At 43.0% G+C, this 57,671-nt stretch carries 43 protein-coding genes and 1 tRNA gene (2 of these 44 running past the window's edge); 22 read left to right on the top strand and 22 right to left on the bottom strand.

Annotated elements, in window-relative coordinates:
- Positions 1-1,115: the end of an ABC transporter permease gene (locus CDG60_RS13235; RefSeq protein WP_087511927.1), read on the top strand. 1,369 nt of this gene lie to the left of the window's left edge; 1,115 of the gene's 2,484 nt are visible here — the last part of the coding sequence; its start codon lies off the left edge, out of view; its stop codon occupies positions 1,113-1,115.
- Between the two features lie 8 nt (positions 1,116-1,123).
- Here CDG60_RS13235 and CDG60_RS13230 read toward each other — a convergent pair whose 3' ends face one another.
- Positions 1,124-1,927: a rhomboid family intramembrane serine protease gene (locus tag CDG60_RS13230; protein ID WP_087511926.1), complete on the bottom strand. Its 804-nt coding sequence runs from the start codon at positions 1,925-1,927 to the stop codon at positions 1,124-1,126.
- Positions 1,928-2,005: 78 nt separating this feature from the next.
- Between CDG60_RS13230 and mtgA the strand changes: the two genes are divergently transcribed.
- Together mtgA and ppk1 are read left to right on the top strand one after the other, a co-directional pair.
- Positions 2,006-2,680, top strand: a complete 675-nt coding sequence (mtgA, locus tag CDG60_RS13225; RefSeq protein WP_087511925.1) for a monofunctional biosynthetic peptidoglycan transglycosylase — start codon at positions 2,006-2,008, stop codon at positions 2,678-2,680.
- A gap of 109 nt (positions 2,681-2,789) precedes the next feature.
- A complete protein-coding gene (gene ppk1, locus CDG60_RS13220; protein ID WP_087511924.1) occupies positions 2,790-4,871 on the top strand; it encodes a polyphosphate kinase 1 in 2,082 nt (693 codons plus the stop codon).
- Positions 4,872-4,946: 75 nt separating this feature from the next.
- On the opposite strand, the gene CDG60_RS13215 is transcribed toward ppk1, so the two are convergent.
- From CDG60_RS13215 to rubA, 5 genes are all read right to left on the bottom strand, one after another.
- On the bottom strand, positions 4,947-5,567 hold the full coding sequence (locus tag CDG60_RS13215; protein WP_160117053.1) for a helix-turn-helix domain-containing protein: 621 nt from the start codon (positions 5,565-5,567) through the stop codon (positions 4,947-4,949).
- A gap of 549 nt (positions 5,568-6,116) precedes the next feature.
- Positions 6,117-7,022, bottom strand: a complete 906-nt coding sequence (gene oxyR / locus CDG60_RS13210; RefSeq protein WP_087511922.1) for a LysR family transcriptional regulator OxyR — start codon at positions 7,020-7,022, stop codon at positions 6,117-6,119.
- A gap of 13 nt (positions 7,023-7,035) precedes the next feature.
- A complete protein-coding gene (estB, locus tag CDG60_RS13205) occupies positions 7,036-7,971 on the bottom strand; it encodes an esterase EstB (RefSeq protein ID WP_087511921.1) in 936 nt (311 codons plus the stop codon).
- A gap of 57 nt (positions 7,972-8,028) precedes the next feature.
- Positions 8,029-9,207, bottom strand: coding sequence for an NAD(P)/FAD-dependent oxidoreductase (locus tag CDG60_RS13200; protein WP_087511920.1), 1,179 nt, complete (start codon positions 9,205-9,207; stop codon positions 8,029-8,031).
- Between the two features lie 70 nt (positions 9,208-9,277).
- On the bottom strand, positions 9,278-9,442 hold the full coding sequence (rubA, locus tag CDG60_RS13195) for a rubredoxin RubA (protein ID WP_087511919.1): 165 nt from the start codon (positions 9,440-9,442) through the stop codon (positions 9,278-9,280).
- A 541-nt stretch (positions 9,443-9,983) separates the two neighbouring features.
- Between rubA and CDG60_RS13190 the strand changes: the two genes are divergently transcribed.
- Positions 9,984-10,526, top strand: coding sequence for an adenine phosphoribosyltransferase (locus CDG60_RS13190; RefSeq protein WP_087511983.1), 543 nt, complete (start codon positions 9,984-9,986; stop codon positions 10,524-10,526).
- A gap of 76 nt (positions 10,527-10,602) precedes the next feature.
- Here the strand turns inward: CDG60_RS13190 and CDG60_RS13185 are convergent, their stop codons facing one another.
- Positions 10,603-11,109 (bottom strand): YqiA/YcfP family alpha/beta fold hydrolase, encoded by a 507-nt coding sequence (locus CDG60_RS13185; RefSeq protein WP_087511918.1) that lies wholly within the window; start codon positions 11,107-11,109, stop codon positions 10,603-10,605.
- Between the two features lie 495 nt (positions 11,110-11,604).
- On the opposite strand from CDG60_RS13185, the gene lysS reads away from it, so the two are divergent.
- The gene (lysS, locus tag CDG60_RS13180; protein WP_087511917.1) at positions 11,605-13,131 is read left to right on the top strand and encodes a lysine--tRNA ligase; all 1,527 of its coding nucleotides are present in this window, start codon (positions 11,605-11,607) and stop codon (positions 13,129-13,131) included.
- Positions 13,132-13,653: 522 nt separating this feature from the next.
- The gene (locus CDG60_RS13175) at positions 13,654-15,066 is read left to right on the top strand and encodes a capsule assembly Wzi family protein (RefSeq protein WP_406565314.1); all 1,413 of its coding nucleotides are present in this window, start codon (positions 13,654-13,656) and stop codon (positions 15,064-15,066) included.
- A 60-nt stretch (positions 15,067-15,126) separates the two neighbouring features.
- Here CDG60_RS13175 and CDG60_RS13170 read toward each other — a convergent pair whose 3' ends face one another.
- Positions 15,127-15,672 (bottom strand): hypothetical protein, encoded by a 546-nt coding sequence (locus CDG60_RS13170; protein WP_087511915.1) that lies wholly within the window; start codon positions 15,670-15,672, stop codon positions 15,127-15,129.
- Positions 15,673-15,941: 269 nt separating this feature from the next.
- On the opposite strand from CDG60_RS13170, the gene cysD reads away from it, so the two are divergent.
- The 4 genes from cysD (at position 15,942) to CDG60_RS13150 (ending at position 21,768) form a co-directional block, all read left to right on the top strand.
- Positions 15,942-16,850, top strand: coding sequence for a sulfate adenylyltransferase subunit CysD (cysD, locus tag CDG60_RS13165; RefSeq protein WP_171405513.1), 909 nt, complete (start codon positions 15,942-15,944; stop codon positions 16,848-16,850).
- Between the two features lie 147 nt (positions 16,851-16,997).
- Positions 16,998-18,611: a sulfate adenylyltransferase subunit CysN gene (cysN, locus tag CDG60_RS13160; protein ID WP_087511913.1), complete on the top strand. Its 1,614-nt coding sequence runs from the start codon at positions 16,998-17,000 to the stop codon at positions 18,609-18,611.
- Between the two features lie 104 nt (positions 18,612-18,715).
- Positions 18,716-20,446 (top strand): ATP-dependent nuclease, encoded by a 1,731-nt coding sequence (locus CDG60_RS13155; protein ID WP_087511912.1) that lies wholly within the window; start codon positions 18,716-18,718, stop codon positions 20,444-20,446.
- Positions 20,434-21,768 (top strand): UvrD-helicase domain-containing protein, encoded by a 1,335-nt coding sequence (locus CDG60_RS13150; protein WP_087511911.1) that lies wholly within the window; start codon positions 20,434-20,436, stop codon positions 21,766-21,768. The genes CDG60_RS13155 and CDG60_RS13150 overlap by 13 nt, the downstream gene beginning before the upstream one ends.
- Here the strand turns inward: CDG60_RS13150 and CDG60_RS13145 are convergent.
- Positions 21,763-22,620 carry a DMT family transporter gene (locus tag CDG60_RS13145; RefSeq protein WP_087511910.1) on the bottom strand — a complete coding sequence of 286 codons (858 nt, stop codon included), beginning with the start codon at positions 22,618-22,620 and terminating at the stop codon, positions 21,763-21,765. The genes CDG60_RS13150 and CDG60_RS13145 overlap by 6 nt on opposite strands.
- Before the next feature lie 56 nt (positions 22,621-22,676).
- Complete coding sequence (locus CDG60_RS13140) at positions 22,677-23,264, bottom strand: TetR/AcrR family transcriptional regulator (RefSeq protein WP_087511909.1); 588 nt, start codon at positions 23,262-23,264, stop codon at positions 22,677-22,679.
- Positions 23,265-23,540: 276 nt separating this feature from the next.
- Here CDG60_RS13140 and CDG60_RS13135 point away from each other — a divergent pair.
- Positions 23,541-23,630: transfer RNA gene (locus CDG60_RS13135), tRNA-Ser, on the top strand.
- A gap of 122 nt (positions 23,631-23,752) precedes the next feature.
- Here the strand turns inward: CDG60_RS13135 and CDG60_RS13130 are convergent.
- From CDG60_RS13130 to CDG60_RS13110, 5 genes are read right to left on the bottom strand one after another with little or no spacing between them, the layout of a single operon-like run.
- Entirely contained in the window at positions 23,753-24,556 is an 804-nt protein-coding gene (locus tag CDG60_RS13130) for an ABC transporter ATP-binding protein (RefSeq protein WP_087511908.1), read from the bottom strand.
- Positions 24,553-25,569, bottom strand: coding sequence for a FecCD family ABC transporter permease (locus tag CDG60_RS13125; RefSeq protein ID WP_087511907.1), 1,017 nt, complete (start codon positions 25,567-25,569; stop codon positions 24,553-24,555). Before CDG60_RS13125 ends, CDG60_RS13130 begins: the two co-directional genes overlap by 4 nt.
- Before the next feature lies 1 nt (position 25,570).
- Entirely contained in the window at positions 25,571-26,599 is a 1,029-nt protein-coding gene (locus CDG60_RS13120) for a FecCD family ABC transporter permease (protein ID WP_087511906.1), read from the bottom strand.
- Between the two features lie 6 nt (positions 26,600-26,605).
- The gene (locus CDG60_RS13115; protein ID WP_087511905.1) at positions 26,606-27,598 is read right to left on the bottom strand and encodes an ABC transporter substrate-binding protein; all 993 of its coding nucleotides are present in this window, start codon (positions 27,596-27,598) and stop codon (positions 26,606-26,608) included.
- 5 nt (positions 27,599-27,603) lie between these two features.
- A complete protein-coding gene (locus tag CDG60_RS13110) occupies positions 27,604-28,413 on the bottom strand; it encodes a siderophore-interacting protein (RefSeq protein ID WP_087511904.1) in 810 nt (269 codons plus the stop codon).
- Positions 28,414-28,663: 250 nt separating this feature from the next.
- Here CDG60_RS13110 and CDG60_RS13105 point away from each other — a divergent pair, with 250 nt between their 5' ends.
- On the top strand, positions 28,664-29,986 hold the full coding sequence (locus CDG60_RS13105; RefSeq protein ID WP_087511903.1) for a condensation domain-containing protein: 1,323 nt from the start codon (positions 28,664-28,666) through the stop codon (positions 29,984-29,986).
- Positions 29,987-30,007: 21 nt separating this feature from the next.
- Here the strand turns inward: CDG60_RS13105 and CDG60_RS13100 are convergent, their stop codons facing one another.
- Complete coding sequence (locus tag CDG60_RS13100; protein ID WP_087511902.1) at positions 30,008-30,781, bottom strand: SDR family oxidoreductase; 774 nt, start codon at positions 30,779-30,781, stop codon at positions 30,008-30,010.
- Positions 30,782-30,943: 162 nt separating this feature from the next.
- Here CDG60_RS13100 and CDG60_RS13095 point away from each other — a divergent pair, with 162 nt between their 5' ends.
- The 6 genes from CDG60_RS13095 to CDG60_RS13070 all read left to right on the top strand — a co-directional run bounded on the left by CDG60_RS13095 (position 30,944) and on the right by CDG60_RS13070 (position 47,385).
- Positions 30,944-32,170, top strand: a complete 1,227-nt coding sequence (locus tag CDG60_RS13095) for an isochorismate synthase (RefSeq protein WP_087511901.1) — start codon at positions 30,944-30,946, stop codon at positions 32,168-32,170.
- 11 nt (positions 32,171-32,181) lie between these two features.
- Entirely contained in the window at positions 32,182-33,846 is a 1,665-nt protein-coding gene (locus CDG60_RS13090; RefSeq protein ID WP_087511900.1) for a (2,3-dihydroxybenzoyl)adenylate synthase, read from the top strand.
- 16 nt (positions 33,847-33,862) lie between these two features.
- Positions 33,863-34,513, top strand: a complete 651-nt coding sequence (locus tag CDG60_RS13085) for an isochorismatase family protein (protein ID WP_087511899.1) — start codon at positions 33,863-33,865, stop codon at positions 34,511-34,513.
- Complete coding sequence (locus CDG60_RS13080; protein ID WP_087511898.1) at positions 34,510-34,740, top strand: phosphopantetheine-binding protein; 231 nt, start codon at positions 34,510-34,512, stop codon at positions 34,738-34,740. Before CDG60_RS13085 ends, CDG60_RS13080 begins: the two co-directional genes overlap by 4 nt.
- A gap of 125 nt (positions 34,741-34,865) precedes the next feature.
- Entirely contained in the window at positions 34,866-36,032 is a 1,167-nt protein-coding gene (locus CDG60_RS13075) for a type III PLP-dependent enzyme (protein WP_087511897.1), read from the top strand.
- A 529-nt stretch (positions 36,033-36,561) separates the two neighbouring features.
- Positions 36,562-47,385, top strand: coding sequence for an ESPR-type extended signal peptide-containing protein (locus CDG60_RS13070; RefSeq protein WP_087511896.1), 10,824 nt, complete (start codon positions 36,562-36,564; stop codon positions 47,383-47,385).
- Between the two features lie 86 nt (positions 47,386-47,471).
- On the opposite strand, the gene CDG60_RS13065 is transcribed toward CDG60_RS13070, so the two are convergent.
- Positions 47,472-48,161, bottom strand: coding sequence for a pirin family protein (locus CDG60_RS13065; protein ID WP_087511895.1), 690 nt, complete (start codon positions 48,159-48,161; stop codon positions 47,472-47,474).
- Positions 48,162-48,350: 189 nt separating this feature from the next.
- Positions 48,351-49,586: a L,D-transpeptidase family protein gene (locus CDG60_RS13060; protein WP_087511894.1), complete on the bottom strand. Its 1,236-nt coding sequence runs from the start codon at positions 49,584-49,586 to the stop codon at positions 48,351-48,353.
- 208 nt (positions 49,587-49,794) lie between these two features.
- Here CDG60_RS13060 and hemE point away from each other — a divergent pair, with 208 nt between their 5' ends.
- From hemE to CDG60_RS13040, 4 genes are all read left to right on the top strand, one after another.
- Positions 49,795-50,868 (top strand): uroporphyrinogen decarboxylase, encoded by a 1,074-nt coding sequence (gene hemE / locus CDG60_RS13055; RefSeq protein ID WP_087511893.1) that lies wholly within the window; start codon positions 49,795-49,797, stop codon positions 50,866-50,868.
- Between the two features lie 9 nt (positions 50,869-50,877).
- A complete protein-coding gene (locus CDG60_RS13050; RefSeq protein WP_087511892.1) occupies positions 50,878-51,678 on the top strand; it encodes a DUF817 family protein in 801 nt (266 codons plus the stop codon).
- Between the two features lie 140 nt (positions 51,679-51,818).
- Positions 51,819-52,289, top strand: coding sequence for a DUF3015 family protein (locus tag CDG60_RS13045; RefSeq protein ID WP_087511891.1), 471 nt, complete (start codon positions 51,819-51,821; stop codon positions 52,287-52,289).
- Positions 52,290-52,384: 95 nt separating this feature from the next.
- Positions 52,385-54,271: an Lnb N-terminal periplasmic domain-containing protein gene (locus tag CDG60_RS13040; protein ID WP_087511890.1), complete on the top strand. Its 1,887-nt coding sequence runs from the start codon at positions 52,385-52,387 to the stop codon at positions 54,269-54,271.
- Between the two features lie 211 nt (positions 54,272-54,482).
- On the opposite strand, the gene CDG60_RS13035 is transcribed toward CDG60_RS13040, so the two are convergent.
- From CDG60_RS13035 to CDG60_RS13020, 4 genes are all read right to left on the bottom strand, one after another.
- Positions 54,483-55,190 (bottom strand): YoaK family protein, encoded by a 708-nt coding sequence (locus tag CDG60_RS13035; protein ID WP_087511889.1) that lies wholly within the window; start codon positions 55,188-55,190, stop codon positions 54,483-54,485.
- A gap of 43 nt (positions 55,191-55,233) precedes the next feature.
- Positions 55,234-55,911 carry a YoaK family protein gene (locus tag CDG60_RS13030; RefSeq protein WP_087511888.1) on the bottom strand — a complete coding sequence of 226 codons (678 nt, stop codon included), beginning with the start codon at positions 55,909-55,911 and terminating at the stop codon, positions 55,234-55,236.
- Between the two features lie 84 nt (positions 55,912-55,995).
- Positions 55,996-56,157: a DUF1427 family protein gene (locus tag CDG60_RS13025; protein WP_087511887.1), complete on the bottom strand. Its 162-nt coding sequence runs from the start codon at positions 56,155-56,157 to the stop codon at positions 55,996-55,998.
- Between the two features lie 161 nt (positions 56,158-56,318).
- A protein-coding gene (locus CDG60_RS13020) for an amidohydrolase (protein ID WP_087511886.1) crosses the window boundary here: on the bottom strand, positions 56,319-57,671 show its 3' portion. 510 nt of this gene lie beyond the right edge of the window; only the last 1,353 of its 1,863 coding nucleotides appear in the window; its start codon lies off the right edge, out of view; the stop codon is at positions 56,319-56,321.

Raw genomic sequence — 57,671 nt, 5'->3', positions numbered from 1 at the left:
AATGGTCGGTTTCTGCTTATGTCCGTACACCTTATATGACGGCATTCCAGGTCACAGCACTTGCACTGGGACTGAGTCTGATCGCTGTACTGGCTGTATTAAGAACAGATTTACTCGAACGCTGGCAGCAACAGTTACCTGTCGGTACACCCAATCAGTTTGTGTATGGTTTGCCTCCCTTTGACATGCCTGAATTTAAGCAGCAGCTGGAACAGCATGGATGGCAGGGTACTCCGCTTTATCCCAATATCCGTGGGCGGTTGAATGCTAAAAATGATCTGCCTTTTTCAGATGAGCTCATTGGAAATAATAATGCGCTGCGCCGTGAACTGAATCTGACACAGTCTGAGGTCTATCCTTCTGATAATGTGATTATGAAGGGCAATGCTCATTTAGGGCAGACAGGCGAGGTTTCGGTAGAAAGTAAAATTGCACAGGAACTGGGGATTCATCTTGGAGACCGTCTGACTTTCAGCATTCCTGAAGGAAATTTTACCGCTAAAGTGGTCAATTTCCGTAACGTCGAATGGGAAAGTTTCAGTCCTAATTTCTTCTTTATTTTTTCACCAGCAACCTTTGATGAAAATGCAGGAAGTTATCTGGGCAGTTTTTACATCCCTGATGCAGATAAACCGAAACTGATTTCACTGGTACAGCAGTTTTCCAGCACCGTATTTATTGATGTCAGTGCAATACTTGATGAAGTCAAACGGATTATGAATGTGCTGGTTCAGATTGTGACGATTCTTGCTGTACTGGTCAGTATTTCTGGTTTACTTGTGCTGATAGCCTGTCTGAATCTGCTGATGGATGAACGTAAAAAAGAAGTGGCGCTGTTAAGGTCATTTGGCAGTTCAAAGCAGAAGCTGAAAGGAATGATGAGCCTGGAAATCGGTTTTATTGGTCTGATGGCAGGTGTGGTTGCCTGCGTTTTTGCTGAAATGATCAGTGCTGTTGCCAGTTATAAAATGGATCTGATGATTCAGCCACATCTGCAAATCTGGCTGGTTTTACCTGTATTGATGACTTTACTTTGTGCACTGATCGGGCGTTACCGACTCAGTTATCTCAGTGAAATTCCACCCTTACAGAGTTTAAGGGAAATGAATCAGTAAAGACTGATTCATTTTATCCACTCTATCAGTCCTTGCCACAAAGGGCTGATAGCCTGAACCTGCTGCATGCAGTACTGATAAAAAAGAATGCACAGTCCAGTACCAAGTACAGCTCCAGCGATCTGGCTCAAACCATTTTTTCCATATTTCTGACCGGCATACCAGATCAGTGTAAGCAGAGCACCCATGATCATGCCACCAATATGCGCTGCATTGTTGATGCCACTGATCATAAAACCCATGGCAAGGTTTATACCCATCACCATGAGTAATGTTTTTTTATCCAGTACAAAACGTTGTCCTGGTAACATCGGAAATAAAGACAGAACGGTCAGCGCAGCACCCAGTCCCATGACTGCACCAGATGCACCCGCACCCACACTCGGTAACAGACTTTGAGTGGGTATACCTGTTCTGATCAGCTCATAAGAGTCCTGAATGGAGACATAACCACTCAGTAGACTTCCTGTTAAACCCGCCAGCAGATAAAGAATACTGAAGTAAAAGCGACCAAACATCTGTTCTGCTACACTGCCAAAAATATACAATGCCCACATGTTCAGCATCAGATGAATCATGCCGAAATGGAAAAACATACTGCTGAAAAGCCGCCAGGGTTCCGCAAGATAGGTTAAAGGTGCATAATCAGCACCCCAGCGGATTGCATCGACTGTAGATGGATTACTGATGTCCATTCCTGTAATGACCTGCCAGGTAAACAGACCTGTATTTACAGCAATCAGTAGTGCAGTGATCCACCATAAATGAATACTGGATTTGCTTTGTATGGGCGGAGAAGAAAGATCAGACATGTTATTCTTTTATCAATATAAAGAACTTTGCACTCAGCTTAGCATGAAAATTTATAAAACCAGGAGCAGTAATCAGACATGAAGACATTTATTGTTCGCACTTTGCTGATTCTGTTCAGCCTGTTTTTAGTGGTTCAGTTGTGGATATTTGCAAGTCTTGCCTGGTGGCGGACACATCCGGTAGAAAGTACCATGATGATGCGTCTGGATTACTGGTCAGACCCCTCTGAACCGATTAAACATGAATGGCGGGACTATGATCAGATCAGTCCATATTTCAAACATGCAGTTGTAGCGGCTGAAGACGGGAAGTTCCTGCAGCACAAAGGTTTTGATTGGGATGGAATGAAGTTCGCCATGGAGCGTAATAAAGACAAAGGAAAGGTCGTGGCAGGTGGCTCAACTATTTCTCAGCAGCTGGCAAAGAACCTGTTTTTATATAATAAACGTTCTTTTATCCGCAAAGGGCAGGAAGCCATAGCGACGTGGATGATGGAAAGAATGTGGTCGAAGGAACGTATTCTTGAGGTCTATCTCAACTCTGTAGAGTTTGGTGAAAATATTTATGGTGTTGAAGCTGCTTCACAGTACTATTTTGGCAAAAGTTCCAGAAGTATGAGCCGTGAACAGGCAGCATTTCTGGCGGCAGTTTTACCAAACCCTAAATATTATAAGAACAACCGCAATGACAGAAAACTGAATTATCGTAAGCGTATGATTCAGAAGTATATGCGCTACAGTCATATCCCCTGAAATGAAAACTTTAAAAAAGCTCGCATGTCGGGCTTTTTTTTATGAAATTGTCATAAATTTGAAGCATACTTAGAACATTGGCACATACTTAGAAAAATATAGGTTTGATATGAATACGGCAGCTGACATAACTCCTGCACCAATTGAATACGCTTATAACGACCGTTACATCAACCGTGAGCTGTCAATTCTTGACTTCCATCTGCGGGTGCTGGAACAGGCTGTTGATCCATTGCATCCCTTACTCGAACGCATGAATTTTCTGCTTATTTTTTCCAGAAACCTGGATGAATTTTTTGAAATCCGTGTAGCGGGTATGATGGAACAGCTTGATCTGGGCAATGAAAGCCGAAGCCCTGACGGTCTGACACCTAAACAGGTACTTGATCAGGTTTCTCAGACAGCTCATGCTGCTATAGAAAGACAGTACCGTATTTTAAATGAAGAAATTCTGCCAAAACTGCGCGAAGAAGATATCTGCTTTTTACGTCGCGGTGAACTGACACCTGCGCAGTCCTCCTGGGTGAAAAAATATTTCCAGGAACAGGTTGCTCCTGTACTGACACCGATCAGTCTTGATCCAGCCCATCCATTTCCAAGACTGGTCAATAAAAGTCTGAACTTTATCATTACACTGGAAGGTAAGGATGCATTTGGTCGTCAGATTGATCTGGCTGTTGTTCCAGCGCCGCGTTCTTTGCCACGGGTTGTACGTTTACCTGATGAGCTGACAGCAGGTAAAGAACACCATGTCATGCTTTCTGCGATTATTCATGAACACGTTTCTGATCTGTTCCCTGGTATGACAGCAACGGGTTGTTATCAGTTCAGGGTGACCCGAAATGCTGATCTTGCTTTGAATGAAGATGTTGAAGACCTCGCGATAGCTCTGAAAGGTGAGCTGAACTCAAGACGTTTTGGTCGTGCTGTGCGTCTGGAAGTGACTGAAAACTGTCCAAAGCATATTTATGATTATCTGCTGGATGAGTTTGATCTAGACGAAGAACAGCTTTATAAAGTGGATGGTCCTGTCAATCTTGCCCGTTTGCTGTCAAATTTTAAGCGTCCTCATTTGCGTTATGACTCACATACACCGATTATTCCCAAAGTACTGAAAAAATCTGAAAATATTTTTTCAGCGATGCAGAAGCAGGATATTTTACTGCACCATCCCTTTGAATCTTTCGCTCCTGTGATTAATCTGCTGCGTGAAGCTGCGCGTGATCCACAGGTGCTTGCAATTAAACAGACGCTGTACCGTAGTGGTGCTGACTCTGAAATTGTACAGGTACTTGCAGAAGCAGCCCGTAATGGTAAAGAAGTCACGGCTGTCATTGAGTTGCGGGCACGTTTTGATGAAGAGTCAAATATTGCGGTTGCTAATGTTTTGCAGGAAGCCGGTGCAGTTGTGGTTTATGGCATTGTGGGCTACAAAACACATGCCAAAATGATCCTGGTTGTCCGTCGTGAAAATAATAAACTTATCCGTTATGTCCATCTTGGAACAGGGAACTACCATGCAGGCAATGCCCGTATCTATACGGACTATGGTCTGTTAACCACAGACAAAGAGCTATGTGAGGATGTACACCGTATTTTCCAGGAACTGACTGGAATGGGCAAAATGGCAAAACTGAAGAAACTGCTGCATGCTCCATTTACGCTGCATGCTCAGCTGATCAATTATATTGATGAAGAAATTGCCAATGCTAAAGCAGGGAAAAAAGCTCAGATTATTGTGAAAGTCAATGCACTGACAGAACAGCAACTGATTAATAAACTGTATGAAGCATCTCAGGCAGGGGTACAGATTGACTTGATTATCCGTTCAATCTGCTGTCTGCGTCCAGGTCTGCCGGGTCTGTCAGAAAACATTCGGGTACGTTCAGTGGTTGGACGTTTCCTTGAACATACCCGTGTATATTATTTCAGTAATAACGGTAATCAACGCATCTATGGTTCAAGTGCTGACTGGATGGACCGAAACCTGTTTAACCGTGTTGAAGCCTGCTTCCCGATTGAAGATCCGGCATTGAAAAAACGGATTTATCAACAGGGACTGTTAACGTATCTTGAGGATAATCAGCAGGCGTGGCTGTTGCAGAGTGATGGTACATGGCTGCGTGCGCATCCGGCTGAAGGTGAGAAACTGCACAATGCACAGCGTTACCTGCTTGAATATATTAAGTAAATGTCTTTTCTGATGATTCATGTATATAAAAAAGGAGTTCTGAACAGAACTCCTTTTTTATTGCACACATTCAGATCAATGACATAAACAGTTCTGTTCATCAGACTGATACATGGATATTTTCCGGTAAATATTTTTGATGTAGCCTGGAATCATGTATTCAGGAATATGGAGATCATCTGAAATCTGTTCCAGTTCAATACCATGACCTGCCAGGTTTAATATTTCCTGTTCTGTATTGGTAAAACGAAAAGGCAGATCGGTCTTGCCTATACATTTCAGCATCAGCTGAGCAACTTCAGTGTCAATCGGTGAACCGCCCCTTAACGTCATAATCACCTGGTTCTTCTGCTGTTCAGGAGATTGATCTGTAAACAGATAACCCGAAATGCCAGCATGAATCGCCCGTAAAATTTTCACTGGGTCATGCCCTGAAATACCGATAATCAGCATCCCCTGATTGATCCGATGTAACTGCTGAATAACTTCTGGAGGGGTATCAAGATCGACCAGCAGTAAGTTCGGCAGGTGCCTGTCCATTATTTTGAAAGCGGTATCATCCTGTTCTGACTGAAAAATCAGATCATCAGGATAACCAATGTCAGTCAGTATATGTTTAAGTGAACTGTCAGGTTCATCACCATGATGCATGATCATAGCGGGTACAGGTAGAACGAGTTCTCTCAACATTTTCATTCTCAGATGCAGCTGAATCTTAATTTGAACTTTGAATGATTTTTGGGGTGAATGCCATACCTGGAATCAGGTATTTAAAGTAAACTTAAGTGTTTGTTGTATTAAGTTTTTTTATGAAAAATGGTTTTTTTGTTAATATCTGGTGGTGTTTTATTTCACATGTGAATTAAATTGATGATTTTAAAAAATTAAAAATTTATTGGATGGTAAATGGAAATGTTAAGTTCTGTAAGGCAAACAGGCTGTCTTCTGTCAGGATAGAAACAGATGAATTGCACTAAAAGTGATCAAATTTTATGAAATATACCAAATACCAGGGATATTCTGCTGATAATTTACTGATTACTATAAACATACTTTCTGCTTATCTGGCTAGCGGGAAGTATTCCAACTCCTTGAGGTGCCTATATTACGATTCAGTTTTGAGACGTTATATTTCTTACTTCGATCAGCTTACCTTCGGGTAAGCTTTTTTTTTGCAGAAAATAAAGGAATTTACTGTGCATAAAAGAAAAGGAGCCGTAGCTCCTTTTTATAATATAACCAGATTCAGTGCAAATGCTGAGTGATCTTCTGCATAATCTGGAGGAGAACATCAAACTCACTTTGTAAAGGTGTGCTTTTTCGGGTCACCAGTGCAAGTGTTCTGTTAGGAGCAGACTCAATTGGTTTGATCATCAGTTCAGGGTTTGCTTTGATCATATTGGTATGAATTGCAATTTCAGGCAATAAAGTGAAACCCAGTTCAGCAGCCACCATTTCAACAAGTGTTGGCAATGAGCTTGCTTTCAGACGATGATCATTTTTACGCTCACCAATCGGGCAGGCACTTAAAGTGTGATCACGTAAGCAATGACCTTCTTCCAGCAACATCAGGCGTGACAGATCCAGATCATCCAGTGAAACTGCATTTACAGCATGCTGATCATTACGATGGCAAACCAGATACAGATTTTCTTTGGCAATTTCTGCAACTTTCAGACCACGGGTATCAAACGGAAGGGCGAGAGCAATCATGTCCAGATTACCGTGTTCCAGTTTTTCAACAATTTTTTCACTCTGAGCTTCATGCAGATGCAACTGAATTTTAGGCAGCTGTCTGTGCACTTCATCCAGCAGTTGAGCCAGAATGAACGGAGCAATTGTTGGAATAATTCCCAGATGGAGATCACCCGTCAGAGGTTCACTCATTTCCCTGCTCAGGCGCATCAGGTCCTGAGCATCTGCAAGCAGAACACGGGCTCGACCTACGACCTGTTCACCAAGCGGAGTTAAACGTACATTTTGACGGTCACGTTCAACCAGTACGCCGCCCAACAGACGCTCGAGTTCCATGATCCCGCCAGAAAGAGTTGACTGGGTCACAAATGAACGGCGCGCTGCTTCAGTAAAGTGCAGCGTTTCAGACAGCGTAACGAGATATGACAGCTGTCTCAGGGATGGTAATGCAGCCATAGTGTCCTAATGTTTATGAAAAGTGGTGAGCAAATAATCCGCTAAGGTATGGAATAAAATGCGGTGGGATATCATGCCCCATTCCGTCAATTAATTCAAACTTAGCATCAGGAATTGCCTTAGCAACGGCTTTACCATGACCAGGTGGGAGCAGACGGTCACGTGAACCATGAACTACGAGAGTCGGTTGCGTAATATGTCTGTCCAGTTGCAGCAATGAACCTGTACATAATATTGCTAAAAACTGTTGAAGTACACCCGCTGGATGATAACTTCGATTATATAATTTACGAGCGGTCTGCATAGCTTCCAGCTGGTTGACGTAGCCAGGTGAACCAATAATTTTAAACAGTTTGATACTGTGGTTCACAATACCGTCTTCTGTTGTCGATTCGGGTTTTCCAATCAGGCTGAACAGCTGTTTGGGAAAAGGTGGCGGTAGCAGTGGCTGGTTGTTGCTGGTAAAAAGTAAGCCCAGTTTACTGACTTTTTCAGGATAACGGGCAGCAAGAATCTGAGCAATCATACCGCCCATGGATGCACCGATCACCTGAACCTTTTCCAGTCCTAAACGGTCAATCAGCAGTGAAGCATCTTCTGCCATATCGTAAAGATTATAAGGTGCTCCCTGATTTTCCAGTCCTAATGCAAAGCGACCCATCAGTTTCAGAGTATTCAGGCGTGGACCTTTATGTCGGATTTTGGAAGACAGTCCAATATCACGGTTGTCGTAACGAATCACACGATAGCCCTGATCAATCAGGGATTTACAGAAAAAATCAGGCCAGAACAGCATCTGCGCACCCAGCCCCATAATCAGCAGAACAGGAGGGTGTTCAGGATGACCACCTGTTTCAACGTGCAGTTCAATACCGTTGCCCAGGTCAACCCGTGTTTCATGCATAAAAGTTGTATAAGGTGAATCTTTAAACTGTAAGGCGCTGTTCATTTTTATTTTCCTGAATAAAGGACGTTCCGGTGAAAAAACGTCCTCATTATTTAAACCTTAAACTGTGACAGGAATCAAGTCCGGCACAAGTTTTGTCAGTGTCAGACGCTGTTTGCCGGCAGTCGGTCCAAGTAATACAAAGCCACGCAATGTTGCATCTGAATCCAGGGCACGGGCAATCATACCGTCATCCAGTTCCTCAGTTTCCCAGGTAACGTCAACATCTGGAGGAGCAGGCAGTACGGTCAGAGGTGCCGCAGGTGTCTTAACAGCGACAGGCATTGCAGGGTAGTGTACTGCGGTGGATTCACCATTCAGGGTTTTTGCAAGTGCCCGCGCCTGTTGCATGATTGGCATGACATAAGGCAACAACAATCCGTTGACTTCAGCACAGTCACCGACAGCAAAGATATCTGCATGACTGGTGTTTAACTGTAAGTTGGTCAGAATGCCGCGGCTGGTTTCAATGCCCGCAGATTTAGCCAGAGCAAGCTGTGGCTGTAAACCAATTGCAGAAAGAACAATATCTGCAGTTAAGGACTGACCATTGGCAAGAACGACCTGATAATCACCATGTTCTACACGGGAAATTTTTTCAACGGTTGTCCCCAGTACGAAACGGATACCGGTTTCTTCCAGATTTTCTTTAAATGCTGTAGCCACGTGAGCAGGCAGCAGACGGCCCAAAGGCTGTGGAGCCAGATCAATGACCGTGACTTTGTGTCCGGTATTCTGTAAATCGTTTGCAAATTCGCAACCAATCAGACCGGCACCCAGAATCACAACACGTTTGTCATTTCTGAGGGACAGATTTTCACGGAAAGTTTTATAGTCATTCAGATTGTTAACGACATGAATATCATCACTGCCGTCGCCTGCAATGGCTAGGCGCACAGGATTTGCACCCACAGCAAGAATCAGTTGAGAATATGGCTGTGCGGTTTCTGTGCCATCTTTTTTGAGAATAATCTGATGCTGTTCAGACTGAAGTGCAGTTACTTCTGTCAGAGTTTCAATGCGCATATTCAGCTGAGCTGACATTTTAGCTGCATCACCCAGAGCAATCTGATCAGGTGCCTTATTTCCAACCAGTGCGTTGGAAAGAGTCGGTTTTGCATAGTTTACCGCATCATCTGCAGAAATCATGACCAGTTCCTGCTCAGGATTGAGTTTACGGAACTCACGCGCTACGGTATAACCCGCCATGCCTGAACCAATGATGACGATAGGATGCATATTTTTCTCCGTTAAATAAGGACATAAAAAAAGACCATAACAAAAGGTATGGTCTCTTAAAAAACGCTGATCAGATTTCTACCATTTCAAAGTCAGCTTTGGATACACCACAGTCTGGGCATGTCCAGTCATCAGGAATATCTTCCCATTTTGTACCCGCTGTAATGCCGTCCTGAGGCCAGCCTTCTGCTTCGTCATAAATCCATCCACAAACGATGCATTGATATTTTTTCATTTGACTCTCCAAACACTGATCTGCCAATGATAGTTGATCAGTAAAAATTCCATATACTGCAAGACTCTATTTGATATGACTTCATCTGTACATATTCGCTTAAATTTTTACGCAGTTCTATAGCTAATGTAAAGTGAATATCGGAGTTTAATCTCTCGATTTGAAATCAGAATGGCTGATCAGGACAAAACTTGTCAGGAAAAGCACAGAAATTATAAAATTGTAGGACAATCTATCGCGATTAATTTTATGAGTGAAAGCAGTTGTCTATGGAAAATTATTCAGTGCAGAAGTGGGTATACTCGATGTCTGAAAAGGTGACTATGGACGAAAGTCCAGCTGCTAAAAATGGAATAATCTATTATTTTATAATAAGGTAGTTATATATTTAATATTTATTAAATAAATGATATTAATAAAAACAATAGGTTATGAATCGTTGATTCGTATTCTTCAGTCTGATCACTGTCTGAAAGGTGGTCAAAATCCTCTTAAAGCTGTAAAATTCAACTATTCTTTTTTATTTTTGTATCATTCTCCCATGAACAATTTGTCTGCAACACTGTGGTCACAGATCCGTACTGTCCAGAATTTTCCAAAACCAGGGATCAGCTTTTACGATCTGACACCGCTTTTCATGAACAGCATTGAAGCACTGACTGATGCTTTAATTGCAAGTATTCCTGCTGAACAGCTTGAAGCAGTGGATAGCTTTATTGCGGTTGAAGCACGCGGATTTGTTCTGGCAACGTTGCTGGCACAGCGAACAGGCAAGGCACTGATTCTGGTCAGAAAAGCAGGAAAACTGCCTCCTCCGGTTGTAGGCGTGGGATACAGCCTTGAATATGGTCTGGATCGACTGGAAATGTCGGCTGAACTCAGCTCACAGAAAGTGATCATTGTAGATGATGTTCTTGCAACGGGTGGTACGCTTAAAGCGGTAAAACAGCTTGCTGAAAAATGCAATCACGAGGTGCTGGGTGCCAGTATTTTCCTTGATTTACCTGATCTGCATGGAGATCTTGGTCTGAACATCTGGTCTTCACTGAATAATCAGCAGCAGCCAGCTCAGGACGTTGCATAATCAGTATCTGAAAGTTTTTATTCTTCAGCTTGATGAGCAATAGAAAATAAAAAAACCTGCATTTTTGCAGGTTTTTTTATTTTTTCAGGAAATGTTCTTCTGTGTACTGAATCAGATGGTTCAGATTTTCAGGGCAGGAGAGCCGATGGTGTCCTCCTTCCAGTGCCTGAATCTGCATATAGGGTTCGATCTGTTGAACGACTTCATACATATCTAAAATTTCATCTCCCAGCTCTATATAAGCCAGCTGAGGAATATCGTTTTCAAGCTCTTCTTCAGAGATGGGAGGATAGTCGCTTCTGAAATCCGGATGCAGACTTGGATTGGCGATAATGGCTGGGATTTTATGATGACTGGACATTTTCAGCGCCCAGTAAGCCCCCAGACTATGTCCCACCAGAATCTCAGGTTTTATGTTGTGAATGATGTCGTGATAGAAACTGGCAACGGTCTGGTAATTCAGGTTGCGATAATCCACATCAATACAGAATTTTTGTACTGCATGAATGGCATGGAATTTTGTGGATTCCCTGGAAGAATCAAGTCCATGCAAAAACAGAATTTTTGAAGTGCAAGTATTCATTAATTATTGCGTTTACCTGTATTTATCTCAAAGAGCGTAATATGTGAATTACTGTCTTTTTCGGGTGTTTTACCAACAGAATTGTATGTATTTATCTGATTTACCGCAGTTAGCTTTTGGTCTAAGGTCAGGCGGACGGTTCAGATGATTCTGTTGAATAAATACTTGGAGGAAATACAGGAGATTGATTTTGATGGGGCTGTTGTGGGGCAGGTTGTCAGGTGATGAATCTGGACAGTTTACAGATTTCCATTCAGTGAACTGCTCTGTCGGTCAGGTGTTGTCATGATGATTGAATGATAAAGACAGAATAATCATTTTTAATTCAACAGATGGCATGGTTCCAGGCATGATAAAAGCCACTTATAAGCCATCAAGGATCTCATTTTCCACTGTTTTTATTGTTTTAAGCTGTTCTTTGGCTTTTATTCATGCGCATAAAGCTGTAAATCTGCTATGCTATGCAACTTCCGTTTTTATACACTCGAGGCAGAAATGACGCAAAATAACGCTCAATCGACTTCTGAACAACCTATTTCCGAAAACGATTTAATTGCACAGCGTCATGCCAAGTTAAAGCAGATACAGGATCATGCGAAAGAAACAGGTGTCAGCCCATGGCCGAACACCTTTAAGCGTGAGCATTATGCACAGGATTTACAGGATCAGTTCGCAGACCTGGATAAAGAACAGATTGAGTCTGGTGAAAAGGTTCATGTGAAAGTTGCTGGTCGTGTCATGCTGAACCGTGGATCATTTATTGTGATTCAGGACATGACAGGTCGTATTCAGCTTTATGTTGCCCGTAAAGAACTGGCACCTGAAGTACTTGAAACTGTGAAAAGTCTTGATCTTGGCGATATTATTGCAGTTGAAGGCTATATTGGTCGTTCAGGCAAGGGCGATCTGTATGTTCACATCGAACAGTTTGAACTGTTGACCAAATCACTGCGTCCTTTACCGGATAAATTCCATGGTCTGACCGATACAGAAGTAAAATACCGTAAGCGTTACCTGGACTTGATTGTTAACGAAGAGACACGTAAAACTTTTGAAATTCGTGCAAAAGTCGTGTCAGGTATCCGTAACTATTTAGCCAATGAACGTTTCATGGAAGTTGAAACACCAATGATGCATGTGATTCCAGGTGGTGCATCTGCGCGTCCATTTGAAACACATCACAACGCACTGGATATGCCTTTATTCCTGCGTATTGCGCCTGAGCTTTATTTAAAGCGTCTGGTGGTTGGTGGTTTTGAACGTGTATTCGAAATTAACCGTAACTTCCGTAACGAAGGTGTTTCGACTCGTCACAATCCAGAATTCACCATGATTGAGTTCTATCAGGCTTATGCAGACTACAAAGACCTGATGGCTTTGACTGAAAGCATGCTTGAAAAACTGGCAATCGACATCCTGGGTTCTACAGACGTTCCTTATGGCGATGAGGTTTACAGCTTCAAAGGTCCATTCAAGAAAATTTCAATGTTTGATGCGATTCTTGAAAATAATCCATCATTTACAGCTGAAAATGTTGCTGACCGTGAATTCCTGGCAAAATTTGTCAAAGAGGAGCTGAAAGAACAGGTTAAACCTGGTTTTGGTCTGGGTAAACTGCAGACCATCGTGTTTGAAGAAACTGTGGAAACCAAACTGCGTCAACCGACATTTATTACTGAGTATCCAGCGGAAACTTCTCCATTGGCACGTCGTAATGATGATAATCCACACATTACTGATCGTTTTGAATTCTTCATCGGTGGTCGTGAACTGGCGAATGGTTTCTCAGAGCTGAATGACCCGATTGATCAGGCTGAGCGCTTCCAGGCACAGGTTGCTGAAAAAGATGCCGGTGATGATGAAGCGATGCATTATGACGCTGATTTTGTTGAAGCACTTGAATACGGTTTACCTCCAACAGCTGGTGAAGGTATTGGTATTGACCGTCTCGTTATGCTGTTTGCCAATGCACCAAGTATCCGTGATGTGATTTTATTCCCTCATATGCGTCATAAAAATTAATTTTGAAATGACGTTTAAAAAAGCCACTTGATTAAGTGGCTTTTTTATTGGGCGTCTGTTGAGCCCATGTATCTATAGGCTTGGTCTGTCAGGACAGCCATTCATGTGAATATATGTAATATTGGATTATTCGATAAATTAATAATTAAAAAATAGAGCATTTAAAGAGGAAAAGTTAAATATAAAATGGGAGTGGCTTTGGGTTTTTATAAGAGATAGAAGTATTTTTCTGACTTCTTAATATGTGATTTGAATCATGGTTTATTTGCAATAGTGGATATTCAACGGGTTTTTATTGGTGATTTTGCACTGTTTTTGCTCATATTTCAGGTCTTTAAGTGACTTATGTAACACTGCGCATATTAAGTGTGTGGATTGAATGTTTTTTAAGCTTATCGCGTTCTGTTTTGTTAATTAATGTAAAAATAGAGTAATAAGTATATAGAATCATTCAAAATATTCCCAATGATGAAAAATGAAAGAAGTATGCCAGTGAAACGTTCCCACTTATTTTCGGCTTTAATGCTGACATTATTCAGCCAGCAAGGATGGACACAGGGTCTGATCCTGAACAGCGAAACGCTTAGAACAGATTTGAACTGGTTGAACCAGCAGGGTGTCATTCAGATCAGTACATCTACCTGGCCAATGAGTGGCGATGAAATTCAACGGGCATTATCTCAGGCAAAGATTAGCTCTCCTGTACAGGAAAAAGTAGTAGCTTCCATTCTGAATGAGCTGAAAGCAGATAATGAGACTGCGAAAATTGGATTGTTTGCAGGCACAGATCAGAAAGAAATACCTCAGTCTTTTGCTGATGGTCAGAAAGCTCAGTATGCAGCTGCACTGGAACTGAATGCAGGTGGTGCAAACTGGGATGCTAAAATTCGGGTAAATGGTGAGAAAGACCCTCGGATTGATCATGATCAGGATGTTAATGTCGAAGGCTCTTATATTGCAGGAAAACTCTGGAATCAGTGGCTGATCGCAGGTCAGATTCCGACCTGGTGGGGGCCAGGACATGACGGTAGTCTGATCCGTGGTGATGCAAGTCGTCCAGTTTATGGTTTTACGGCACAGCGAGCTGAACAGAGTGCTTTTGAGACTAAATGGCTGTCATGGATTGGACCCTGGCAGTATCAGGCTTTTGCGGGTCAACTGGATGACTATAAAGCTGTACCGGACGCAAAGCTCGTGGGCTTACGATTCACCGCTCAACCGCTTCCTTATCTGGAAGTAGGTGCTTCAAGAGCGTTCCAGTGGGGTGGTGAAGGTCGCCCGGAAAGTTTCAGTTCTTTATGGGATGCTTTTGTTGGAAATGATAATGTTTATGGTGATCAGGAAAATCCATCCAATCAGGTAGCAGGTTTTGATGCACGTCTGAATCTGAATCACTGGTTACAGGTTCCTGCTAGTATTTATGGGCAGTATATCGGTGAAGATGAAGCCGGTGGATTACCAGCTAAAAAAATGTATCTGGCAGGGGCAGACTATTCATCCAGTTTCCGCAACATGCCATATCAGTTATATACTGAATGGGCTGATACACGGACAAATGGTAAGGTGAAAGGTATTTCCTATAACCATTCAATTTATACGGACGGTTTTTACCAGCATGGTTTCCCATTAGGACATGCTATGGGGGGGGATGGTCAGATGGTTTCGGTCGGTGGTGATATCCGGGTGGATCCACTTAACCGTCTGAATGGTCGCGTCATGGTCGTTAAGGTGAATGGTTCCGACCGCCTGACCAATGCAGCATTCCCTCAGAAAGATGAAATCAAGGCAGTAGACCTGACCTGGTCACATTATTTGCGCCCAGACATTCCGCTGAAAGTTAATGGCTGGATCAGTGATTCAGATGTCAACGGTAATGATGGTGGTGCTTCAATCGGAATAGAATTTCCTTTAGACAAAAGTCTGTTGGGTTATTGATTGATAAATAAAAAAGTCCCTTTTGGGACTTTTTTTATTGCTGCGGATCATTGCAAAGGCTTATTGAAGCAATGCGGTTTGGATTCTGACTTTCATATCCAGGGACTGCTCGACAATAAAGTCTTTCATCCATGTACGTTGTTCACCCATTGGGTTTATTTTAAATGCTGTATGCAAAAAAGTAAGCGCTTCATGATGAAAAAACTGCGCATTCAGTGCAGATTTCAGCTGGGCTGCATTTGCATTCAAAGGAAGATGGATCAGATAAAAACCTTTTGGATAATTATAAAAAGCATAGAGTAGGTTAAATGCTTTCTGATCAGCTTTCAGATTCCCCGCTCCAATTTCATACTCGCGGTTCTGATCACTGTGTGTAATTCCGATTAAAAACTCAGTCTGATTATCGGAAATACGCAGACCAAACTGAAGACCGATCTGATCGGCACTGTGTTCATGCTGGACAAAAATATTCAGAGCTTTTGCAGCATCATTCAGTGGTTCCTGCAGCACAAGCAGATGTGGCTGATGCTGATAAATAAATTCTGCAAGATGAGCCTGTTCAAGGCGGTTTTTAATTTGTGTAATATCCATCAGGCTGTACAGTATATGCTGAAAGAAGAATACTTTAGGGGCTTTTGGAGCGGACAGAAAGGTCTGACTTAGAGTAAATAACGATGAGCTTATCAGCGATATTTAGATTACAGGATACTTAATAAAAACTTATACTGATTATAAGTTTTGTTTTATATGATGATTTTGCATATCAATATAACAAAACAAGCAATAGTCTGCATATGTAAATCACTATAATGAATAAATATTGTTGAATGTGTAATAAGTACACAACTATTTGAGCTGGTGCTGTCAAAATGCCTATATCTGAGGAAAGACTTACTCATCTTAAACAGCTTGAAGCTGAGAGTATTCATATTATCCGTGAAGTTGCTGCTGAATTTGAAAATCCAGTGATGCTTTACTCAATCGGGAAAGACTCAGCTGTGATGCTGCATCTTGCTTTAAAAGCATTCTATCCTGCAAAACTTCCTTTCCCACTGTTGCATGTCGACACAGGCTGGAAGTTCAAGGACATGATCACGTTCCGCGATAACATGGCGAAAGAACATGGTTTCGATCTGATCGTACATCAAAATAAAGAAGGCAAAGACGCCAACGTCAATCCATTTGATTATGGTAGCTCAAAATATACGGACATCATGAAAACACAAGGCTTGAAACAGGCTTTGGATAAATATCAGTTTGATGCGGCATTTGGTGGCGCGCGCCGTGATGAAGAAAAATCACGTGCCAAAGAGCGTGTTTACTCGTTCCGTGACAATAAACACCGTTGGGACCCTAAAAACCAGCGTCCTGAACTTTGGAATCTTTACAATGGTAAAGTGAACAAAGGTGAAAGTATCCGTGTATTCCCATTGTCAAACTGGACTGAACTGGACATCTGGCAATATATCTACCAGGAAAGTATTCCTTTGGTGCCTTTGTATCTCGCTGCTGAGCGTCCTGTGGTTGAGCGTGATGGTACGCTGATCATGGTGGATGATGAACGTATGCGCTTAAAAGAAGGCGAAGTTCCACAAATTAAATCGGTACGTTTCCGTACTTTGGGCTGTTATCCATTGACAGGTGCTGTTGAATCTACAGCGGATACCTTGCCTGAAATTATCCAGGAAATGCTTTTGGCAACGAGTTCTGAACGTCAAGGTCGTATGATTGACCATGATGAAGCGGGCTCGATGGAAAAGAAAAAGCAGGAAGGTTATTTCTAACAGTTTATAAATCTTTCCCTGATAAATCTCTCCCCTTGCGCAGCAGTGCTGCTCATCTTTGGAAAAGAGAGGAGAATTTCCCCCTTTGAAAAAGGGGGATACAGGGGGATTAAACCGATTTCTAAAGAATATGTGGAGCTTTGAGCAATGTCTCATCAATCAGAATTGATTAGCCAAGATATCTTGGCCTATTTAAAACAGCACGAAAATAAAGACTTATTGCGTTTTCTCACTTGCGGTAACGTGGATGATGGTAAATCGACTTTGATTGGTCGTTTACTTTACGATTCAAAATTGATTTATGAAGATCAATTACAAGCGGTCACCCGCGACTCGAAAAAAGTCGGTACGACAGGTGATGCACCTGATTTGGCGTTACTTGTTGATGGTCTGCAAGCGGAACGTGAGCAGGGGATTACCATTGATGTGGCTTATCGTTATTTTTCTACAGAAAAGCGTAAGTTCATCATTGCAGATACTCCAGGGCATGAGCAGTACACACGTAACATGGCAACAGGTGCGTCCACTGCTGATCTTGCGATTATCCTGATTGATGCGCGATATGGCGTACAAACACAGACTCGTCGTCACTCATTTATTGCGAGCCTGTTGGGTATTCGTAATATCGTGGTTGCGATCAATAAAATGGATTTGGTTGAATTTTCTGAAGCACGCTTCAATGAAATTCAGGCTGAGTACAATGCATTCGTAAATCAGTTAGGCGATCGTAAACCTGCAAATATCATCTTCACGCCAATTTCTGCGTTGAATGGTGATAACGTGGTAAATCCATCACCAAATACGCCGTGGTATACAGGTAAAACCCTGATGAATACCCTGGAAACGGTTGAAATCACACGTGATACCAGTGCGCATGAATTCCGTTTTCCAGTGCAGTATGTCAACCGTCCAAACCTCGACTTCCGTGGTTTCTGTGGCACGATTGCTTTAGGTGAAGTGAAAGTTGGCGATGAAATCGTGGCTTTACCATCAGGCAAAAAATCTACGGTTAAAGAAATCGTGACTTTTGATGGTAATCTTGAACATGCGATTGCAGGTCAAGCCGTGACATTGACATTGAATGATGAAATCGACGTTTCTCGTGGTAATGTCCTTGTCAAAGCAGGCGAGCAACCGTCTTTGTCTCGTTCTGTACGTGCCTCTGTGGTGTGGATGGCGGATCAACCATTGGTAATTGGTAAGCTATACAATGTAAAAATTGGTACACAAACCATTCCTGCGAAAGTTGCGAAAATTAACTATCGTACCAACGTGAATACTTTGGAAAAAACCGAAGTTGAACAGCTTGATTTGAATGCAATTGCAGATGTTGAGATTGAGTTTGATGCGCCTGTGGTCTTTGACCGTTATCAAGACAGTCGTTATACAGGTTCGTTTATCTTCATCGACCGTTTAAGCAATGTGACTGTTGGTGCAGGTATGGTTGAAGCTGCGGTGGAATGGACTGCACATGATGAGCCTGTAACTGCTGAAGCACGTGCTGCACGTTTGGGGCAAAAGCCTGCTGTAGTCGCTGTTTCTGCGAAAGCACTTGAGAATGCACAATCACTTGAAAGTGTGTTGATTCAGCAAGGTGTTGTTGCGATTGCCAAAGCAGGTTTATCTGCTGAGCAAGTTGCATTGCTTCGTCAGACGGGTGTTGTGATCATCAGTGATGTTGCGCAAGGTGCTGATGTGAGTTTTGCTCAGGAATCTGTTGAAGAACTGGCTGAGAAAATTGTGGAATTGGTTCGTCTTTAATAGATTGGATTAATTGAAATAAAACCCGCGAAAGCGGGTTTTATTATTGAAAAATAATTAGATAAATAGAATAATGATTACAAGTTAAGTGAAGATGAATTTGAATGTTTAAAAATTTGATTCTTAAAAATTTCAGAAATTTTGAGCATATTGATATTGTATTAAAAAATAAAAATGTCATTTTGGGAATGAACGATGTTGGTAAAAGCAATCTTTTACATGCTTTGAGAATGGTCTTTGATAAAAAAATAAGATTAGATGAAGTACAAAGTACTGACTTTCATAATAAAAATATAAGTAAACCAATTGAAATAACGGTGAGTTTAGATATATCTGATTTAGCAAATATGGATGTAGAAAAATTAAGAGCAAAAGCAAGAGAAGCTATAACATTAGAAGAATCTCAGACTTTTTACATTCGGTTAGTAATAACGAGCACAAAAGAGGAAGGTATTTTAAAGCAATTTTATTGGGGTGATGATTTAAAAAAGTTAAAAGAAATAAAGAGTAAAGGTATCAACTTTTTAATTTTAGATGATGTTTTTAGCGTAGTTTATATATCATCGCATGTGGAAACAGCAAAAGTATTTAATGAAATTAGAAAAGAAATCTTAAAAGATTTTGAGCTGACGGAACATGATGAGGAACTAAAAAAAGAAATAGTTACAGATTTTCAAAGTATAAATGAAAAAATTCAGGGACTTACGCCAGTTATAAAAATAGAAGAAGAAATTAATAATAATCTGAAATTCTTTGATGAGACTTATCAAGTCAAAATTACTTCGCAATCAGTAGTTGAAGATTTATATAAACAACTAAAAATTTATACTATCGAAACAGTTCATGACCATTTATACCCTGCATCAGGTGATGGTAGACAGAAAAAAATAATGTATGCAATGCTACATTATTTTTTAGTAAAAGAGTCGAAGAAAAAAATTCCACTTTTAATATTGGAAGAACCTGAAAATCATTTATATCTGACAGCACAAATTGACCTATCAATGACATTGTTTGAAGATGAAAAACTTCAATATATTTTTTGTTCAAGTCATTCATCTGAGCTTTTATATCACATTAGTATCGGTTGTAACCTAATAAGACTGTATAGAGGAGCTGATTCATTATTTAGAAAGACAATTAGTAGTTCAGCTCAGATTAGCGATAAATATAATGAAGTGAAAAAAATGTTTGCCGAAAGTTTGAGTAAAGGATATTTTGCTGATTGCGTTCTATTGGTAGAAGGATACTCGGAAAAGCTTTTATGTGATGCAATATTAAAGATGGTATTAACTAAAAATCAATTTCAAAAATTATATGTTTTGCCAGTATTGGGGACTAATTTTAAACCATATAGAGATTTACTAATAAAATTAGGTATAAAAATTATTGTTCGGACTGATAATGATATCTATAAGAATGATATTCATGGTTTAAAAAGGTGTTTAAAATTAATAGATTTAGAAATGGAAAAACCTACCCCTGAATATTTAAAGGGAGTTAAAAGTGAACCTGATAATGAGCTAAATGGAAAAAAATTAAGGTTGCATAAAGAGTTTTCTCCATGTGTAGAGAAGTTGAAATTAGAAAATGATATTTATTTAGCGGAAATAGACCTTGAAAATGATCTTATCAATGCTTTAGCTGATGCCAAAATATTTAAGTGTTTATTAGATGATGAATTAGTAGATCTAAATGAGTTGAAGTCAGAACTTCAAAATAAAAAATGGCACAATATGTATTTATTCCTGAGAGAAAATGAGAGTGTTCTTAAAAATATTTTTGAAGATGTACGGTTTGATTTTTTACAGAGAGTAAAATTATGTCTGAGCTAGACTTTACTGATGAACAAAATTTAATTTTAGATAGTAAAGCAAAAAATATAATAATTTCAGCTTGTGCAGGTGCAGGTAAATCATCAACTTTAGTTGAAAAGGCTAATAGGGAAACTGAACATTGTTTAGCTTGGAAAAAAATAGCAATTCTTACTTTTACCAATAAGTCGAAAAATGATTTAGTCAATAGAGTTGAAAATGAATCAGTCATCATTTCGACTTTTCATGGCTTTATTTTTGAAAATATTTTTCCATTTGATTTAATGATTGGATGTGATTTAAATGAGTCATTTCATAGAAGAGTTGATACATATTCAAATTGGCTAGATACTTTATATGATAAGAAAGTTATTTCGGGATCATCAGGGGTAAATGATTTTATATTAGAACATGCTATTAAATTATGTCATAAAAAGAACGTATTAAATTTTATGAAGTCTAAATTTCATGCGATTTATATTGATGAAGCACAAGATAATAATTTTCAACAATATGAATTGATAGAAATTTTTATAAGTTGTGGTATTAAAGTTTTAATGGTTGGCGATCCAGATCAAGCATTGTATTCATTTAGAGGGGCAAGTGCAGATAAATTTATTGCTTATTCTCAAGATAAAAGATTTGAAAAATATGAATTGAGTAAAAATTTTAGATGTCATTCGATAATTAATGAAGTTGCTAATGGGTATCACTTTCCTGAATTTTCGAAACATGAAAATGGTTGTGGCTATATATTAATTAAAGAAAATAAATTAGATGATATCGTTGGTAGGCTGAGAAATGAATCAATAGTTTTTTTAAAAAAGACTAATAATAGTTTATTTGATTATGATGGAAAGTTTGAGATATTAAAAGAAATTTCATTTTCAAAAGAATTAGATGAAATTGTCAAGTCTGTTGTAATAGGAATTTTAAAGTGTAAATTTGAAGATAACTATAATTTATATCTATTTTTAGAAAACTTAAAGATAGACATTGAAATTTTTAATTCAAATGAAATTGAAATTTTGAGAAATTCTCTAAACTCTATAATTGGTTTGGAAACTAATGTAATTGGACTTTTTTGGGAGTTATTAGGTGTGTTTGAGTTTAAAAATAAAATATTAGAAACATATTTAGATCTACTCAGTCACAAGGATACAAAAAAATTCTTCCAAAATAAAAGTAAGCATAAAACAATGACAATTCACTCATCAAAAGGACTAGAATTTGATAATGTTATAATTAAAAGAGAGGATTTTTATTATAAAGGTAATATTGAAAGAAATAATTTTTATGTAGCAATAACACGTGCAAGAAAACGTGTAATGGTAATTTTATGAATAGGATTGCTTTCTATACACCAAATAAACCCCACTTAAAATAGCCACAATCCCAACATAGTCAAAGGCAGACAGTTGGGTTCTAAAAATCATAAAGTCCAAAATCAAGGTTACAAGCGGTACGAGATAAAACAGACTTGTGGTATTGACCAGATTGCCTGACTGCAACAACTTATAAAAAATCAGTTGCGCCACCACAGAAATAATAATCCCTTGATACAAAACAGGAATCCAAAAGTCTAAATTCATTTCAAAGTCAAAGGATTGAAATGGAATAATCAGTGCAATGAAAATCAGTGAAATCACATATTGCAGAGGTAAAACTTGCCACGGTTTTTCCGAAATTTTACGCTGGAGAATCACACCTGTGGTAATACATGCCAGACAAATAATTGAGGAAACCGTTGCCCACAGCGATAATTTATTTACAAAAAGATTGTTATAAACTAAAAAGATAATCCCGATAAAACTTAGAATCAATCCAAGTAACTTCACTTTAGAAAAACTTTTCTCAGTGATAAAAAAGGTCAAAATCGGCTGTAAAGCTAAAATGGTCGAAAGAAGTCCCGGTGAAATCCCAAATTCAAGCGATAAAAAGTAAAACAGGGTATAACCGGTAATGAGAAAACAACCTGTCAAAATCACATATTTATAAGGTGTATTCTGCGGTAAAAAAGCCTGTTTGCTGATGATGCAAAACAAAGAAATCAGTACAGTCGCAATGAGAAAACGAAAGAACAGAAAGGGTATTACAGCCCCATGATGCAGTCCCCATTTAGTAAAAATGGCGGCACTTCCCCATAACAGGACAAAAGCACCGATACTGCTCAGACCAGATTGTTTGGCATTCATAGAGATATCCTGTTTATTTTTCTCATCTTTGGTTATTTAGATTGACTGTGCTTATATTATTTCGCAGTAAGTTGAAGTTGAGTCTGAATCAAATCTTCTGCCATTTTCCGAACCATAATCAGCTTGTCACTTGAACATTCCAGACCTGCACGTGCGATTGAACCTTCCAGTAAAAAAGACAACATCGTTGCGATATATTGAATTTGTTCAGGATCTGAAAATAATTCACTTAAATGTTCAGATAAAATCTGTCCTATACCTTCTTTAAGCAATTTCACTGCATCACGTTCAGGGCTGTGTGCGGGAAATTCTGCTGCGGCATTGAGCATGCCACAACCACGGAAACCATTGTCCACCGCAGATTCGGCATGATCACGATAGGCATCAAACACCGCTAAAATTTTGTCTAAAGGTGTATGGGCTGTTTCCAGGCGTTTGGCATACAAGGCTTGCCACTCGATATTGCGTGACTCGATATAGGCTTCAATCAGATCGGCTTTGGATGGGAAGTTGTTATACAGCGACATTTTGGCAACGCCTGCTTGATCCGTGATGGTATTGATACCTGTCGCATGAATGCCATCTTTATAGAATAAAGTTTTAGCTGCATCCAGAATTTTATCTTTGGCTTGATTTGCTTTCATAATTTATAAAATAGATATACCGATCTACCTAATTATAAACATGTCTGATTAAAATTCAATCTTCTTATATGAGGGAGAGACTGAAATTGCTGAGCATTTTTGTAATGAATAAATAGCCAGTACGTGAACTGGAGCAGCATAATCCGTTTATTTTTTCTTTTATTGTATAAAAACTAGAAGTTTAAAATAAATTTGTGCTTATTTTGATCGTTTGGTGTTGGTGGAGCATAAAAATAATTGCCAAGTATTTAAAATATTTATATGATAGGCGCCATTGGAAGCGTGGCAGAGCGGTTTAATGCACCGGTCTTGAAAACCGACGAGGGTGTGAGTCCTCCGTGAGTTCGAATCTCACCGCTTCCGCCAGATATGAAAAAGCCCTTGTATTTACAAGGGCTTTTTTTTGTCTGTTGTTTTATCTCTCGGAAGTTGATCGATATATTCGGTGAGATCATTAAATGTTTTACTGGGCTGATCTGATTGATATTTCAATGAGCAGGGTCGCCAAAATTTTCAGGAATGACAATCAGTCTTTGTGTACCTGTCTGGGTTGAGTGCCTTACCTGATGGATCTCAACCTGAACATGATACAGCTGCATGACTAAATCAGACGTGAGAATCTGTGCAGGCATACCCTGAGCAACAATTTCCCCATCTTTCATTGCAATCATATAGTCAGCACATCGGGCAGCTGTGGCTAAATCATGTAATACCATGATGATGCTTTTGCCTCTGTCTGCTAGTTCTCTGACCAGATTCAGGATATCTGCCTGATGCCCGATATCGAGCATGCTGATCGGTTCATCGAGCAGGATGAGAGGTGTCTGTTGAGCCAGCACCATTGCAATCCATGCACGCTGACGCTGTCCACCTGACAGACTGGATAAGGGTAGATGTCTCATTTCAGTCAAATGGGTGGAGGTTAATGCTTCATCTATGGCAAGCTGATCTTCAGTTTTCCATTGTTTAAACCAGCCCTGATGTGGAAAGCGACCAAAACGGATCAGTTGTTCAACCGTCATTCCACTGGGAGCAGTCACATGCTGGGGCAGAAGTGCCAGCTGTCGGGCAAGGTCACGTTTGGACAGATCATTCAGAATATGATTTTCCCACATGACCTGACCATCGTATTGAGCATGAATCTGAGCAATACATTTCAGAAGTGTGGATTTTCCACTGCCGTTCGGACCAATTAAAACAGTCACCTGACCCTGATTCAGTTCAAGATTGATATCTTTCAGCACAGCATGTTTTTTATAGGCTGCATTTAACTGAGAAATTTTGAGTGTCATTTCCTGCTCATATTTCGTGAATTATTATATAAAAGCCATAACAGTAAAGGCCCACCGATCATTCCACTGATAATGCCCGCAGGAATTTCAACGGGTGCCAGCAGAGTTCTGCCGAGCAGGTCTGCAGCTACTACCATTAATGCGCCAATACACATCGCTGGGGCTAAAGGGAAAAGATCTGCAGGGAACAGTTTAAAACTCAGAATCGGAGCTGCAATGGCGACAAAACCAATTGGACCTGCAATACTGACGGCTGTCCCTGCAAGAAATGCTGCAATAACAATCATGATAAAGCGCAATGCCGGTAGCGAAATTCCAATGCTCTGAATGACTGTATCAGGGAGAACAACAACACTGAACAGTCGTCGCCATAACGTGATTATAAAAATCAGTGACAGAATCAAAATGGAAGTTGGTAATAGTACTGAATAACTGCGACCAATTAAGCTGCCTGAACTGAATACTAAAATACTGCTGCTGTGCATGATGGGCAGTGTGGAAAGAATCAGATCAAAACTGGCTTTCATTAAGGTTGCGATTCCAACACCAATGACCAGTATGCGATAACCCTGAGTACCGATCCCACCGGAGGCAATCAGGATAATACCGATACAGGCAACAGCACCGAGCAGCGCATGCCACCATTCTCCCATTACATGACTGTTGGTCAGTAAAATGGTAAAGGCTAAAGCCAGCACAGCACTGTCACTGATCCCAAAAATATCGGGACTGGCTAAGGTGTTTTTTGTGACCAGTTGCAGCAGTAAACCTGACAGTGCCAGAGCTGCACCAATCAGCAGACCTGCCAGCAGGCGGGGCAGCCGGATATTTTCAATCAAAAGCTGATGCATGGGTTGAGCCTGATCAAAAGCCACGGACCAGAGCTCTGCGGGTGAAAGTTGAATCTCACCATACATCAGACTGGTCAGTACCAGAAATAATGCAATGACACAGAGGAGTAACCATGAAATCAGGGGCGGGTTGAATATTGAAAATGAATAAGGTTCTTTCATTTTACTTCTCCGCCTGAACGATGTTCTGCAGGCTGGATTGTCGTACCATCCAGATCAGAACTGGAGCACCGACAAGGGTCAATAAAATACTGACAGGTGCTTCAAAGGGCTGGACAATGATACGGGCAAAAATATCTGCAATTAATAACAGCACCATGCCAAACCATGCACTGTAAAGCAGTTGCTGTTTAATGGTCACTGCGCCAGCAGCCCGGGCAAAATAGGGTGCAATCAGTCCTAAAAAAGCAATCGGTCCAGTCAGTGCAACGGCACTTCCGGTCATGAGTACAATGGCAGTGATACAGCTCAGTTCCAGTAACTTGATGTTCAGCCCCAGGCTCTGGGCAAGCTGATCGCCGACCAGGCTTAAGGTCAGCGGGCGTATGACCGAAAATGTGATGATGACACCTGCCAGAACAGACAGGCTGGCTGTCAAAAGGTACTCGGGTTCAATACGGTTGAGTGATCCAAGCACCCAGAAACGGTATTCATCCAGTCCATTCTGAAACTTCAGTAACAGCGCAGCCATCAGTCCCTGAAAGGTACTGGTGATCGCCAGTCCTGCCAGAATCAGGCGAGTCAGGGAACTGAAGTCAGTCTGTCCACGGGGAGTTAAGGCAAAAACCAGCACAGCACTGACCAATGCACCGACCATTGCCCAGAAAAACAGGCTCAGACCACTGAGCTGTAAAATAACGGCAATAACTACAGCCAGGGAGGCACCACTGTTGATACCAATCAGACCGCTGTCAGCCAGTGGATTTTTTAACAGGTTCTGTAACAGGACACCTGAAAGTGACAGTGCTGTTCCCGTCAGTAACGCTGCAAATGTACGCGGAATACGCAGTTCAGACAAAGGTTCAAGTGGTGTCAGACTGAAACTGGAGAGACTTTGCCAGAGCAGGCTCAGGCTGTGAGTAAAACCCGGTGAACCTGCTCCTTTGGCAATGGACAGTATGCTCAGTAATATCAGTACAGTCACCGCACAGACATATTGTAAATGACCTGATTTCCGCAAAGTTTGAGACATGGCAACTTATGGTCTGGACATATGTGCAGTGACATCTGCGATTGCTTTATTTGCAGCATTTGGACCACCTACACCTGTCCACATGGAAGCATCAACGACAAAATATTGGTTGTTTTTTACGGCATTGAGCCGTTTGAATTCAGGTGTCTGATTCAGTGTGTCCAGTTGCTTTTCAGATGATAAAGCACTGCCGATAATCAACCAGTCGGCATCAATCTGGTCATAGCGTTCTTTACTGATCGGAGAGGAATGACTTGCACCTGCCTGCTGTTGCTGAGTTGGACGGGTCAGTCCTAAATCTGCCAGAACCTGGCTTGCAAATGAGTCTTTAAACATATAAACAGGACCATTTGCTGTCCAGCGGGTGACGCTGACCGTTTGCCCCTGAAGTTTTGCAAGTTTACCTTTTGCCTGCTGGACATTCTGGTCGTATGCAGCCAGTACCTGGGTGGCTTTTTCCTGCTGATTCAGTACATCTGCTATTCGGTTAAAGCTGTTTTTCCAGGCTTCACCACGTGCAAAAGTGACCACAGTGGGTGCAATCTGGCTCAGCTGATTGATCAGCTGAGTATCAATCATACTGCCAGCAATAATCAGGTCAGGCTGTAATGAGAGAATGGTTTCCATGCTGGGTTGTCCAAAATTACCCACTGAAGCAACCTGTTGAGTCTGCTGGGACAGATAGGGCTGAAAGGTGCTCTGACCACGGACATAGGTGCTGCCTACAGGGATAATACCGAGAGCAATTGCACTGTCCAGATCCAGTTCGCTCAGTACAATAACTTTCTGAGGATGACTGGGAATACTGACCTGGCGACCCAAAGCATCCGTAATCTGTCGTTGCTGTGGACTGCTGGTCTGAGTCTGTGGGTCTGCTGACTGAGTGGACGTTGAGGTACTGCCATCCTGTTTTGAACAGGCACTTAAGGCAGCCACCAGTGCAATCAGCGCAAATGTTTTGATTGCAGGAAATCTGCTTTTATTTTCTTGTTTATACATCGGTATTATCCTTCATCGTCCATGACGTTATGACGTTCATCATGGTAGCTTTCTTCACTGTGCCCTCGTTTCCAGTAGGGAACGGCATATAAGTTTGTTTTACTGATGCTGTACTGCTGTCTTAATATTTTTCTTAAGTTGACAACACGTGTGTTTTCACCCGCCAGAGTGACTGAGATATTGTTATGGCTCCAGTCGAGACTTTTAAAAGCATGTTCAATCGTGCTTTCTGTGTCAGAGTCAGAGCTGATCCAGTGAATCTGGATACCTTCAGGGTGGCTTAAATTCTGCTGGTCAGTTTCATTTTCTGTTTCAATCCATACCTCACCAAAAGTCGTATCGGCCAACTGTTCAAGTGATGCTGCAATCATGGGCAGGCTAGATAAGTCACCAATAAAAATAAAATAATCAGCTGCCGGATTGAATCTTGCGGGTCCACCAGGTCCTGCCAGCCCAATGATATTTCCCGGTTGAGCTTTGACCGCCCAGTCAGCAGCAATGCCAAAATCTGCATGACGGACAAAATCAATGACGAGTAGCTGTTCCTGAACTAAAAAATCCCGGATGGTGTAGGTGCGGGTAATCGGTTTTTTTCCATCAGGCCAGACCACTTTACCCAGTTCATTTTTATAAGGGAGTGGTGGAGTGGCATCCAGTTGATCAGGGAAAAATAATTTAATGTGAGCACCGCCAGCATCGTGTGGAAAACCGGAAAAACCGCTGCCTGAAAAGTAGATGCGCTGCATGTGGGGAGAGAGCTGAACAGAGGATTGCACCTGAATGTGTCGTGGCGTTGAAGCGGGATTTGTTGCCATTTTCTCATCTACTTTTGTCTACGGAAGAATAAACATAAAGCTGCATGTCTGCATATTTTATATTCAGGATCAGCATAATATAAATTTAAAGATATTTAATTACAATTGTTAATGATAATTGTTATCTTTTATTACAGATTCTGTCACATCAGTTCTGGATAATATCAGGCGTAACGAATGCTACAAAAATTATCGTCAATTTTAAGACGGGTATTTATCTGATAAAACCTGTTTGATTACTGGTATTTATATGCAAAAAGTGGATACATTGCAGCCGTTGACCCGAGCGCAGCACAGCATGTGGCTCGGTCATAATTATCATGGCAGTCTGCCGTTTCATACCGCAGAATGGCTGGTCATTGAGGGGGCACTCAATAGAGAATTATTTCATAAAGCAGTACTTCTGACTTTACAGGAAGCGAAAGCACTGCACTGGCGTGTGATTGAACAGGAGGGTAAATGCTACCGTCAGGATGACGTTGAGATTCAGCCCGCCCGCTTTATGGACCTGTCACACCTGAATGAACAGGCATTGATGGAATGGATTGAACAGCAGGTGACCCCTGCATTTGATTTAACGACAGGTCATTTATATGACTACACTTTTGTTCATCTGGATGATCAGAAGTATGGTCTGTTTTTCAGGGCGCATCATGTCGCGCTGGATGGCTATGCTTATGGTCTGATGATCAGCCGTTTTATTGATTATTATCAGTCTTTGAAAAATGGAACGGAACTTAAAAACAAGGCTTTTGATCACTACGGTAAATTTATAGAAGATGAGCTGCGTTATATTGAGTCTGAAAAAGCAGAAGCAGATTTAAGTTTCTGGAAGAAAAATTTTTCAGGTGAATATGCACCAAAAAAACGGCTGAAACGTCAGTTGAATGATCCGTTTACTCAGGGTTACCGTTTTGAGGATGTGATTGCTCAGGAGGAGCAACAGCAGTTGAATGTACTGGCTGCTGAGTTGAAGCTGCCTGCTGCAATGATTGTCATGGCAGTATTTATGGGCTATATGGCAAAACAGATGGATGATCAGCAGCAGTGTTTCGGTATACCGGTACTGTCACGTATCGGTACAGCTGCAATGCGGATTCCATGCCTGACCATGAATATTTTACCGCTCAGACTGGGTACTCAGGGGACAGAAAATCTACAGGAAACAGTGAAACTGCTGGCGTCCAGATTTTCAGAAATCCGTCCGCACCAGCAAAGTTATTTTGAGCAGTTACGCTTTGTTCTGGATGACTTTGAACCATTTAATAATATTTTATTTGGTCCTGTGGTGAACTGGATTCCATTTCCATTGCCTGAGTTTTTTGAAGGCTGTCATTTAAAGAAAACCACCATTTCGGCAGGACCGATTGAAGATTTTGATATGGCAGTCACCAATAAAATTGTGGATGGTCAGGAACGGTTGTTTCTGGCGATGGATGGGCATCCTGAACTGTATACAGTGGCGAGTCTGGAAGAATACTGGCATGACTTTATGAACATGCTGAAGTCATGGTTGATGCATCCTGAAATGACACTGAATGATTGTGTGATTGGTAAAAAACTGCCGGATTAGTTCCGACAGTTCTGGGTGGTGCTATACCCCAAGTGTTGCACCACCATCGACGACCAGTTCATGCATGGTGATCTGTTTTGCCTGATCAGAAAGCAGAAACAGTACAGCATTGGCAATATCTTCAGGTTCTGCAATTTTTTTCAGGGGAATGCCGCTGCGGTACTGTTCAAGATTACCTTCAATAATACTTTCAGGAGGTCGATCATCTGTCCATAACTGGCGTTGCATCTGTGTCAGTGTGGAACCCGGCAGGACCAGGTTACAGCGGATTCCGTGGGGCGCCAGTTCCAGTGCCAGGTTTTTAAAATAATGACTGACTGCTGCTTTGGTGGTGGCATACAGCCCCATACCTGATCGGGGAACAAGTGCTGCATTGGAGCTGATACTGACTATGGAACCTGCACGATGTGGAAGCATCTGCTGAGCCACCCACTGACTCAGCTGGGCAGGCCCAATAAAATTGATGTTCAGATTATTCTGCCACTGTTCTTTTGATGTTTCGAGCAGACTGCCCATTTCCAGGACACCGGCTGCATTGACCAGACCTATGATGCTCTGATGCTTAAATTTTGAATGCTGGATTTTTTCAATCAGTGTTGCAGTTTGCTGAATATCGTGGCTGATGGCTTCAAAATTCTGAATTTCCTGGTGGTCAGATGTTTTCATAACCTCCCATTCATCCACCTTTGGATTCAGGTCAATTCCAGTCACCTGATGCCCCTGGGCAAGCAGCTTTTTTACTATGGCTGCACCGATGCCTCGAGCTGCACCGGTAACAATAAATAAGCCCGTCATACTGTACTCCTTATAATTTTAACAAAAATCAAACGATAATGATTATCATTTAAAAATGATAACCATTATATTGTCGGTGTTCAACAGTCTTGAGGTAACTTGAGGTCTCGGTGAACAGGTGCTGTATCGAATAAAAATATCTCCCAAAGAGTGAGAGAAAATATGTTGTCAGTAGAACCATCTGTATTTAAAAATGCAATTGGAATCAAAAGGGAAGAACTGCTGGAAGAAGGTATTCCAGGCTTTGTCTTTGCAACTCCGACAGGCATGATTTCCAGTAAAAAAATGATCAGGAATATTGATTTTGAGCGGTCTGAAAATCTAAATTTTCTGGAGCAGCAAAAAAAATGGTTAGAGCAGGCAAAACAGCAGCTGACCGATCAGATTCAGGAAACAGACAACTCTGAGCTGATTATTGTAGGCAGTCTGCCATTTGATAACCGTGACTTGCCTGAACTCTCCATTGCGGAAGCCAGGAACACACACTTAGCAGATATTGCTGAGGTCAGCTGCACCACATTGTGTGCAGAAAATACGGAAGCAAAGCTGCTGCCACAACATGCAGACTACGTGGATGGGGTCAGAAAGCTGGTTGAAATCATGCAGAAAACTGAACTGAAAAAAGCAGTTCTGGCACGTGCCATAGATTTAAAAACCACTGAAAAAATTAATATTGTCGAGCTGTTTTCCCGTTTATTGATGTCCAATCCTGAGGGATATACTTTTGCTCTGGCACAGAATCCTCAGAAAAATGGATGGTTTATGGGAGCCAGTCCAGAACTGCTGGTGGCAAAGCAGAATGAAAATGTTTTCAGCCATCCTGTTGCAGGAACACTGATCCGCAGTGAAAATCATGCTGAAGATCAGGCACAGGCTGAACGCCTTTTAGCCTCAGCCAAAGATCATTATGAACATCGGCTCGTGATCGAATCCATTGCAGATTTACTTTCTCCTTTATGTAAAACCCTGAATATTCCAAAAACACCCTCCTTAATTAAAACCCAGACCTTATGGCATCTGGCGACTCCTGTTCAGGGCAAACTGAAAGACCCTGAACAGCATATTTTTGACCTTGTTTCTGTTTTACATCCGACCCCTGCGGTATGCGGACAGCCTGCTCAGCTGGCAAGAAGCCTGATTTCAGAGCTGGAACCTTTCCAGCGCAATCTTTTTGCCGGCACGATGGGATGGAGTGATGCTCATGGCAATGGTGCATGGTCAGTCAATGTCCGTTGTGGCCGTATCCGTGATCAGTCAGCCCGACTGTATGCAGGTGCAGGCATTGTGGAAGCCTCACAACCTGAACTTGAGCTGAGTGAAACCGCTGCAAAATTTAAAACAATGTTCAATGCTTTGGGTTTAAAAGCTGAAGAACTGGTCTTCAACTAACAGGTTTTTTCATGTCAGATCATCAACTTATTGAAGCGAAACTCAGGGAAGGAATCGTGCCGTATCCGCCTGAGTTTGTAGAGCGTTATATTGCCAAAGGTTACTGGCAGGGGCAGACCATCAGCCAGTTCTTTGACGACTGTGTTCAGAAATATGCCACACGTACAGCCATTATCTGCGCTGATTGCCATATTACTTATGCTGAACTGGCACAAAAGGTGAATCTGTTCGCTGTATATCTTGCGCAGAAAGGCTACCAGACAGGTGACAGCGTCGTGATTCAGCTGCCGAATATTGCAGAATTTTTTATTGCGTATTTTGCCTCAATCCGTATTGGGATGCGTCCGGTTATGAGTCTGCCTGCACACCGATATGCTGAAGTCAGTCATTTTATTGGACAGACAGAAGCCAGACTTTACATCTGTGCTGAACAGCATATGGGCTTTGACTATCGGACTCTGGCAAGAGAGTGCCAGTCGCGCTGTCCATCACTGCAACAGGTTATTGTCATTGGAAATGCAGCAGAATTTGATGCATGGCCTGAACTGTCAACAGTTGCGAACAGGTATGTGATTACAGCAGAGATTACAGCCAGACAGGTTGCATTTTTTCAGTTGTCTGGTGGCAGCACAGGAACACCCAAATTAATTCCAAGAACACACGATGACTATTTATACAGTGTACGTGCCAGTGCTGAAATCTGTCAGCTGGATGAAAACACCCGCATGCTGATGATACTGCCTGTAGCACATAATTTCAGTTTAAGTTCAGCAGGATCGCTTGGATTGTTTTTTGCCGGTGGAACACTGGTTCTTGCCAGAGAGCCTTCACCTGAAACATGTTTTGAACTTATTCAAACGCACAAGGTTACTCATGTTGCCCTGGTTCCTGCACTGGCAGCAAAGTGGGTCGAAGCTGTTCAGCAGGGTGCCAGAAATATTTTTGCTGATCTTGAGGTGGTACAGGTGGGTGGTGCCCGATTGCCTGATGCACTGGCTAGACAACTGATAGAGGACTATGACTGCTGCCTGCAACAGGTCTTTGGTATGGCAGAGGGACTGGTCAACTATACCCGCTATGATGATTCTGTAGAAACCATCATTTCCACGCAGGGAAGCCGCATCAGCGCAGATGATGAAATTAAAATTGTGGATGATGAAGATCAGGAACTGCCTGCTGGAGAAACAGGACACCTGTTGACCCGAGGTCCTTATACCATACGTGGTTATTTCAAAGCAGAAGAACATAACCGCAAAGCATTTACCCGTGACGGTTTTTATCGGACAGGTGATCTGGTCCGTATGACTTCTGATGGAAATATTATTGTGGAAGGTCGAAGTAAAGACCAAATCAATCGGGGTGGAGAAAAAATTGCCACTGAAGAAGTTGAACAGGTGCTGAATCAGCATACTCAGGTCATACAGTCTGCACTGGTTGCTATGCCGGATCACATGCTGGGTGAAAAAAGCTGTGCGTTTATTCAGTGGCGCCGTGAAGCACATGATCCTGCACCTGTGCGTTTAAATATGCAGCTTAGACAGCATGTTCAGCAGTCAGGTTTAGCCACTTTTAAAATTCCAGACCACATCGAATTTGTCGAGGATATGCCCTATACCGCTTTAGGGAAAATCGACAAAAAAGAATTGCGACAACGTCTTATAAAAGCATCCAATTGAATTTGCAGGTAAAAAAATGACCATTCCCCGTATAGCCGGTTATGCCATGCCACAGACAGGCAGTTTTCCGGTCAATAAAGTTAACTGGCGCATTGAAACAGATCGGGCAGTATTACTTGTTCACGATATGCAGCAGTATTTTCTGGATTTTTATGATCAGACACAGGCGCCTATACCAGAGCTGATTCAGAATTGTCGAAAACTGATTGATCAGTGTCATGCAGCAGGCATTCCTGTTTATTACACCGCACAGCCAGGCGATCAGACACCTGAACACCGTCAGTTACTGACTGATTTCTGGGGTAAGGGACTGGCATCCGGTGAAAAAACAGTGCCGATCATCTCTGCCCTGGAACCTGCAGAGCAGGATACTGTACTCACAAAATGGCGTTACAGCGCATTTAAAAAAATTGACTTCGAACAGCAGATCAAAGCGCAAAACCGTGATCAGCTGATCATTTGTGGTGTCTATGCACATATCGGTTGTCTGATGACGGCAGCTGAAGCCTTTATGCTGGATATACAGGCGTTTCTGGCAGGAGATGCACTGGCAGATTTCAGTCTTGAGGAACACAGAATGGCACTGAATTATGCAGCAGGAAGATGCGCCAGAGTGGTGGATACAGCGTCCATCATTCAGGACATTCATTCAGGAGAGCAGAAATGAATGCAACCCGACTGGATCTGGAAGAAATACGTCAGATCGTTGCAAAGCAGCTCAATATAGATGCTCAGGAGATTCAGGATGACGATGATCTGTTCATGCTGGGACTGGATTCTATGAGTCTGATGACACTGGTCAGTGTCTGGCGAGCTTCTGGCATCAGCGTTGAGTTTCAGGATCTGGTTGAAAACCCGACAGTGACTGGATGGTTACAGCGCTTAAATCAATAAATTCTGTAGGCAGCAATTCAGTTTGCGGTGCTGAGCCTGGATTGAGTCACAGCACTGCTCCAGACCTTCTGATGGTTAAAAACGTATGCCATCTCATCATAAAATTGAAAAATAATGGATTTCCTATGCAGTTAGAACATTACTATTCATCACAACAATGGAAAAAAATTCAGAACTTTTCTGCAATGAAAAACAGTCCATTTTTAGTGGTCGATCTGGATCGTATCCAGTTTAAATATGAGGAACTGAAACAGTGCTTTCCATCTGCAACCGTTTTTTATGCAGTCAAAGCAAATCCAGGTCGTGAAATTATTCAGCGTCTGAAAAATATCGGTTCAAACTTTGATGTCGCTTCCACTTATGAACTGGATCGTGTTCTGGAAAGTGGCGTGTCACCGGAACGGATTTCTTTTGGAAATACCATTAAAAAAGCGGTCGATGTTCAATATGCCTATGATCAGGGGGTTAGACTGTTTGTGACAGATGCCCGTGCAGATCTTGAGCAGATTGCACAGTTTGCACCAGGTTCCCGTGTCTTTGTCAGGGTGCTGGTCGAATCAGGAACTACAGCAGAATGGCCTTTGTCCAGAAAGTTTGGCTGTGACCCTGCCATGGCAGTGGATTTAATGGTTGAAGCAAAAAAACTGGGATTAAAACCTTATGGTGTCTCTTTTCATGTGGGGAGTCAGCAAAAGGAAGTTACTGTCTGGCGTACAGCACTGGATACAGTAAAATCAGTTTTTGAAACGCTGGAAAATCAGCATCAGATTCAGCTTGAACTGATTAATATGGGAGGTGGATTTCCAGCCCGCTATCTGTCAGAAATCAACAGTATTCAGGCTTATGCTGAACAGATTAAAATGTATCTGAAACATAATTTTAACCGGGAAATTACACTGTTTTTAGAGCCAGGGCGCTCACTTGTTGGTGATGCGGGTGTGATTGTTTCTGAAATTGTTTTAATTTCAAATAAATCTGAAAAAGACTCAAAACGCTGGATTTATACAGATGTTGGGGTATTTAACGGTTTAATTGAAACCCTGGGTGAGACAACCAAATATCCGATTTATACGCCTAAAATGCAGCCTCAGGCAGAACAGTCCAAAGTTGTACTGGCAGGTCCAACCTGTGACTCAACCGATATTATGTATGAAAAAATTCCATATCAGTTGCCTTTGGATCTGGTCATTGGTGATCGCCTGTACTGGTTAAGTACAGGTGCATATACCACTTCTTATGCATCGGTTGAATTTAATGGTTATCCGCCATTGCGAACGTTTTATTTAGAATAAGATTAATGTACAGGGATGTACTGATCCGATATATGGATTATATTTTTCTAAAATAAATATGAAAAAAATCATGATAAAAGTGAATTATATTATGTGGCTGATATGTTTTTATAAAATCATCCTTTGTAATGTGTGAAATATAATCAATAATTACTGTTTGATTATTCTGATTATAATCATTTTGTTGATTACTAATGACTTAATTTAATTATCCGGTTTATTTTGAATTATTGAGGCTTTTATATACTGAATGATTTACTGATTAATCAGTATATATTTTTGTAATTAATCCCCATTTCTAGTGATATTCATTTTGTCAGCCAGGTGCTCTAATGAGCCGTTTATTACGCATGCTTCATGCGTGGCTGAATTATTTCTATTAATAACTTGGTCATTTCTGTTTATTTGAACTTATTCCCAACAGGAGAAAAGGATCTTCTTTTTGTGAATAATGTTTGCGGTGCTGATGATTTGATATGCATTGATCTATGAACAGTCCTGATTATAAGTTTGCACTGGGGACATAAAAATGAATCATGTATATCGCATTATATGGAATGAAACTCTTGGGGCATGGGTTGCTGTTGCTGAGAATGTAAAAAGAAAAGGGAAAAGATCAACAGCTAAAACAGCTTTACAGTCAGCATTTTTGTTAGCACTGCCCGTGATAGGGGTTAATGCTTATGCGTATGATGCAGTTAAAACATGCAAACCAACTTCAAATACCGCAATAAATTGTACAGACAGCAATAATTTTACACAGACAATCACGCTTGGGTCGAGCACTTACAGTAACAGTGATAATAAAGCGATAGGTGCGAAAGCGAAAGCTGAAGATGGTAAAAATGGCAGAACGGGTGTGCTGTTTGTACCTCCAACTTCAGGTAAGCCTGGAGGGGATGTGGGATTAACTTATGTTGCTGATGGTGCTGCCAGTATTGATGTAAACACTGGTGTTGTCGTCATGAAATTTAAAGCGACATCAGGCAGTGATACGCATATAAAAACAATTACTTTAACGCCAAAAGATAAACAGAAACTGACAGAATATACTGTTGTTGAAAGTACCCAGAAAAATTCAGATCCATCCGTCAATACGCCTGCCAGAACTGTGACTGCAACTGTGGCATATGATTCGGCTGATGAGGAGAAATTTACTGTTAAGATTCCATCTTATGACTTAACAATGAATTTTTCACCGACAACAAAAGCTGAAGCTGCGAGTCCTGCTGCAATAAATGACAGTCTTAATGTCATTGTGAAAGGGCAGGGGAAAAATCAGACAACAGTTAAAAATAATAATGGAATTGCGATTCAGGCTGTCAATGAAGGCGGTAAAGGCGGTAAGGGTGGATCATATTATTTAGGTGGAAAAGGTAAAGCTGGTGGTGCGGGTGGTGATGCTTCTGATGCTGTGCTTAATGTTTCAAAGTTAAAAATTGAAACCACAGGTGAGTCGATTGGGCTTTATGCAGCCTCCAGGGGCGGGACTGGCGGCGATGGCGGTGGATCATATGCTGCTGCAAATGCGCAGGGTGGAAATGGCAATCCAGGCGGTGAAGCAGGAAAGGCAGTTATTCAAACGGATAGCCTGGAAATTATTACTCATGGCAAAAATTCTGTAGGAGTTTTAGCTGTGAGTGAAGGAGGTCGTGGCGGAGATGCTGGTGGCTCAGTCGGTATTGTTTCACATCAAGGAAAGGGAAGCAGTGCAGGAAAAGCAGGATCAGTTGAAATCTCAACTGATAAAAATACGACTATCGTTTCTAATGGTGATGAATCTACAGGAATTTTAGGGCAGTCAATCGGCGGTTCAGGGGGTAATAGTGGCTATGCTGTAGGGATTGCCGCGTTGGGAGGTTCCGGTGGTTCTGGTGGTGATGCGGATAAAGTAACAATTAATAATAAATCCAGTATTACGATGAATGGCAAGAATGAGTCTTCAGCAATTATTGCTCAGTCCTTAGGTGGTGGAGGTGGTAGCGGTAAGTTTGGTGCTGGCCTGGTCACTTTAGCTGCAAAAGGGAATGTTGGTGGCTATGGTGGAAAAGTTGTTGTGGATAATCAAGCCAGTCAGTTGATTACAAAGGGTTCATTTTCGTATGGAATCCTGGCTCAATCTATTGGTGGAGGTGGTGGTAATGGTGGTACAGCAATTGGTTTGGCAGCAATAGGCGCAGAAGGTGGGGAAGGTAACAAAGCGGATGCAGTAGAGGTCACCCAGTCTGGAAATATCACTACAGGTTCTAAGGAGGCAACCAATTCATCTGCAATCCTTGCTCAGTCTATTGGTGGTGGTGGTGGTAATGGCAGTACGTCAGTGGCGGCAGGTCCAGTTTCATTAGCTATCGGTGGTAAAGGCGGTAAGGGGGGGGCTGCCGGTGCAGTAACTGTAGATATGCAGAGTGGTAAACTGATTACATCTGGTACAGATTCTTCAGGGATTCGGGCTCAGTCCATTGGTGGCGGTGGTGGTAATGGCGGGGTGGCTGTATCAGCTGGTGCAGGAGTTGGTATAACGGCAAACATCGCTTTGGGGGGGAATGGTGCTGAGGGTGGTGTTGGTGGAGCAGTTAATGTAAAAGCACAGTCAGGGTCGATTGAAACATCGGGTGATTTATCAACAGGTGTTCTGGCTCAGTCGATAGGTGGCGGCGGTGGTAATGGTGGGATTACAGTTGCTGCAAGTGTAAGTTCGAGCTTAATCAGCGCAAATGTAGCTCTTGGTGGAGCAGGTGGCAAAGGCGGTAAAGCTTCGACTGTTGAGGTTGATAATGCGGCATTCATTACAACAACAGGAAATTCATCCACAGGGATTCTCGCACAGTCTGTTGGTGGCGGTGGTGGTAATGGTGGTATTGCTGTAAGCGGAAGCATAGGTCCTTCTGTGTTGAATGCCAATATCGCTTTAGGTGGTAAAGGTGGGGCAGGTGGTCAGGCAGATACTGTAAAAATCATAAATAAAGCTCAAATTGTCACATCGGGAAGCAGTTCATCAGCAATCGTCAGTCAGTCGATTGGTGGTGCTGGGGGGAATGCTGGTGGTGCAGTCGCTGCTTCACTGGGTAGTGCAAATGCAGTAAATCTGGCCATTGGCGGTAAAGGTGGTGCAGGAGGAAAAGCAGGTGTTGCCAAAGTAGAAAATGATGCTGATTACATTGAAACCAATGGTGATAACTCCTCAGCGATTGTTGCACAGTCGATTGGTGGTGATGGTGGTAATGGTGGGTTTGCCGGTGCTGCCGATATCATGGGTGGAAACTCAATTGGTCTAAGTTTTGGCGGTGCAGGCTCAGCAGGCGCTGAAGCAAATAATGCGATAGTGAACAGTACGGGTGAAATTGCAACCAGAGGCAATAACTCCTCAGCGATTGTAGCCCAGTCTATTGGCGGAACTGGCGGTAATGGCGGTCTGGCACTTGCTGTTAAGGCTGGAGGCAATGGCGTATTTGCCGCAAATGTGGCTCTAGGCGGTGCCGGCGGTGCCGGCGGTCAATCCAAAGGCGTTTCAGTCACAGCAAATAAATCAAAAAATTCAGCGGTCAATACAGCAACACTGTCAACAGCAGGGAACAATGCGATTGGCATATTGGCTCAATCGATTGGCGGCTCAGGCGGTAATGGCGGCTTTTCTGTAGCAGGAACGGCTTTGACAGGCGGTGGGTATTCAGCAGGAGTTGCTCTGGGTGGCGGCAGCGGCGATGGCGGCAAGTCCGGGAGTGTAACCATTGAAACCGATCATAATATCGTAACTGAAGGCGATGCTTCGACAGCAATTGTAGCTCAATCGATTGGCGGTGACGGCGGCAATGGCGGATTTGCTATCAGTGCAGGATTGGATGTCAAAGCGGCTTCAGCAAATGTAAGTCTGGGTGGCGGTGCAGGTGCTGGAGGAACTTCTGGTTCTGTTAATGTAAATTCATATGGTTCAATGATAACCAATGGCTCAGGTTCAGCGGGAATCATCGCACAGTCTCTGGGTGGCAGCGGCGGTAATGGCGGTTTTGCCGTGTCTGGCGGGGCTGCAATCGGTGGAACGGTCAGTGTGGGATTGGGCGGTTCTGGCGCTATAGGCGGTAAGGCTGGTGCAGTCAGTGTAAAGGCTGGCACAAAGAAGAATGAACAAATCACTAAAACTTCTGGTGAAAGCTCAACGGGGGTACTTGCTCAGTCACTTGGCGGTGATGGAGGTAATGGCGGTTTTTCCATTGCCGCGGGTGCCAGTGCCAATTTATATCCGAGCGCCAGTGTAGGTGTCAGTCTGGGCGGAAAAGGCGGCAATGGCGGAACTGCTGGCTCTGTCACATTAGTTTCAAGCAATACAGTGATTACAGAAGGGAATCTTTCATCTGGTTTACAGGCTCAGTCTATTGGTGGAAGTGGCGGTAATGGCGGCTTTTCAGTTGCAGGTTCCGCAGCATTGTCTTTAGAAGGTGCGGCAGGAGCAATTTCAGTCGCACTGGGTGGTGGGTCTGGTAAAGGCGGAAACTCAGGCAATGTAAAACTGAACAGTGATGGTGATATTGAAACCTTTGGTAATTCATCTCATGGTGTCGTTGCCCAGTCAATTGGCGGTGATGGCGGCACGGGCGGTTTTGCAGCAGGTTTAAGCCTGTCGGCATCACTCGAAGGCGCTCCTGCATTTTCAAGTGCTGTAACTGTTGGTGGCAATGGCGGAACGGGCGGTAAATCAGGTGAGGTCAAAGTCACTGTAGATAATGATATTGTCACGCATGGCAATAATTCATTCGGTATTATTGCGCAATCGATTGGCGGCTCTGGTGGCGATGGCGGTTTTTCAACTTCGGTTTCGCTGGCACTCAGTGCTAAGCAAGCTATCAGCTTAGGAGCAAGCGTCGGCGGTAATGGCGGTGATGCGAACACAGCAAATACAGTGTCTGTGAATAACTCAGGAAGTATTGAAACTACTGGAAACTCGTCCTCAGCGATATTGGCTCAATCCATCAATGGCAGCGGCGGTAACGGTGGATTTGCTGCAAATCTGAGCGGAGCTTTTGCACAGGAACTGGCTTTAAGCGCTTCAGTGTCTGTGGGCGGTAAGGGCGGAAATGCTGCCGGCTATGATGCATCAACTAAAAAGAACTCAACTGCCCCGGTCAATAATGTTTCAGTTCGCAATATCGCTTCCATTGATGCAAATACTCCTGTATTAGACCAGGTACAATCAATTGCGACCGCTGGTTCGTATTCCAACGGCATTCTGGCTCAATCCATTGGCGGTGATGGCGGTAATGGCGGGTTATCAATTGCGGGCAGTATTGCTGGTTCATTAGACAGCACCGCAGCTGGAGTCAGTGTGAGTGTCGGCGGTCAAGGCGGTAATGGCGGACGTGCTGGAAACGTTGGAGTTGTAAATAAAAATTATGTCATTGCAACTGAAGGCGTAGGCTCCAGTGCAATTGTGGGGCAATCCATTGGCGGTGAGGGCGGCAATGGTGGTTTGTCAGTTGCAGCCAGCATTGCGGTCAATGCAAAAGCAGGCACAGGTAAGGCTTTGGCATTATCGGCAAGTGTTGGCGGCTTTGGAGGAAATGGCAATACTGCGGGTGAAGTCAGCATCGATTCTGATAACAGCCAGATTTTAGCGGAAAGTAAACCAGATCAGCCCATTTATACAATCCTCACGGAAGGTGCTGATTCACAAGGTATACTGGCGCAATCCATTGGCGGCGGCGGCGGCAACGGCGGACTTTCCGGAAGCTTTGCTTTAAGTATTTCAAAAGACAATTCGGCACCGGCAGCATCAATATCGATTGGCGGTTGGGGCGGTGACGGCAACACATCTGATACTGTTACGGTACATTCAAAAGATAATATTGCTACATTCGGGAATGGATCATCAGGCATCGCTGCCCAATCCATTGCGGGCGCTGGCGGTAATGGCGGATTTGGGCTGTCGGTTGCGGCAAGCTCAAATTTGTCCGAAGATAAAAAGGCTCTAAGCGCATCAGTTGCTGTCGGTGGATTTGGCGGCAATGGTGATGCAGCTGGCAAGGTTAATGTCGATTCTGAAGGATTGATTAATACTTTTGGAAGCTACAGTAATGGCGTATTAGCTCAATCCATCGGCGGCGGCGGTGGTAACGGTGGTATGGCAATGACAGTGGATGCATCACTGGCCAAAAACAGCATGGGCTTATCTGCAAGTGTTGGCGGCTGGGGCGGTACAGGCGGTACAGGCGGCGCTGTTGATGTTAAGCGTCTTGGTGATATTGCTACAGATGGCGAGCGCGCAGCGGGAATTTTAGCACAATCGATTGGCGGTGGCGGCGGTAACGGCGGCAACAGCTATAGTGGTTCTGTATACATTGATAGTCCTAAAAATACGGACAAGGCGACAAATATCACTGCCTCAGTCGGCGGCTTTGGCGGCAGCGGCAATACAGCAGACATTGTGACAGTCAACAGCATCGGTAATATCTTTACTTCGGGTATGTTATCCAGTGCTATTCAGGCTCAATCGATTGGCGGTGGAGGTGGTAATGGCGGCAATGCCAGCACCATGACTTTAAAGCTTCAGTGTGGTGATCTGTGTAAGGACAGTTCATCGAGCAATACAGGTAACTCTAATAGCGGCAATACAGGTACATCAGGCGGCAGCAGTACTTCGGGTTCAAGTTCTACCGCAGCTTCAACCGCGAAATCAGATACCAATATTTCTTTCAGTGTTGGAGGTTGGGGTGGTATCGGAAATGATGCCGATGATGTCAATGTCACCAGTTCAGGCATACTGGCAACCTCAGGTCGCGGTTCACACGGTATTTATGCTCAGTCCATCGGCGGTGGTGGTGGTGATGGTGGAACTTCAATCGTTGAATCCAAGGTTTTTAACCTTACGAAGGATGGAACTAAATTATTAAACCCCTCAGATATTCAGTTAAATGATAATAAATTGACCTTTGCCTTAGGTGTTGGTGGCTATAAAGGTGCGGCCGGTCAGTCCGGTGAAGTTCATGTTGAGCACGCTGGGGTTATTGTGACCGAAGGTGATAATGCCAAAGGTATTTTTGCACAGGCGATTGGCGGTGGTGGTGGTAATGGCGGTGATACTTCAGGTGCTACTGTTGGCGTTGGTGGTGGTGCATTTCAGGAAGAGCTGGCTGCAGGTATGAGTGCGCTTGCTGGCGTATTGGGTCAGGATTGGGATACCAGTAATCTGACAGGTGCAGCAGGCAATGCAGATCTGGTGAGTGTTGTGACGAAGCAGACTCAGCTGGCAGGTGACATCCAGAATATCATCTATACCAAAGGTAACCGTGCTGATGCCATTTTCGCACAGTCAGTGGGTGGCGGTGGTGGTGTAGGCGGTACAGCTTCAGCAAAACTGGCAATTGGTGGCGATGGTGGGACAGCGGGTAATGGTGGCAGGGTTGTCGTAGAAAACGCATTATCCTTATTTACAGACGGGCTTTTCTCACGGGGTATTTTTGCTCAGTCAATCGGTGGCGGTGGCGGAACGGGTGGAGATATTGAAAAGAAAGCGACAGTCGGTATCGGTGGTTCAGGTAAAAATGCAGGCAATGCAGATACTGTAACTGTTGACAATGATGCAGGTATTCTGACCAAAGGTGATGGTGCTCAGGGGATTCTCGCGCAGTCCATTGGCGGCGGCGGTGGTACGGGCGGTTCTGTTGAGCAGGCAACCATAGCAATTGGTGGTGGTATTCTAGCGAATGTCCTTGATGAAATCAGTGATGCAAAAGTAAAAGGTACACCTGTATTTACCACGGCGACTGGTGGTGATGGTCAGATTGTGACTGTCACTAACAGTACAAAAGGCACGATTGAGACACAGGGTGAACGTGCTGCTGCGATTCAGGCACAATCCATTGGTGGGGGCGGTGGTGTTGGTGGTAATGCATCAGGCTCAGTTTCAGTCGGAGGATTTGGTTCGGCAGCTGGTAATGGGCAGAATGTGATTCTGGGCAATGAAGGTATTTTACGGACCTTTGGTAAAAACTCATCGGCAATCGTCGCTCAGTCCATCGGCGGTGGCGGTGGTGATGGTGGTTCCAGTGACGGTGGTGTGGATACTAAAGACAACACAACCAAAGAAGCGTTTATTTCTGTGGGTGGCAATGGTGCACATGCAGGTAATGCCGGGCAGGTTACAGTCACTAACTTATCAGAGTTGATTTATACAGAAGCAGAAAACTCCAGGGGAATACTGGCTCAGTCCATTGGCGGCGGTGGCGGTCAGGGTGGCTCAAGCTATGGTATTGACATAGCAGGTACTATTGGTGGAGCAGCAAATACGGTCAAGGAAAAACTGGGATCCATTGGTTTAGGCAGTGGAGCAACAGCCAGTGTTATTTCCGCAATGACATCTGTCAGTGGTCTGGTCAGCACAGCTCAAGGTGTAATCTCTGCTCCATTGCAGGATTATTTTAATTCGATGAAAAATGCCATCGCAGGCGGAAATGCATCGGGCGTTACTGTTAAAAATACTGGAAAAGACGGGTTGATCATCACTAAGGGCAATGGTGCAGATGCCATTGTTGCTCAGTCGATTGGTGGCGGTGGTGGTACATCGGGCAGTGCTTCAGGCATATTGATCGCAGGTGCAGCAACAGGTGCTCAGGGTAATGCTGGGACTGTAGTGGTTGAAAATGACGGTGGACTGTATACGGAAGGTGAGCATGCTGCTGCCATTGTTGCGCAGTCGATTGGTGGCGGTGGTGGTCTGAGCAGTGGTCTGGATCAGATGGCTGTCTATGCTGAACTGGGTTCATCCTCAGCATCTGGACTGGGTGATGCAGTCACTGTAAAAAATACCGGAGCCATCAATACAACAGGTCGTTTATCTCAGGCAATTATTGCGCAGTCCATTTCTGGTGGTGGCGGCTCAATTGGCTTAAGCGAACAGTTATTACTGGGCGGAACCAGTACATCGAAAAGTCATGCTAAAGATGTATCCGTAAATAACTCGGGTTATATCGAAACTGAAACTGATGGTTCATCTGCCATTGTTGCACAGTCTATAGGTGGCGGTGGTGGTTTCGCTGCTGCGACTCAGCAGGTACTGACCGAGGGGCAGGGTTCAGGTAACAGTGGCAATATCAATATCAGCAATGTTGCAGCAGCAGGTGCCGAGTCGACCGGTATATATACGGCGGGACGTTATGCCCACGGTATAGTTGCTCAGTCTGTTGCTGGCGGTGGTGGTTATGCAAACCTGATGGATACGACAGGTAATCTGACAGGATTCTTTGCAGGTTCAGCAGGTGGTACAGGTACAGCAGGCAACGTCACTGTTAATCAGCAGGGCAATATTGCGACCAAAGGACAAGGCTCATACAGTATTTTTGCGCAGAGTCAGGGTTCTACAAATGGCAATATTAACATCAGCATTGGAAAAGACAGTGTACTGATTGGTGGTGAAGGAACAGGCGCTGCGATTGGTATGTTTGATGGAGCGAACAATCTTCTGAGTAATGCCGGTTACCTGACTGCATTAGGGCAAACAGAAGGGCTGTATCTGGATGAAAATATGCAGCTGGCAGCCGCTGGCTGGCTGGATGCGAACGCCGTGAATGCAGGAACTGGCAATGATAATGTAGTAAACAGCGGTTTCATGACGGGTTCACTGTGGCTGGATGATGGACGTAATACCCTGACCAATACACTGAATGCCTGGTTGCTTGCAGGAAAGACTATTCAGATGAATCTGGCTGGCGCAGCTGTAAAAGGTGAAGCTGTCAATGAAGGGAGCTGGGCTGTCGGTGGAGTTAACCGAGTGGACTCCACCTATCTGGACGGTAATTTTACACAGACAGACAGTGGTATTTTACATTGGGATTATGATCTTGACCGAGGATCTGTACAGCCGGTTGCAACTGCAGGACTGCGCAGTTTAATGAGTACGGGGACAGGTTCGACATCAAGCCTGGGTGCATCCGATATTATGAGTGTCACAGGGACTGCGACACTGGGCGGAACCATATCAGTTAACTTACTGAACCCAGAAAAAGTCACACCGGGTCTGTTTAATCAGACACTGGTCAGTGCGACCAATGTCGTTGATACAGGATTTACTGTTTCAGCTGTTCCATCTGCGGTGGCACTGTTCAATAAAGTTGTTACAGCAAACTCATCTTCCATTCAGGCAGATATTGATTTTGCACGGACTACGCTGACTGAAAATGGACAGCACTTAGGACGGGCGATCAACGCCATTCAACTGGCACAGGTCAGCCCCGAGTTTGAACCTGTAGCAGCCGCTCTGCTGTATCGACCTGACATCAGCGCATTACAGACCGCATATAACTCCATCAGTGGTGAAGGAAATGCTGCAATTCTGCAGACAGCATTCAATCACGGACATGGTGTGCTGAATGATGTTTCTGCACAGGCAGACTACTGGAATTCCCGGACTGCTTATGCACGTCATAATGATGTCTATACCGTCATCTGTGACCAGTCTACGCCAGATGGGGCTAAATGTATTGATAACAGTCTGTGGCGCGTCTGGATTTCGGGGCAGAATGGTAAAACAGAGATCAACAGAGATCGTGACTCAGGTGCTGCAGCATATGCCGGTACCAGCTACAGAACAGTTGCAGGTCTGGATTATGCTCTAAATAAAAATACATTACTGGGTCTGGCTTTTGGTAATGCAAAAACTCAGTTTGCAGTAGAAGACAGAGCGACGACAGGTCTTGCTGAGACCAACAGTCTTGCATTTTATGTCAATAAAAATCTGGACAGAATGTATATCAAGGGTGCATTAAGTTATGACTGGTTGGATGCATCTACGAAACGTTTTGCGATGGTTGAAGGGTCGGATGTGCCAGTGATTCCTGTAGCAGGGATTTCCAGTGATCTTCAGGCAGAGTTTGAAGGCAATACGATGAATCTGCGAACTGAGGCAGGTTATAAGCTGGCATGGAAAAAACTGAACATTACACCGTTTGCAGGATTGCAGGTATCTGCTGTAAATGTGGACAGTACCAGTGAAACAGCGACAGATGGCAGTCAGGCTCTCGGACTTGTTTACAGTGGCAACAATGCCTATTCCGTACCATTATTTGCAGGAGCACAGTTTGATACAACCTTTATGTTCAGTGAGGGAAGTATTCAGCCTTATGCCCGACTGAGTCTGGCGCATGATTTTTCGACCAAGCGTTCAATGGAAGCGCAGTTTGCTTCAGCTCCAGGGTATAAATTTGAAGTACAGGGTGCTGTGCCGGAGAAAAATACACTGGATGTGAGTGCTGGATTTAAAATGATGTCGATTACCAACCTGTCTTTCTATGGACAGTTTAATGGACAGTATTCAGAAAAAGGTGCAAAAAATGAAGGCGGATCTCTGGGGCTGGAAGTTCGCTGGTAATATCTGAGCAAAGTCTGAAATATACAGATCAGATATTCATAAAAAAGCCCTGACATCAGTCAGGGCTTTTTTTACAGCACGTTGTTTTATCGGGTCAGATCGAACCAGATGAACTGGCTGTCTGCATTTGCAGTCAGTGTGGAAACATCATCAAACAATAATGCATCACCTGCTTTAACCGTCTGACCTGCAATGTCAATTTCACCTTCAATCACATGGACATAGTTAAACTGCTGAGTTGCTTTTACTTCCAGACTGTGACCTTTTTCAAGATAAGCGGCTTTCACTTCAGCATTCTGGCGGATATGCATAGGCGCATTTGCATCAGGACCGACAATCAGATTCCATTCGTTTGGATTCTGTTTTGGGTCACGCATGATCTGCTGATAATTCGGTTCTGCATTCTGTTCATTTGGAATAATCCAGATCTGAAGCATATGCACAGGAATATCGCCGTTGTTGATTTCACTGTGCTGTACACCTGTACCGGCACTCATCAGCTGCCATTCACCTGCTGTAATATGACGTTCATTCCCCATGCTGTCTTTATGGGAAATTGTTCCTGAAAGCACACAGGTCAGAATTTCCATATTGTCATGCGAGTGAGTGCCAAAGCCATTATGTGCAGCAATTGTGTCATCATTAATGACACGTAAAGAACCGACACCCATAAATTTAGGGTTGTACCAGCTGCCAAATGAGAAACTGTGCTTAGTATCCAGCCATCCCATTTTTACGTGACCGCGGTCTTCACTGTGATGTAGATAAGTTGTCATAGCCAACTCCATATATTTATTTTTAACTTGAGCTTATTTTAATAGGTTGAGTCAGGCTGGAAGAACAGGAAAAAAGCAACATGTCGTTCTATATTTGAAACAGATAGAGAAAAATATACAGATCATAGAAAATTACAGTCATAAAAAAAGCCTGCATATGCAGGCTTTTTCATTCAGAGAGCTGACTGATTATTCAAGGAATTTTACAGTTACGCCTGCTTTTACTTTTTTACCCAGATCATTGGCATCCCAGTTGGTCAGACGGATACAGCCGTGTGATGCTGTTTTTGAAATGGCAGATGGATTTGGTGTCCCGTGAATACCAAACGACTTTTTACTCAGACCAATCCAGATATTACCGACAGGACCGTTAGGACCAGGTGGTAAAGAAAGAGGTTTCAGGTTCTTACCCTGTACAAAGTTACTTGGAGAGTAGCTGTACCAAGGGTTTGGAGCTACACCCGTCACTTTATATGTTCCTGTTGGCGACGGAGTATCAGAACTGCCGATGGTTGCAGGGAATGAACCGATCATCTGATTACGGCTGTTGAACAGATAAAGTTGTTTTGCACCTTTGTGAGCAACAATCAGGTGAATATCTTCTGGAACTTCATTGCGGATATTGGCCACAATGATTTTTTCACCCGCTTTTTTGAATGTTGCTTTTGGATTAAGTTTTTTCAGGAACTCTTCATCCATATGGAACTTCTCACCCAGCATTTCAGTGACGCGGGTGTAGTACAGTCCTTTCATTTTTGACTGGAGTGCATAATCATGCGGAATAGAAGCTGCGTATGGTCCTTTGAGGTCCGCATCAGTCAGCGTATATTCAATAAATGCAGGTTTTGATCCCTGATTTGCAACCAGTGCATCCCATGTTTCACGGGTCAGAATACCGGTTGCTTTCAGTCCATTGATCTGCTGGAAAGATGCAATTGCTTTCAGTGTATTTTTACCGCTTGAACCATCAATTGCACCTGGAGAAGCATGTGCATTGTTCAGCATAACGTGCGCACGTGCATAAACAGGGAACTGACCTTTGCCGATATTTTCATACCATTGCGCATTGTTCAGACCATCCAGTGTCCATGATGCTTTTACAGCTGGTGTTTTGTTTACTGTGGTCGAAGGCTGAGCAGATGAAGCAGGGGCTTCACCGATTGCAGCTGTTGTATCTTCAGCATTCTGCAGGTTCTGCAGTGTCTGGGATGCGTTATTCAGATCCTGTTGTTCTTGTTTGGAAATTCTGACTTCAGATGTTGCTTTTGCTGCAGATGCACCTGTTGCCAAAGGATCAATTGGATCCTCAATAGCTGTATCCGTAACGACTTTAGGATTTAATGGCTGTTCAGCTGTGGAGGCTGCAAATGCAGTTCCGGCAAAAATGCAACTTAAACTCATTGCGAGTAATGTGCGAACGAACATGAAATTCAACCTTAAGAATTATTCATTTACATTGTGAAAAACTGGACAAGTATTGCAGAAATAAAATGGTGTTGCAGTATTTGTTTTGTGTAAATCCTGAATTTATTATATTTATTTTATACAAAGTGCAGAATGCAGAGAGAAGTTATTAAAAAGTCAGACTTTTTGTTATGATATTCCAAAGATTAAACTGAAGTCAGGAAAGTGAATGACCGCCTTAAAAAATGATCGTTTTCTTCGTGCTTTACTGCGTGAACCTGTAGACACAACACCAGTATGGATGATGCGCCAGGCAGGACGGTATCTCCCTGAATATCGTGAAACCCGTGCAAAAGCCGGTGATTTTCTTTCTCTGTGCAAAAATACTGAATTTGCCTGCGAAGTGACTTTACAGCCATTGCGCCGTTATGAACTGGATGCAGCGATTCTGTTTTCTGACATTCTGACTGTTCCTGATGCACTGGGTCTGGGCTTGTATTTTGAAGCAGGCGAAGGACCTAAATTTCATAAAACAGTCCGTACAGAGCAGGATGTAGCAAATCTGCCTGCATTCAATGCAAAGTCTGACCTGGCTTATGTTATGAATGCAGTTTCCACCATCCGTTCTGCTTTGGGTGGTCAGGTGCCTTTGATTGGCTTCTCAGGCAGTCCATGGACACTGGCTACCTATATGGTTGAAGGTGGTTCGAGTAAAGATTTCCGCTTCACGAAACAGATGATGTATGCCCAGCCGGAAGTGTTGCACGCTTTGATGGACAGACTTGCAGATGCTGTGATTGATTATCTGAATGCACAGATTGATGCAGGTGCCCAGGCTGTACAGATTTTTGACAGCTGGGGTGGGGCACTGGCGCATCGTGAATATCTTGAATTTTCACTGAAATACATGCAGAAAATTGTGGCAGGTTTAAAACGTGAAAATGAAGGACGTAAAGTACCTGTCATTCTCTTCACCAAAGGTGGCGGTCAGTGGCTTGAGCCAATGATTGCAACCGGTGCAGATGCATTTGGACTGGACTGGACCACGCAGTTGAATGTTGCACGCCAGACAGTTAATGGACGTGCTGCACTGCAAGGCAACCTGGATCCTGCAACTTTATATGGTTCAGCAGCCAGCATTGAAAAAGCAACCAGAGCCATGCTGGATGATGCCTATGCCAGTGGTGAAAAAACGGGTTATGTCGCAAATTTAGGTCATGGCATTACTCAGTGGGTCGATCCTGCGCGTCCGAAAGCATTTATTGATACAGTGCATGAATACAGTGCGAAATATCTGGGTTAATCAGTATTAATGACCTGGTTCGTTTCAATTTTTGAATTTTCCTATAAGGCAGCTTTTGCTGCCTTATTTGGTATTTTGTTGCTGATTGCTTTTGTGGTGACTGCACCCATGGGCAGTGATCCTGTTTATGGCTTTTTCCGTTATGACTTTCTGCTGTTCTATGCTCTGATTATTCAGGTCTGTCTGCTGTATCTGAAACTGGAGTCATGGGCTGAAGCTAAAGTTATTGCACTGTTTCATCTTATGGCAATGGTGATGGAAGTTTTTCTGACGCATCCTCAGATTGCTTCCTGGCAATATCCTCAGCCCGCCGTGTTTAAAATTATGACGGTGCCGTTATTTGCGGGATTTATGTATTCAGCAGTCGGCAGTTTTTTTGCCCGTTCACTGCGTCTGTATCACGTTTCATTTGAGAAACTGCCTGGTTTTGCCAATATGCTCTGCCTTGCAGTACTTTCTTATATGAATTTTATGAGTAAGTTTTTTATACCGGATTTCCGAAATCTACTTTTTCTGTGGAGCATCATTATTTTCTGGAAAACCCGCATCAGGTTTGAATTAAAACATCATCAGTTTGCATTACCTATGTTACCTGTCCTGATCCTGCTGGCATTTATTATCTGGGTTGCAGAAAATATCAGTACGTTCTATAAAATCTGGCTTTATCCAAGTCAGGTGGATGCCTGGCATATGGTTGGCTGGGGGAAACTGGGTTCCTGGTATTTACTTTTACTGCTGAGTCTGGTTTTAGTCTTAAAAATACTTGGAATACGCTCAGAGAATGGTCAATGGAAATTAAAAGACAAATAAATTCAGCTGTTTAATTTTAAATATGAATATCTGTAATAATTTGTTTTGCGTTCCTGTATTGATAACGCTACATTAAAAGCGTGTAATAATATTTACACAATGAAAAACTAGAAACACTGAAAAAAATTCTGGAGAAGTTTATGTTAAAGAAACTGGCATTGGCTGCTGTTTTGGCAGTAGGTTCTACAGCTGCATTTGCAGATAAAGATGTAGGTTGTGGTGTGGGTACACAGGTTTGGGCAGGACAGAAAGGTGTAATTCCTAAAATCCTTGCTGCAACAACAAACGGTATTTTTACTAACCAGCTGCTGGGTATTACTTTCGGTACTTTAGGTTGTGGTAAAGGTGGTACGGTTACTGCACAGGTTGTAACATTCACAAATGAAAACTCAGAATCACTTGCTCGTGATATGGCTGTAGGTCAGGGTGAAAGCCTGAATGTTCTTGCAGAACTGATGAGCATCAAATCTGAAGATAAAGCACGTTTCTTCGCTGTTTCTAAACAGAATTTCTCAGAAATCTATTCTGTTGAAAATCAGAACTCATTACAGGTTCTTGCAAGTCTTCAGACTGTAATGGCAAATGATGAAGTATTAAAAGCTTACGTTTAATTGTAAGTGAGAAAAACCCTGTCATACTGGCAGGGTTTTTCTTATTAAAAAATCCATATTCTATAAAGTCATAATAAAGAAAGCGCCAGAGCTGAATGAAATTTACCGCCTTGTTTTTTTCTCTGATCTCCATGACTGTTGCAGCAACTGAACACTCCTCTGAGAGTATTGTTCAGCACTATCAGCAGCAGGCACAGCATAAAAATCTTGAACAGGATATTACCTGGAAAAGGCTGATGTATCTGAATGATCGGGGAGAAAGTGATGTCAGTTATTCAGGTTATTTCCAGTCGAAAAATGGAAAGACCCAGCAAAAACAGGAATTAATGGCAAATATTGAAGAGCTGTTTGCACAGGCTTCACCTGATCAGTCTGTGCGCTGCAGATTTCCGGCAAGAAGCAACTGGTTGATCAGACAGCTCAGTATTCCTGCAGATAAACTGCCCGATGTAGCCTGTCCTGAGTTTGATCGCTGGATCGGTCAGATCAAACCGCATAAAGCGACCCTGATCTATGCAACAGACTTTATGGGCAATCCCAGCTCCATGTTTGGACATACCCTGTTAAGACTTGATCCTAAAGATCAGAAACAGTTAAATCTGGTGTCTTACGCTGTCAATTATGCAGCGACAGTCAATGGTAATGACAATTGGTCCTATGCCTGGAAAGGTCTGATAGGGCAGTACCCAGGGGAGTATTCCCTGATGCCGTATTACCGTAAGGTCAAAGAATATGGTGACTTTGAAAGCCGTGACCTGTGGGAATATGAGCTGAATCTGACTCCTGAAGAAACCCGTATGCTGGTGGAGCATATCTGGGAGATGCAGAAAGTCAGCTTTCCTTATTATTTTGTCAGTGATAACTGTGCTTATCGTTTACTCGGACTGATTGATCTGGTGCGTCCAGAACTGAATCTGAAAGATCAGTTCAGTGTCGCTGCAATCCCTGTGGAAACGCTCAAATCCATTGCTCAGCAGGATCTGGTTACAGAAACGGTCTATCGTCCTGCACTGGAAACACAGTTACTTTCTCAGGCAGCACAGCATGGGAAACGACTCGCCAAAGAAGCACATACAGTTGCCTATGCAGAACCAGGGAAGATGTCATCGCACCTGGAAAAATATACCTCCAGTGAGCAGGCAAAAATCCTTGAAATGGCTTATGACGATTTATATCTTAAATTTACCTCCAGACAGGTGGATGAAAGCTTTGCTCAGCCCCGGTTCAGGCAGTTGCTGGGTTTACGTAGTCGGATTGATATTGAAAAGCAGCGCAGCGCACCAGAGCAGCCAAAGACAAATCCGGTTCAGTCGCATCATGCCCGAAATTTTTCTGTTCAGGCAGGTGAAGTCCAGGGGGATAAATTCATTCAGCTTGGACACAGACAGACATATCATGATCTGAGAGATCCTCAGGGGGGCTTCAGAACAGGAACTCAGCTGATGTTCTGGGATGGTTCGGTGCAGTACCGTGACGACCGTTTGAAGCTGAATCATTTTGACTTTCTTTCGGTCAACTCCTATAACCCTGTGACACCATTTAAAACACCATTGAGCTGGGGCTTTAATCTGGGCTGGCAACAGGAAGCTGTTCACAAGGGCGTATTCAGTGAGAATGAACAGCATGGTGTGTTCAGTTTCAAAGCTCAGATGGGAAGCACACTGGCAACGCAGTCGCGTAAACATCTGTGTTATGCACAGATACAGAATTATGCTCAGGCAGGTAAGGCTCTTGATAATGGCTGGCGTGTCGGAATGGGACCAACGGCAGGTTGTCAGAATATATGGACGGATAAAGTGAACAGCTTGATTCAGGTGGAACTGCCTTACTGGGAAGATTCACATCAATGGAATCTACGGCTGAACAGCACGGTACAGTATTCTCTGAATCAGCAGAACTCCATCAGTCTGAACTGGGAGTATCAGCAGCAGAATGATCTGGACTGGATGAAATACGGTATTGGTTTTTATCACTATTTCTAAGTGATCGTTAATAAGGGGGTAAAAACACCCCTGAACCAGCATGTCATGAATCTATTCTCTGTCATTTGTTGTTGTTATTTATGCAAAATCCACGGGTATTTTTAGTCTGTATCAAACTGTGATGAATTAACTTTCACTCCAGATCCTGTGTCATTTACATCAGGATCTGATTTCTGTTTTAAATGATTATTATGAAAATAAAGAACAATACTTATTTTTCGGGTGTTTTAAAACGCTGCTGAGAAGCGAGGAATGCCAGATATAAAACTGGAATAATAAAGAATGCCACGCTCCAGAAATCCAGCTGTACATATAAATAAGCGCCTGCAAATGCACCGAATACAAAACCCAGCACGATGCTTAAACTTTTGATCAGTGCTTTTTTATGTTCAGCTGAACGGTGTCGCACATAATGTGATAAATCAATGCCCAGTTGAGTGGTGTTGCCTGTCATCATGGTGCTTGGACTGATGTGTTTAATCAGGGTTTTACTGGATGTATTACGTATCGCCAGTGCAATCAGTCCCAGTCCACCAGTGATGGCAACACCAATATTATCTGCATCTTTGAATGGTTCAAAAAACAGACCCGCTGCCATAAAAGCCGTTAAAAACAGAGCTTCAGCAATAAACAGATAAGTCAGAGTTTTATGTTTCGCTGAACTGTGGTCAATCAGAAATTTAGTGAGGGCAACCGTCATAATAAACAGTGGAATGGCTGCAAGTTTAATCCATATACCTGCACCGCCTTTGACCCATGCTGCGCCTGCCAGCACCAGGTTACCTGTGACATGAGCCGTAAAAAAACCGAATAAAGCAATAAAACCAATGGTATCAATAGCACCACCGACCACGGTCAGAATAATCGGGTCACGGCAGTCTTTCCAGAACGCTGGATTTTGTGATGAAGTTTCAGACATTTCTATTTCCTGATCATTTTAATATGAACACACAGCCTGACCATCAGGCTTTTTTATAATCTTCTTTTTTCAGATAAGCGAGTACGGTCAGTACGGGTGGAATAATAAATATCCACAGTAAAGCAAAGTGATAGACCAGTGCAGCAATGGCACAACCCAGCGCAAAACAGAACATGGTCGGTAAAATATTTTGAATACGGGCAGTAATCTGTACTTTTTTCTCTGTATCGGGTTTGCGGAGCAGATCTGCAACATCAAGCATGAGCTGGGTGGTTGAACCTGTCATGACGGTTGTCGGAGATTCTTTGACCCAGTGCAGCCGATGCATGGCATTCTGAATCGCCATCGCGCTGACCAGTAACATACCCACAATAAAACTGGGCCAGGTATCTGTTTGTGGGAACGGCAAATAAAAAACAGATAAAACAGCGGCAAGGCTGAACAGAATAATTTTGGAAATCAGCAGAAATTCATAAGAACTTTTATGAGCCTGAACAAGACGTAAATCAATCAATCGGGTCAGGAGCACCATCAGACAGAACATGGGCAAGGCAAACAGTTTGGCAAAGGCACCGGTTGGGCTGTCATTGACCAGTGCTGCTCCTAAAGTCACAAAGTTACCCGTCACATGTGCTGCAAAAAGTCCATGCATTGCAAGGAAACTTGCAGTATCTACATAGCCTGCATTGAAGCTTAAAATTTTGGTTAAATTGAAACGCATTGCTGGATAATCCGTGATGATGAGAGATGTTTTTATGGATTGCCTAAGGCAAAACAGGGTTGATCCGTTCTTTTTATTCAGTGCTTAAATCAGGTTTTTGATCCATGGAATAAGCTGTTCACCAACGACGATTCCCAGTAAACCGAGTAATGCGACCATGGGCGGAGCAGGAGATTTTACATTCAGCATTGAATATAAAATGCCGACAAGCAGTCCAACTGCCAGAGAAATCAGATATACCTTCATGATGTATCCTGGGAAAAATTAAATTTATTTCTGGTGGTTTCAGGGAAATCAGATGCACAATCTGTCATTTTCAGTTTTAAAACTTCATGCTGAGAGACTGTGCATTGATAAACATTCCATCTGAGCGCTACAGACCGTTCAGAAGGTTTTTGAACAGGGCATCAGAATGCAAAACATGAACAGCCCAGCGCACCCCAGAACGATTTTTTGTCTTTGACAGGGACGTCCATAAACCATGCATGACTGTGACCATGCATGCCACAGCTGTTTGAACATGCGCAGGACTCAGACTGCAACGGTTGTAAGGAGGGTGCATTGCGGTTTTCCGAACGACGCCAGTAGCCACCAAATTTTTTCACCGGTGACCAGTCGGGTGAAGCCGGTGGTAATGGAGGATCGTCCTGTTTAAACTCGGCACCTGCATAAACCACTTTTCCGCCCATGACAGTCAGTACAGATTCAATCCACTGAATATTTTCAGCTTCAACCTGGAAGTAGTCATCGGACAGGACAACCAGATCTGCATATTCGCCTGCAGTTAAAGCACCTTTCACATTTTGCTCACCTGAGAACCATGCAGAACCTTTGGTCCAGAGTTCCAGTGCAGTTTTACGGTCCAGAATATTCTTTTCATCAAACAGGCTTAAACCGCCCAGTGTTTTTCCTGTAGAGAGCCAGTACAGACATACCCATGGGTTATAGGAGGCTACACGGGTTGCATCAGTACCAGCCCCGACAGGAACTCCCAGTTCAAGCATTTTCTTTACAGGTGGTGTTGCAGCCGCAGCTTCCTGTCCATAACGCTGAACAAAGGTTTCCCCCTGGAAAGCCATACGGTGCTGAATAGCAATACCACCGCCCAATGCACCAATCCGTTCAATATTCCGTTCAGAAACTGTTTCTGCATGGTCAATAATAAAACGTGTTGCAAAGGGTTGTCTGGAGTTGACCCGCTCAAAAACATTCAGCATCCGGTCAATACTTTCATCATAGGTGGCATGAATACGGAAAGGCCATTTTTTCTCTGCCAGTAATTCCACGATGCTTTCCAGTTCACTTTCCATATTTTCAGGCAGGACAGGGCGTGGTTCGACAAAGTTTTCAAAATCACCTGCAGACCAGGTCAGGTTTTCACCTGCACCATTGACCTGTAACAATGAATCTCCATCTCCAGGAAATGTCATATCTGTCCATTTCTGATAATCCTGCAGTTCTGAACCAGCTTTCTGGGCAAACAGGTTGTAGGCAATACGCACAGTCATCTGATCATTTTTATGTAGTTCATTGATTACGGCATAATCATCGGGATAATTCTGTCCACCACCTCCTGCATCAATCGCAGAGGTAATGCCTAAACGGTTCAGTTCACGCATGAAATGGCGGGTGGAATTGACCTGATCTTCCACGGGCAAAGTTGGTGCTTTGCCTAAGGTGGAGTACAGAATCATGGCAGATGGCGTAGCAAGCAGTAAGCCTGTCGGTTCACCTTTTTCATCGCGCTGAATTTTTCCACC

Source organism: Acinetobacter chinensis, from assembly GCF_002165375.2.
GTDB classification, from domain to species: Bacteria; Pseudomonadota; Gammaproteobacteria; order Pseudomonadales; family Moraxellaceae; genus Acinetobacter; species Acinetobacter chinensis.
This window is presented reverse-complemented; position numbering and strand designations above follow the sequence as displayed.

Excerpts from the sequence above, each read along its gene's own strand:
- CDG60_RS13230 (WP_087511926.1), bottom strand. The coding sequence starts at position 1,927 with ATGTCTGATCTTTCTTCTCCGCCCATACAAAGCAAATCCAGTATTCAT.
- mtgA (WP_087511925.1), top strand. The coding sequence starts at position 2,006 with ATGAAGACATTTATTGTTCGCACTTTGCTGATTCTGTTCAGCCTGTTT.
- ppk1 (WP_087511924.1), top strand. The coding sequence starts at position 2,790 with ATGAATACGGCAGCTGACATAACTCCTGCACCAATTGAATACGCTTAT.
- CDG60_RS13215 (WP_160117053.1), bottom strand. The coding sequence starts at position 5,567 with ATGAAAATGTTGAGAGAACTCGTTCTACCTGTACCCGCTATGATCATG.
- oxyR (WP_087511922.1), bottom strand. The coding sequence starts at position 7,022 with ATGGCTGCATTACCATCCCTGAGACAGCTGTCATATCTCGTTACGCTG.
- estB (WP_087511921.1), bottom strand. The coding sequence starts at position 7,971 with ATGAACAGCGCCTTACAGTTTAAAGATTCACCTTATACAACTTTTATG.
- CDG60_RS13200 (WP_087511920.1), bottom strand. The coding sequence starts at position 9,207 with ATGCATCCTATCGTCATCATTGGTTCAGGCATGGCGGGTTATACCGTA.
- rubA (WP_087511919.1), bottom strand. The coding sequence starts at position 9,442 with ATGAAAAAATATCAATGCATCGTTTGTGGATGGATTTATGACGAAGCA.
- CDG60_RS13190 (WP_087511983.1), top strand. The coding sequence starts at position 9,984 with ATGAACAATTTGTCTGCAACACTGTGGTCACAGATCCGTACTGTCCAG.
- CDG60_RS13185 (WP_087511918.1), bottom strand. The coding sequence starts at position 11,109 with ATGAATACTTGCACTTCAAAAATTCTGTTTTTGCATGGACTTGATTCT.
- lysS (WP_087511917.1), top strand. The coding sequence starts at position 11,605 with ATGACGCAAAATAACGCTCAATCGACTTCTGAACAACCTATTTCCGAA.
- CDG60_RS13175 (WP_406565314.1), top strand. The coding sequence starts at position 13,654 with ATGCTGACATTATTCAGCCAGCAAGGATGGACACAGGGTCTGATCCTG.
- cysN (WP_087511913.1), top strand. The coding sequence starts at position 16,998 with ATGTCTCATCAATCAGAATTGATTAGCCAAGATATCTTGGCCTATTTA.
- CDG60_RS13155 (WP_087511912.1), top strand. The coding sequence starts at position 18,716 with ATGTTTAAAAATTTGATTCTTAAAAATTTCAGAAATTTTGAGCATATT.
- CDG60_RS13150 (WP_087511911.1), top strand. The coding sequence starts at position 20,434 with ATGTCTGAGCTAGACTTTACTGATGAACAAAATTTAATTTTAGATAGT.
- CDG60_RS13145 (WP_087511910.1), bottom strand. The coding sequence starts at position 22,620 with ATGAATGCCAAACAATCTGGTCTGAGCAGTATCGGTGCTTTTGTCCTG.
- CDG60_RS13140 (WP_087511909.1), bottom strand. The coding sequence starts at position 23,264 with ATGAAAGCAAATCAAGCCAAAGATAAAATTCTGGATGCAGCTAAAACT.
- CDG60_RS13130 (WP_087511908.1), bottom strand. The coding sequence starts at position 24,556 with ATGACACTCAAAATTTCTCAGTTAAATGCAGCCTATAAAAAACATGCT.
- CDG60_RS13125 (WP_087511907.1), bottom strand. The coding sequence starts at position 25,569 with ATGAAAGAACCTTATTCATTTTCAATATTCAACCCGCCCCTGATTTCA.
- CDG60_RS13120 (WP_087511906.1), bottom strand. The coding sequence starts at position 26,599 with ATGTCTCAAACTTTGCGGAAATCAGGTCATTTACAATATGTCTGTGCG.
- CDG60_RS13115 (WP_087511905.1), bottom strand. The coding sequence starts at position 27,598 with ATGTATAAACAAGAAAATAAAAGCAGATTTCCTGCAATCAAAACATTT.
- CDG60_RS13110 (WP_087511904.1), bottom strand. The coding sequence starts at position 28,413 with ATGGCAACAAATCCCGCTTCAACGCCACGACACATTCAGGTGCAATCC.
- CDG60_RS13105 (WP_087511903.1), top strand. The coding sequence starts at position 28,664 with ATGCAAAAAGTGGATACATTGCAGCCGTTGACCCGAGCGCAGCACAGC.
- CDG60_RS13100 (WP_087511902.1), bottom strand. The coding sequence starts at position 30,781 with ATGACGGGCTTATTTATTGTTACCGGTGCAGCTCGAGGCATCGGTGCA.
- CDG60_RS13095 (WP_087511901.1), top strand. The coding sequence starts at position 30,944 with ATGTTGTCAGTAGAACCATCTGTATTTAAAAATGCAATTGGAATCAAA.
- CDG60_RS13090 (WP_087511900.1), top strand. The coding sequence starts at position 32,182 with ATGTCAGATCATCAACTTATTGAAGCGAAACTCAGGGAAGGAATCGTG.
- CDG60_RS13085 (WP_087511899.1), top strand. The coding sequence starts at position 33,863 with ATGACCATTCCCCGTATAGCCGGTTATGCCATGCCACAGACAGGCAGT.
- CDG60_RS13080 (WP_087511898.1), top strand. The coding sequence starts at position 34,510 with ATGAATGCAACCCGACTGGATCTGGAAGAAATACGTCAGATCGTTGCA.
- CDG60_RS13075 (WP_087511897.1), top strand. The coding sequence starts at position 34,866 with ATGCAGTTAGAACATTACTATTCATCACAACAATGGAAAAAAATTCAG.
- CDG60_RS13070 (WP_087511896.1), top strand. The coding sequence starts at position 36,562 with ATGAATCATGTATATCGCATTATATGGAATGAAACTCTTGGGGCATGG.
- CDG60_RS13065 (WP_087511895.1), bottom strand. The coding sequence starts at position 48,161 with ATGACAACTTATCTACATCACAGTGAAGACCGCGGTCACGTAAAAATG.
- CDG60_RS13060 (WP_087511894.1), bottom strand. The coding sequence starts at position 49,586 with ATGTTCGTTCGCACATTACTCGCAATGAGTTTAAGTTGCATTTTTGCC.
- hemE (WP_087511893.1), top strand. The coding sequence starts at position 49,795 with ATGACCGCCTTAAAAAATGATCGTTTTCTTCGTGCTTTACTGCGTGAA.
- CDG60_RS13050 (WP_087511892.1), top strand. The coding sequence starts at position 50,878 with ATGACCTGGTTCGTTTCAATTTTTGAATTTTCCTATAAGGCAGCTTTT.
- CDG60_RS13045 (WP_087511891.1), top strand. The coding sequence starts at position 51,819 with ATGTTAAAGAAACTGGCATTGGCTGCTGTTTTGGCAGTAGGTTCTACA.
- CDG60_RS13040 (WP_087511890.1), top strand. The coding sequence starts at position 52,385 with ATGAAATTTACCGCCTTGTTTTTTTCTCTGATCTCCATGACTGTTGCA.
- CDG60_RS13035 (WP_087511889.1), bottom strand. The coding sequence starts at position 55,190 with ATGTCTGAAACTTCATCACAAAATCCAGCGTTCTGGAAAGACTGCCGT.
- CDG60_RS13030 (WP_087511888.1), bottom strand. The coding sequence starts at position 55,911 with ATGCGTTTCAATTTAACCAAAATTTTAAGCTTCAATGCAGGCTATGTA.
- CDG60_RS13025 (WP_087511887.1), bottom strand. The coding sequence starts at position 56,157 with ATGAAGGTATATCTGATTTCTCTGGCAGTTGGACTGCTTGTCGGCATT.